Origin of the sequence: Pseudomonas sp. PI1, assembly GCF_000812405.1 — a bacterium.
In the GTDB taxonomy this organism is placed as follows: Bacteria; Pseudomonadota; Gammaproteobacteria; order Pseudomonadales; family Pseudomonadaceae; genus Pseudomonas; species Pseudomonas citronellolis.
In genome coordinates this window covers 1-48,640 of record NZ_JWMC01000062.1, presented here as the reverse complement: position 1 = coordinate 48,640, position 48,640 = coordinate 1, and the positions used below count along the sequence as shown (strand labels likewise).

Annotated in this window: 41 protein-coding genes; 16 read left to right on the top strand and 25 right to left on the bottom strand. The window is 64.3% G+C overall.

Features of this window, described 5'->3' with window-relative positions:
• Nucleotides 1–319: 319 nt before the first annotated feature.
• The 9 genes from RN02_RS20535 to RN02_RS20495 all read right to left on the bottom strand — a co-directional run bounded on the left by RN02_RS20535 (nucleotide 320) and on the right by RN02_RS20495 (nucleotide 11,458).
• A complete protein-coding gene (locus RN02_RS20535) occupies nucleotides 320–1,273 on the bottom strand; it encodes an AraC family transcriptional regulator (RefSeq protein ID WP_043316308.1) in 954 nt (317 codons plus the stop codon).
• Nucleotides 1,274–1,505: 232 nt separating this feature from the next.
• Entirely contained in the window at nucleotides 1,506–1,919 is a 414-nt protein-coding gene (locus tag RN02_RS20530) for a type IV pilin protein (RefSeq protein WP_043266788.1), read from the bottom strand.
• Between the two features lie 11 nt (nucleotides 1,920–1,930).
• Nucleotides 1,931–6,217 (bottom strand): pilus assembly protein, encoded by a 4,287-nt coding sequence (locus tag RN02_RS20525; RefSeq protein ID WP_043316306.1) that lies wholly within the window; start codon nucleotides 6,215–6,217, stop codon nucleotides 1,931–1,933.
• 23 nt (nucleotides 6,218–6,240) lie between these two features.
• Nucleotides 6,241–6,783 (bottom strand): pilus assembly PilX family protein, encoded by a 543-nt coding sequence (locus RN02_RS20520; protein ID WP_043316304.1) that lies wholly within the window; start codon nucleotides 6,781–6,783, stop codon nucleotides 6,241–6,243.
• The gene (locus RN02_RS20515) at nucleotides 6,780–7,556 is read right to left on the bottom strand and encodes a PilW family protein (protein WP_043316302.1); all 777 of its coding nucleotides are present in this window, start codon (nucleotides 7,554–7,556) and stop codon (nucleotides 6,780–6,782) included. The genes RN02_RS20520 and RN02_RS20515 overlap by 4 nt, the downstream gene beginning before the upstream one ends.
• Nucleotides 7,557–8,102, bottom strand: a complete 546-nt coding sequence (pilV, locus tag RN02_RS20510; RefSeq protein ID WP_043316300.1) for a type IV pilus modification protein PilV — start codon at nucleotides 8,100–8,102, stop codon at nucleotides 7,557–7,559.
• Nucleotides 8,099–8,602, bottom strand: coding sequence for a GspH/FimT family pseudopilin (locus RN02_RS20505; protein ID WP_082033842.1), 504 nt, complete (start codon nucleotides 8,600–8,602; stop codon nucleotides 8,099–8,101). The genes pilV and RN02_RS20505 overlap by 4 nt, the downstream gene beginning before the upstream one ends.
• A 476-nt stretch (nucleotides 8,603–9,078) precedes the next feature.
• Nucleotides 9,079–10,437, bottom strand: a complete 1,359-nt coding sequence (locus RN02_RS20500) for an MFS transporter (protein WP_043316296.1) — start codon at nucleotides 10,435–10,437, stop codon at nucleotides 9,079–9,081.
• A 178-nt stretch (nucleotides 10,438–10,615) separates the two neighbouring features.
• Nucleotides 10,616–11,458: an IclR family transcriptional regulator domain-containing protein gene (locus RN02_RS20495; RefSeq protein ID WP_043266799.1), complete on the bottom strand. Its 843-nt coding sequence runs from the start codon at nucleotides 11,456–11,458 to the stop codon at nucleotides 10,616–10,618.
• Between the two features lie 272 nt (nucleotides 11,459–11,730).
• On the opposite strand from RN02_RS20495, the gene RN02_RS20490 reads away from it, so the two are divergent.
• Nucleotides 11,731–12,816 (top strand): type I restriction endonuclease, encoded by a 1,086-nt coding sequence (locus RN02_RS20490; protein WP_043316294.1) that lies wholly within the window; start codon nucleotides 11,731–11,733, stop codon nucleotides 12,814–12,816.
• Nucleotides 12,817–12,974: 158 nt separating this feature from the next.
• On the opposite strand, the gene zapE is transcribed toward RN02_RS20490, so the two are convergent.
• On the bottom strand, nucleotides 12,975–14,045 hold the full coding sequence (zapE, locus tag RN02_RS20485; RefSeq protein ID WP_043316292.1) for a cell division protein ZapE: 1,071 nt from the start codon (nucleotides 14,043–14,045) through the stop codon (nucleotides 12,975–12,977).
• A gap of 197 nt (nucleotides 14,046–14,242) precedes the next feature.
• Here zapE and RN02_RS20480 point away from each other — a divergent pair, with 197 nt between their 5' ends.
• From RN02_RS20480 to RN02_RS33335, 9 genes are all read left to right on the top strand, one after another.
• The gene (locus tag RN02_RS20480; protein WP_043316290.1) at nucleotides 14,243–16,138 is read left to right on the top strand and encodes a c-type cytochrome; all 1,896 of its coding nucleotides are present in this window, start codon (nucleotides 14,243–14,245) and stop codon (nucleotides 16,136–16,138) included.
• Between the two features lie 144 nt (nucleotides 16,139–16,282).
• Complete coding sequence (locus RN02_RS20475) at nucleotides 16,283–17,437, top strand: catalase family protein (protein WP_043316288.1); 1,155 nt, start codon at nucleotides 16,283–16,285, stop codon at nucleotides 17,435–17,437.
• A 76-nt stretch (nucleotides 17,438–17,513) separates the two neighbouring features.
• The gene (locus RN02_RS20470) at nucleotides 17,514–18,056 is read left to right on the top strand and encodes a hypothetical protein (RefSeq protein ID WP_052267774.1); all 543 of its coding nucleotides are present in this window, start codon (nucleotides 17,514–17,516) and stop codon (nucleotides 18,054–18,056) included.
• Nucleotides 18,057–18,348: 292 nt separating this feature from the next.
• Entirely contained in the window at nucleotides 18,349–20,505 is a 2,157-nt protein-coding gene (locus RN02_RS32605; RefSeq protein ID WP_082033841.1) for a hypothetical protein, read from the top strand.
• Nucleotides 20,506–20,957: 452 nt separating this feature from the next.
• Nucleotides 20,958–21,455 (top strand): BRO-N domain-containing protein, encoded by a 498-nt coding sequence (locus RN02_RS20465; RefSeq protein ID WP_043316287.1) that lies wholly within the window; start codon nucleotides 20,958–20,960, stop codon nucleotides 21,453–21,455.
• A 193-nt stretch (nucleotides 21,456–21,648) separates the two neighbouring features.
• Nucleotides 21,649–22,905 carry a hypothetical protein gene (locus RN02_RS20460; RefSeq protein WP_043316285.1) on the top strand — a complete coding sequence of 419 codons (1,257 nt, stop codon included), beginning with the start codon at nucleotides 21,649–21,651 and terminating at the stop codon, nucleotides 22,903–22,905.
• Nucleotides 22,902–23,300 (top strand): hypothetical protein, encoded by a 399-nt coding sequence (locus RN02_RS33340; RefSeq protein WP_152623788.1) that lies wholly within the window; start codon nucleotides 22,902–22,904, stop codon nucleotides 23,298–23,300. The genes RN02_RS20460 and RN02_RS33340 overlap by 4 nt, the downstream gene beginning before the upstream one ends.
• Nucleotides 23,301–24,318: 1,018 nt before the next feature.
• Nucleotides 24,319–24,714, top strand: a complete 396-nt coding sequence (locus RN02_RS20455) for a hypothetical protein (RefSeq protein WP_043266808.1) — start codon at nucleotides 24,319–24,321, stop codon at nucleotides 24,712–24,714.
• Between the two features lie 148 nt (nucleotides 24,715–24,862).
• Entirely contained in the window at nucleotides 24,863–25,273 is a 411-nt protein-coding gene (locus tag RN02_RS33335; RefSeq protein WP_145923882.1) for a hypothetical protein, read from the top strand.
• A gap of 634 nt (nucleotides 25,274–25,907) precedes the next feature.
• Here RN02_RS33335 and RN02_RS20450 read toward each other — a convergent pair.
• From RN02_RS20450 to RN02_RS20395, 13 genes are all read right to left on the bottom strand, one after another.
• A complete protein-coding gene (locus RN02_RS20450) occupies nucleotides 25,908–26,561 on the bottom strand; it encodes an HAD family hydrolase (RefSeq protein WP_043316283.1) in 654 nt (217 codons plus the stop codon).
• A gap of 59 nt (nucleotides 26,562–26,620) precedes the next feature.
• The gene (locus RN02_RS20445) at nucleotides 26,621–27,919 is read right to left on the bottom strand and encodes an MFS transporter (RefSeq protein WP_043316313.1); all 1,299 of its coding nucleotides are present in this window, start codon (nucleotides 27,917–27,919) and stop codon (nucleotides 26,621–26,623) included.
• 305 nt (nucleotides 27,920–28,224) lie between these two features.
• A complete protein-coding gene (locus RN02_RS20440; protein WP_009619271.1) occupies nucleotides 28,225–28,494 on the bottom strand; it encodes a hypothetical protein in 270 nt (89 codons plus the stop codon).
• Nucleotides 28,495–28,661: 167 nt separating this feature from the next.
• On the bottom strand, nucleotides 28,662–29,576 hold the full coding sequence (ppk2, locus tag RN02_RS20435; RefSeq protein WP_043316280.1) for a polyphosphate kinase 2: 915 nt from the start codon (nucleotides 29,574–29,576) through the stop codon (nucleotides 28,662–28,664).
• Between the two features lie 264 nt (nucleotides 29,577–29,840).
• Nucleotides 29,841–30,293, bottom strand: a complete 453-nt coding sequence (locus RN02_RS20430) for a PaaI family thioesterase (protein ID WP_043316278.1) — start codon at nucleotides 30,291–30,293, stop codon at nucleotides 29,841–29,843.
• 81 nt (nucleotides 30,294–30,374) lie between these two features.
• Nucleotides 30,375–30,776, bottom strand: coding sequence for a hypothetical protein (locus tag RN02_RS20425; protein ID WP_225617133.1), 402 nt, complete (start codon nucleotides 30,774–30,776; stop codon nucleotides 30,375–30,377).
• Nucleotides 30,777–30,912: 136 nt separating this feature from the next.
• Nucleotides 30,913–31,383 (bottom strand): hypothetical protein, encoded by a 471-nt coding sequence (locus RN02_RS31710; protein ID WP_052267773.1) that lies wholly within the window; start codon nucleotides 31,381–31,383, stop codon nucleotides 30,913–30,915.
• Nucleotides 31,384–31,658: 275 nt separating this feature from the next.
• Nucleotides 31,659–32,444 carry a phosphate ABC transporter ATP-binding protein PstB gene (gene pstB, locus RN02_RS20415; RefSeq protein ID WP_009619262.1) on the bottom strand — a complete coding sequence of 262 codons (786 nt, stop codon included), beginning with the start codon at nucleotides 32,442–32,444 and terminating at the stop codon, nucleotides 31,659–31,661.
• Nucleotides 32,444–33,316: a phosphate ABC transporter permease PstA gene (gene pstA / locus RN02_RS20410; RefSeq protein ID WP_043316274.1), complete on the bottom strand. Its 873-nt coding sequence runs from the start codon at nucleotides 33,314–33,316 to the stop codon at nucleotides 32,444–32,446. Before pstA ends, pstB begins: the two co-directional genes overlap by 1 nt.
• A gap of 1 nt (nucleotide 33,317) precedes the next feature.
• Nucleotides 33,318–34,283 carry a phosphate ABC transporter permease subunit PstC gene (gene pstC / locus RN02_RS20405; protein WP_371263856.1) on the bottom strand — a complete coding sequence of 322 codons (966 nt, stop codon included), beginning with the start codon at nucleotides 34,281–34,283 and terminating at the stop codon, nucleotides 33,318–33,320.
• A gap of 96 nt (nucleotides 34,284–34,379) precedes the next feature.
• Nucleotides 34,380–35,396 (bottom strand): phosphate ABC transporter substrate-binding protein PstS, encoded by a 1,017-nt coding sequence (gene pstS / locus RN02_RS20400; RefSeq protein WP_009619259.1) that lies wholly within the window; start codon nucleotides 35,394–35,396, stop codon nucleotides 34,380–34,382.
• A gap of 221 nt (nucleotides 35,397–35,617) precedes the next feature.
• Nucleotides 35,618–35,773, bottom strand: coding sequence for a hypothetical protein (locus tag RN02_RS33975; RefSeq protein ID WP_009619258.1), 156 nt, complete (start codon nucleotides 35,771–35,773; stop codon nucleotides 35,618–35,620).
• A gap of 62 nt (nucleotides 35,774–35,835) precedes the next feature.
• A complete protein-coding gene (locus RN02_RS20395) occupies nucleotides 35,836–36,960 on the bottom strand; it encodes a M14 family metallopeptidase (RefSeq protein WP_043316272.1) in 1,125 nt (374 codons plus the stop codon).
• Nucleotides 36,961–37,313: 353 nt separating this feature from the next.
• Between RN02_RS20395 and RN02_RS20390 the strand changes: the two genes are divergently transcribed.
• The 4 genes from RN02_RS20390 to RN02_RS20375 all read left to right on the top strand — a co-directional run bounded on the left by RN02_RS20390 (nucleotide 37,314) and on the right by RN02_RS20375 (nucleotide 40,670).
• On the top strand, nucleotides 37,314–37,586 hold the full coding sequence (locus RN02_RS20390; protein WP_009619255.1) for a hypothetical protein: 273 nt from the start codon (nucleotides 37,314–37,316) through the stop codon (nucleotides 37,584–37,586).
• A gap of 624 nt (nucleotides 37,587–38,210) precedes the next feature.
• Entirely contained in the window at nucleotides 38,211–39,221 is a 1,011-nt protein-coding gene (locus RN02_RS20385; protein ID WP_043316270.1) for a GlxA family transcriptional regulator, read from the top strand.
• Between the two features lie 23 nt (nucleotides 39,222–39,244).
• On the top strand, nucleotides 39,245–39,487 hold the full coding sequence (locus tag RN02_RS20380) for a DUF1272 domain-containing protein (RefSeq protein ID WP_043316268.1): 243 nt from the start codon (nucleotides 39,245–39,247) through the stop codon (nucleotides 39,485–39,487).
• A gap of 13 nt (nucleotides 39,488–39,500) precedes the next feature.
• On the top strand, nucleotides 39,501–40,670 hold the full coding sequence (locus RN02_RS20375; protein WP_152623789.1) for an MFS transporter: 1,170 nt from the start codon (nucleotides 39,501–39,503) through the stop codon (nucleotides 40,668–40,670).
• A gap of 300 nt (nucleotides 40,671–40,970) precedes the next feature.
• Here the strand turns inward: RN02_RS20375 and nfuA are convergent, their stop codons facing one another.
• Together nfuA and RN02_RS20365 are read right to left on the bottom strand one after the other, a co-directional pair.
• Complete coding sequence (nfuA, locus tag RN02_RS20370; RefSeq protein WP_043316265.1) at nucleotides 40,971–41,555, bottom strand: Fe-S biogenesis protein NfuA; 585 nt, start codon at nucleotides 41,553–41,555, stop codon at nucleotides 40,971–40,973.
• Between the two features lie 118 nt (nucleotides 41,556–41,673).
• Nucleotides 41,674–43,962 (bottom strand): fatty acid cis/trans isomerase, encoded by a 2,289-nt coding sequence (locus RN02_RS20365; RefSeq protein WP_043316263.1) that lies wholly within the window; start codon nucleotides 43,960–43,962, stop codon nucleotides 41,674–41,676.
• A gap of 175 nt (nucleotides 43,963–44,137) precedes the next feature.
• Here RN02_RS20365 and metH point away from each other — a divergent pair, with 175 nt between their 5' ends.
• Complete coding sequence (metH, locus tag RN02_RS20360; protein WP_043316261.1) at nucleotides 44,138–47,830, top strand: methionine synthase; 3,693 nt, start codon at nucleotides 44,138–44,140, stop codon at nucleotides 47,828–47,830.
• A gap of 21 nt (nucleotides 47,831–47,851) precedes the next feature.
• On the top strand, nucleotides 47,852–48,202 hold the full coding sequence (locus tag RN02_RS20355) for a 50S ribosome-binding protein YggL (protein WP_043316259.1): 351 nt from the start codon (nucleotides 47,852–47,854) through the stop codon (nucleotides 48,200–48,202).
• Nucleotides 48,203–48,640 lie beyond the last annotated feature (438 nt).

The window sequence follows — 48,640 nt, the reverse complement described above, 5'->3', positions numbered from 1 at the left end:
GGGGGGGGGGGGGGGGGGGCAATATCCGCTTTGTGCAGAGCGTTATCCGGTTTTTGCAGGCGGGGTTGCGGGGTGTTTCGGGGCGCTTCTGGGGGCGCGCGGAGATTTCCCTGGAAATCCGCAGGGCATGAGCGAGCGTGGCTTTTCGTAGGATGGGTTGAGCTTGCGAAACCCATGCGGTTGCGCTGATGGGTATCGCTTCGCTCAACGCCATCCTACGAAAAGCACTCCGGTGCAGGGCGCATAACCGTTCGCGGCTATCCGCCGTAGGCGTTATGCGCCCTACGCAGAGGGACAGGAATGTGCGGGTCGCCCAGGCTCAGCCGCGGCGCTTGAGGGTTTCCGAGGGGAGTTCGCCGAACTGCTGGCGGTAGCTTTCGGAGAAGCGCCCCAGGTGCAGGAAGCCGTAGTCCAGCGCCAGTTCGGTGACGCTGCGCACGTTGCAGCTGGGGTCGGCGAGGCAGGCGCGGATGCGTTCGAGCTTGCGCCGGCGGATATACTGGCGCGGGGTGCTGCTGGCGTGGCGTTCGAACAGGGCGTAGAGCGAGCGCAGGCTCATCTTCGCCTGGCGGGCCAGTTCCTCGATGTCGATGTCCTGCCGCAGGTTGCGCCCTATGTAGTCGTCGATGCGCTCGAAGCAGGCCATGGGCGCGGCCAGGCATTCGCGGCTGACGTTGGTCTGCAGCAGGGTCAGCAGCTTGCTGGCGACGATCTGCTGGTAGTGCTCCTCGATGCGCGGCAGGCGCTGGCTGGATTCGGCTTCCATGCAGACCATGCCCAGCAGGTTGACGAAGCCTTCCAGCTCGCCCAGGCGGTAGCGGCTCTCGGTGAAGCGCGGGCCCTGGCGCGGGTGGGCCCAGCGCTGTTCGGCGCAGATGCCTTCGAGCACCGCGGTGGGGATCTTGATGATGAATTTCTCGCAGTCGTCCGAGTAGGTCAGGTCGACCGGGTCGTCCGGGTTGATCAGCAGCAGTTCGCCGGGCTCCAAGTAGTGCTCCCGGCCCTGGCCGCGCCACAGGCAGTGGCCGTGCAGCAGTACCTGCAGGTGGTAGATGGTCTCCAGCGCCGGCGAGGTGACGCGCACGGCGGCGCCGTAGCGGATGCGGCAGAGGTCGAGGCTGGCGAACTTGCGGTGGTTGAGGCTGGCCTCGGGGCGGCCGTGGGCGGGCATGCGCAGGGCGTGGTTGCCGACGTGCTGGTTGACGTAGCCGGACACCGCGTAGGGGTCGGCTCGCTCGAATACCCGGCTGCGCTCGCTCAGCAGGTTCTGCATACAGGCACTCACTCTTGTTGTTGTCGTCCGCGCTCTTCGTCGCGGCTCGTGCCCGTCCAGTCTATGCCGGGGCCGGGATGGCGGGGCCCGGCAGAGATGGACGGTCGTGCGGGCCACCCCGGATCGGGGACGGCTGGCCCGCCTGCCGTCCGGCCACCCTAAAGGCCGGAAGGCGGGCGGCGCAATTCGACCTGTGGCGCAGTGTTCGCTTATCGCACGCTTTCGCCCCGGCTCATTGCCAGCAGCTGCTGGCCGTGCCGGTGCCGGTGGCGCCGCGGGTGCCGGCCTGGTCGAGGGTGAGCGTCAGGCATTCGCTGTCCCTGGCCTGGCTGCCGGTGGCCGTGGCGGTCAGGGTGTAGGTCGAGGCGCTGACGTTGGAGATGGCCAGGCCGTAGTACTGCAGGCCGGCGACGTAGCTGGTCATGTTCAGCGCCGCGGCGCTGCTGGCGTAGCTGTTGTTCTGCGCGAAGTAGCGCTCCTGCCGCGCCGCGGCCTCGCTGAGCAGCGCCTGGCCTTCGGCGCGGTGGCTGCGCAGCACGTACTTCTGGTAGCTGGGCAGCGCGATGGCCGCGAGTATCGCCAGGATGACCACGACGATCATCATTTCTATCAGGGTGAAGCCGCGGCTTCGCTGTGCAGGTTTCATCGCTGGCCCTTTCAGTTGGAATCGCTCGGCAGCACCTGCCAGCTGCGCCGGCCGCTGACCGTGCCGGTGTTGGTGGCCACGCCATCGAGGGTATTTTCGGAGTTGCCCCAGGTGTAGCCGCCGGACAGGGTGATGTCGCCGCCGTCGGTGACGAAGCCGGATATCGACTCGTAGGTGCCGTCGCTGTTCAGGTCGAAGACGTTGTAGTCGGTCTTGCCGCCGCTCTCCGGGTCCACCGCGTAGACGGTGCCGGACAACCCCGCGGCGCAGGTGCCGGTCTGCGGCGTGGAGCTGGCGAAGATCAGGCTGGAGCCGTACAGCGTCATGTCGTAGATCAGCCGCTCGCCAGTGCGCGGGAAGTCGAAGTACCAGCCCCAGGTGGCGACGTTGGCGTCGGCGGTGTTGCCGCTGCTGTCGTACCAGGCGACGTCGCTCTCGCTCAGGGTATAGGTGGTGGTGCCGTCGGTGGTGCCGGCGGTCAGCGTCTGCTGTTGCAGGTCGCTGCGCGTCCTGGCCGCGGTCAGCGAGGCGCTGGTGGCCTCGCCGGCGGTCTTGCGGTCCCAGATGCCGTAGACGCTCTGGGTGGCGGTGGAGGTCTTGTCCGAGGTGGTCAGGTAGCGGCCAGTGCCGAAGGCGACGATGTAGCCGGTGCCGCTGGGGTGTTCGACCAGGCTCGGCGCCGCGGTGATCGGCTGGCGCACGCTGCTGGCGTTGCGCGCCACGTACAGCGGGTTGCCGCCAAAGGCCACGGCGAACTTGGCGTCGGCGGCGCTGGCGGTGAGCGGGCTGCTGGCGCTGGTGTCGATCAGGTCGAAGCGCCAGAGGTCGCCCAGCAGGTCGCCGGCGTAGGCGTAGTCGGCGATGCCGTCGCTGTTCACGTCGGCCACGTAGAGCCGCGACAGGCCGTTGGCCAGGCTGTCGAGCGCGCCAGTGTCGGTGGTGGTCAGGCTGGGGGTGGCGGTGATCTTCTTCAGCAGGGCGCCGCTCTGGATGTCGATGATCAGCAGCGAGGCGCTGTTGCTGCCGCTTTCGTAGCCGTTGGGCACCAGGGCCACCCACTTGCCGTCGTGCAGGCGGGCGATGCTGGGCTTGGCGGCGGTGTAGCCGAGGCTGGCGTCGTTGTCGCTGGTGAACTCCCAGAGCAGGCTCGGCGAGGCCGGGTCGGTGATGTCCAGGGCGAACACCTCGCGGCCGCCGGCGCCGAGGCTGCCGAGCAGCACCTTGTGCCAGGCCGAGCCGTAGTAGACGTCGGCCACCACCGGGGTGCCGTCGACGAAGTAGCGGTGCTCGGTGCCTTCGTCCTGGCCGTAGTCGCTGGCGGTGAGGATGTTCAGGTTGGCGATCACCGCGCTGGGGATGAAGGCGAACAGCTCGGCCCCGGTGCTGGCGTTGAAGGCGTGCAACATGCCGTCGTTGGCGCCGACGTAGACCGCCGCCGGCTTGGCAGCCTGCTCGCTGGCGTAGGCGGCGTAGCTGGTGCTGCCTTCCAGGGCGTCGGCCCGCGCGGTGATGTAGTCGGCGCCGCTGACCAGCACCGGCGAGGAGTTGACGATGTCGCCGAGCAGCGAGGAACGGCTGCGGAAGCTGGTGTTGCTGCCGCGCAGGAAGTCCACGCGGGTCGAGCCCTTGCTGTCGACCACGCCGGCGGCGGTGCGGTTGAGCGCGGTCTGCTGGGCGCTGCTGAGGTTGGCCCAGGTGAACGAGGTCAGGCTGCCGTTCTTGGCGAAGTAGATGTTGCGGCTGCTGGGCAACTGCGCCGAGGCCTTCCACAGGGTGGTGGTGGTCGTGCTGGTGGCGCCGCTGCTGGAGGTGGTCTTGATCTTCTGTTTCTTGATCAGGTCGCCGGTCCAGTCGCTGGAGCTGAAGTTGGTGCTGTAGACGTAGTCGCCGTCGTCCAGCGACTGCGAGTCCACCGCCACCGCGGTGACCGACGCGTTGAGCTGGAGGATGTCGTCGAAGGCCGACTTCAGCTGGCTGGCCAGCTTGCTCGGGTTGCTCACCAGGAAGTAGTTGTCCGGGGTGCCGTCGCCGTCGGTATCCCAGGTGCTGAGGTCGCTCTTGCCGTACTTGGCGGCGTACCACAGGGGGTCCTGCAGGGTGGTGACGGCGGTGGAGGTGGATGGCGTGAAGGTGCGGGTGTGCGAGTCGGAACGCCCGCTGATGCTCGCGCTGTTGTTCGCCAGGCCCGGCAGGTAGCTGCAGTTGGCGTTGGTCGCCGAGCAGTCGCCGGGGTACTTGCCGTCCGGGGTGTCGAGCTTGTAGCGCGTGGTCCCGCTGCCGCCGCCGGTGACCTCCAGGTAGACGCCGTCCTTGGTGGTGCCGGACATGGTGTAGCCCATGTGCGACTCGTAGGAGGCCACCGAATATTCGGTCTTGGAGGTGACCGACACGGTGCCGTCGCTGTTGGCCGTCACCGTGTAGAGCACGATGGCGTCCATGTCGTAGTCGCTGCCCTGGGCCGAGTCGTCGTAGACCACGCGGAAGGTGATGGTGCTGATGTTGCCGCTGCTGTCCTTGGTCAGGGTGTCGATGTAGAAGCCGGTGATCTGGCTGACCACGCCCTGGGTCACGTCCATGCTGAAGGGCACCAGCTTGAGGCTGCCCTTGCTGGTGGTGATCTTGATGTTGGGCAAGGTCGAAGACAGCGCGATGGAGAAGCTCTGCACCTTGTTCGATCCGGCAGTGGTCAGCACCGTCTGGCTGCCGAAGTAGCTCACCGCGGCGGTGCTGTAGCTGCCCTGGCGCGTCGGCTCCTCGGCCAGGCCGCGGATGCTGGCGAAGCTGCTGGCGGACTTGGCGGTGGGCGCCGAGTCGTTGGTGGTGCCGGAGGATTCGCCGATGTTGACCTTGGCGCTGGCGCCCACCTCCTTGCTCCACAGAGTGGAACCCAGGGTGGCGAAGTCGAAGCCGATGTCGTCGGTGGGCTTCACGTCGCTGCCCAGGGTGCTGCCGGGCACGTCCGAGTCGTAGCTGGGGTTGATGTCGCTCATCAGCGTCATGAACGGCCGGGTGCACGACGGATAGGTCGAGTAGGGGTTGCTCCAGGTGGCCACGCTGGACAGGCCCAGGGTGGTGTCGGTGCTGCCCGCCGCGTAGTTGCTGTTGAGCTTCTTGCCGGCGTAGTAGCGCAGCGCCTCGTAGGCCATCTCGCCCAGCGGGTTACCCCAGTCCGGGCATTTGCCATTGGTCAGCGGGTTGAGGTTGTAGGCGTTGGAGTCGGTGCAGCGCTGGTAATACACCAGGCGGTCGAGGTTAGCGACTATGCCGCTGTTGTTCACGTAGCAGCGCGAGTTCAGGCAGCCGGTGCCGGAGGTGGAGTCGGTGAGGAAGCGCCCGTTGCTGGCGGTGTATTCGTCGCCGAAGCTGGCCGGCGCCTTGCGCAGCACGCCGCCACGCAGGTTGTTGGTGTAGGTGCCGGTCATCAGGCCGAAGTACATCTTGTTCGAGGCGCCGTAGTCGTGCAGCACGCCGGTGGGCTTGTAGACGCTGCCGTACTGCACGCAGTTGCTTTCCAGCAGGCCGCTGACGCAGGCCTGCACGCGCACGGTCATGTCCGGGCTGGGGGTGACGCTGGTGCTGGAGGAAATGGTGTTGGTGGCCTGCGGGTCCTCCCGCGAAACCCAGTTCCAGATGCGGTAGCTGGTATTGCTGATCACCCGCAGCTTGGGCACGGCGCTGCTGCTGTAGCCGGTCAGCGTGGACGTGCCGCTGGCCGGCCGCGAGGTGTTGGCGAAGAGGATGTATTTGCCGCTGCCAGGCGCGGTCAGCGGCGCGTAGTCGGCGATATTGTAGCCGTCGCGAGTGACGCTCTGGTACTCCTTGCCCCAGCTGTGCGCGTCGTTGGGGATGAAGGTGCGCTCCAGCACCGTGGCGGTGGCGCTGTCGGTGGAGCGGTAGCCGCCGTAGAGCACCTTGCGCAGCACGTCCAGGCGCGACATGGTCAGGTAGTTGAGGAAGTCGCCGCTCCACTGGCTGCTGCATTTCTTGGTGCTGGTGACGCTCTTCGGGACGAAGACGTTGTTGCTGCTGTCGTAGCTGTAGCACTTGTACGAGTCGAAATAGCCGGTGTAGTCGATGCTCGGCTTGTAGTAGATGTCCAGTTGGCCGTCGCCGTCGATGTCCGAGGCGTCGTTGTAGGCCGGGAAGTAGAGCTTCTGGTCGCGGCCGACCACCAGCATGTTCATCGGCGGGGCGATGTTGCTGACGAACAGCGGCGTCTGCGCCAGCACCGAGGCCCGGGCGCCGGCGCACAGCAGGCAGGACAGCAGGAGCAGCGCCAGCATGCGCAGCGATTTCATGGCGGGGAGCCTCCTTGCGGGCCTCATGGGATCACCAGCGCGGTGCTGGAGCGCAGGCACAGGGTGTTGGCGGCGCAGCCGGTGCTGACGCTGGCGCTGTCCTTGTAGGCCTGGGCGTTGACTTCGTAGTAATAGGTGCAGCCGGACTGGCCCTTGGACAGGTAGGCGTTGGCGCTGCCGCCGGAGCCGCCCTTGCAGCTGTTGCCGATGTAGCGCAGGTACCAGCGCGCGTTGCGCGGCAGGCTGGTGGCGCCGTCCAGTCCGGTGTAGGCCGTGGCGCCGGAGAAGTCCGCGGCATAGCTGCTGGCCAGGCCGGTGTAGCAGGGGCTGGACGACGAGCAGGCCTCCAGCGCGCGGCTGCTCTGGCTCACCCTGCCCTCGCCTTCGCGCAGCGCCGATTCGGCGGCGCTGGTCAGCCGTTGCAGCTCCAGGCGGTTGCCGGTCATCCGTCCTTCCAGCTGCATCTCGCGCATGCCGCCGACCGCCAGCAGGGTCAGCACCAGCAGCATCACCAGGGCGACGAACAGCACGGCGCCGCGCTGCTGTCCGTGCACGGAAATAGTCATGGCATCAGGTTCCTCAACATGCTGCTGCCGCTGACGATGCGCCGCAGGGTGCCGTCGCCGTCGGTGCAGGCGCTGCCGCCGCTCAGAGTCGTCCAGTTGGCGCAGGTGGTGGTGCTCATGCCGCCGGTCAGGTTGCTCCCGCTGCTGGCCAGCAGCAGCGTGTAGCGCAGGCTGCGCACGGTCTGCGCGCTGCCCGGGCTGGCGACGTACTTGGCGACCTGGCGGGCGTTCTCGTCGGTGCCGATGTCCACGCCGTAGTCGAAGTGCACCGCCGCCACGTTGTCGGCCAGCACGCTGCCGTTGCAGCTGAGCTGGCCGCCGGCCAGGCCGATCTTCTCCACCACGTCGTTGCTCGGGCTGAAGGTCGCGTAGGGCGTGGTCAGCCCTGGCAGGCTGGCCAGGGAGGCGCCGGTGCAGTCGGTGTCGGCGGCGTCGCGCGGCTGGTAGCGCAGGCACAGGGTGTTGGCGTCCACCCGCACCAGCGCCTGGCCGGCGGCGAAGCTGCAGCCGTTCTTGCTCTGCGCCGGGAAGGCGATGCTCATGCGCGCCGACGGCTGGCGCCGGTAGCCGGCCCGGGACAGGCGCGCGTCCAGTACCTGCTGCAGGTAGCGGGCGTTGTCGAGGTTCTCGGACTGGCCGGCGAAGTAGCGGGTGCGGGTGCTGCCGTCGAGGTACATCTGGGTGACGCCCAGTATCAGGAACAGGCCGAGGGTCATGGCCACCATCAGCTCGACCAGCGAGAGGCCGGCCTGGCGGCGGGAATGGGCGGGCATTCAGGGCTCCTCGCGCAGCACGTAGTGGCAGATGGTCGGGTCGCTGCCGGGGCTGGCCTCCAGGCACTCGCCGGACTTCACCCGCCAGGCCAGCTGGATCTCGATGGCCGAGCCGGTGCCGCTGCAGGTGCTGGCGCCGTTGCTGCGGCAGATGTGGAAGTCGCTGCTCATCAGGCTGGCGGCATCGGGCAGCGCCTGCTGCACCCGCTGCGCCCAGCAGCCCAGGCGCTGCGAGGCGCTCAGCGAAGCGAGCGAGGCACAACTGCTCGGTGCTGCGGGGAAGGCTCTGCCGGTGGCCTTGTAGTAGTCGGAGCTGGCCGGCGGGGTCAGCGGCGTGCCGGCGTCCTGGGCGGAATAGAGGTCGGTGCGGATGGTCTCCATCAGCTCGTCGGCCAGGGCTGCCGCCGTGCCGCGCACCGCCATGTCCTGGGAATAGGCGATCGCCCTGCCCTGCATGGCGAGCATGCCCAGCACGCCGACGCAGATCACCAGCAGCGCCACCAGCACTTCGATCAGGCTGAAGCCGGCCAGGCCACGGCGCGTCATTGGCTACTCCCCGAGCCAAAGCTCATGTAACCCGAAGCGGCGACCTTGATGCTGTAGCTGCTGCCGCTCTTGCTGCCGCTGAGGCTCAGGCTGGCCACCGCGGCGCTGCCGTCGGCATGGAAGGTCAGCGCACTGACGCTGCTGCTGACGCCGATGCTGGTGGGCAGGCTGAGGCGCTGCGACACCAGGCTGGAATCGAGCGAGGCGCAACTGCCGGCGCGCACCAGCAGCCACTCGTAGGCGCTGCCGTTCTGGCACAGGCTGGTGGCGGTGCGCGTGCTCACGGCATCGGCGCGGGCGGCCTGGAGCAGACGATAGAGCGCCGAGGCGGAAGACTTCACCCGGCTGGACTCGATCAGCGAACCGAAGGCCGGCACGGCGATGCTGGCAAAGATCGCCACCAGGGCGACGACCACCATCAACTCGATCAGGGTGAAGGCACGCTGACCGCCGGCCCCCTCCCTGGGTACAGGTCTGCGCGGGTGAACGAAAAAGCTCATGGCCCGAACCGCTCGAACGACAGTTGCATGAAACCCCGGCCGAGGGCCGGGATGCGATGGGCCTATTGTCGAGCCGGCGTTAGCGGCGGCATGTGTCCTTAATTTTTCATCGGCGATACATTCGCTACCGCTCGCAGGTGGGGGGTGACCGCTCGTCTGTTGTCGTTTTTCGGGGCGGCTCTTCGTAGGAGCGAGCTTGCTCGCGAAGGGGGTTTGCTGGTGGCTGTGGGGTTGAGGGGTAAGAGCGCCCTCTCCCCAGCCCTCTCCCGCAAGCGGGAGAGGGGGCCATTCGTGCCACCGGGGCGTCCGGCGTGGCCGGTGAATCCAATCGCGGACAAAGTCCGCTCGCCCGTGCTTCCCTGTAACCGTAGGAGCGGACTCCGTCCGCGATTCGGCGGATAACGCCGTAGTTCGTAGGGCGCATAACGCCTACGGCGTTATCCGCCGTCATTCCCGGGCGCCGACGCCCCAGGGCTTCAAGTCGCATCCGCGTGGCTGACCACCCCCTTGATCACCACCGCCGCGCTGGCAATCGCCGCCGGCACCACCAGGGCAGTGAGCACCTGCTCGAAGTTCCACCCCAGCCCCAGCAGGGTAGCCCCGATCCAGGCCCCGAGAATGGCACCGAAGCGACCAATGCCGAGCATCCACGACACCCCGGTGGCACGCCCCTGGGTCGGATAGAAGCGCGCCGCCAGCGAAGGCATGGCCGACTGCGCACCGTTCACACACATGCCCGCGGCCAGCACCAGAGTCGCCAGCAGACCGAGGGTGCCCAGGCTCTGCCCCACGCAGTAGGCGAAGACACCAGCCAGGCAGTAGAAGATGCCGATCACCTTGTGCGGGTTGAAGCGGTCCATGGCCCAGCCCACCGCCACCGAGCTGAGCACCCCGCCGAGCTGGAACAGCGCGCCGATGAAGGCCGCCTGCTCCAGGCTGGCGCCGCTGTCGCGCATCAGGGTGGGCAGCCAGCTGGTGAGCAGGTAGACGATCACCAGGCCCATGAAGTAGGTCAGCCACAGCAGCAGGGTGCCGGCGCTGTAGCGGCCGGCGAACACCACCTTGAGCACGTTGCCGCTGGGCGCGCCGCCCTGCTCCGGCACGCTGAAGCCGCCGGCCATGGCCACCTCGGCCGGGGCGATGGGCGCCAGGGCGCGGCGCACGCGCGCATCGCCGCGGTTGCGCACCACCAGGAAGCGCGCCGATTCCGGCAGCCACAGCAGCAACACCAGGGCCAGCGCCAGCGGCAGCACGCCGCCGAGCAGCAGCAGGCTGTGCCAGCCGAAGGCCGGGATCAGCTTGGCGGAGATGAAGCCGCCGCCGGCCATGCCCAGGTTGAAGCCGCAGAACATGCTGGTGACCAGTAACGACTTGAGGCGCTCGGGGGTGTACTCGGCGAGCAGCGTGGTGGCGTTGGGCATGGCCGCGCCCAGGCCGACGCCGGTGAGCAGGCGCAGCACCAGCAGCTGGTCGAGGTTGGCGCTGAAGGCGCAGAGCACGCTGAACAGGCCGAACAGGAACACCGCCGCCACCAGCACGACCTTGCGCCCGAAGCGGTCGGCCAGCGGGCCGGAGCCCAGGGCGCCGAAGACCATGCCGATCAGCGCGGCGCTCATCACCGGGCCGAGGCTGGCGCGGTCGATGCCCCAGTCCTGGGTCAGCGCCGGGGCGATGAAGCCCATGGCCGCGGTATCGAGGCCGTCGAGGAAGACGAGGAAGACGATGAGGAAGCACAGCAGGACGATGCGGTACTGGTACGCCGACAGCGGCTGGGCATTGATGAAGGACTGGACGTCCAGGGTGCCGGTGGACGGCAGGGTGGCGGAACGGGTCATGCGGCGATTCCTGCAGGCGGACAGGAATGAGGGCGCCACCGGGGCGTGGACCGGCGGCCGTCACTCATTGTTGTTATTCGATGCCCTCGCGGGCGGACGGCCCACAGTACGAATTGCCTGTCAGAGCTTCAATTCGATAATCGCCATTGCGGGCGGTTATCGACCAAAACCCTGGCGCTCAGTGGAACAGCCGCGTGCTCAGCTCCCGGCTGGCCTCCAGCAGCACCGGCAGGAAGCGCGTCTCCAGCTCCTGGCGCGACACCCGGCCGACGTGGGTGCCGACGTTCAGCGCCGCCAGCACCTGGCCGGCGGAATCCTTCAGCGGCACCGCCACCGAGCGCAGGCCCATCTCCAGCTCCTGGTCGATGATTACCCAGCCCTGCCGGCGGATCTCGGCGATGCTCGCGCGCAGGCCCTCCGGGGTACACACCGTGCGGCTGGTCTTCACCTGCAGGTCGGCGTGGGCCAGGTAGTCCTCCAGGGCCTGGTCGTCGAGCCCGGCCAGGAGGATGCGGCCCATGGACGTGCAGTAGGCCGGCAGCCGGCTGCCTACGCTGAGGTCCACCGAGATCAGCCGCTGCGGCGTGGCCGAGCGGGCGATGTAGAGAATCTCGTCGCCTTCCAGGGTGGCCATGGAGCAGGCCTCGCGCAGTTGCTCGCTGACGCGGTCCAGCAGCGGCTGCGCGGTGACCGCCAGCGGCGTCGAGGACAGGTAGGCATGGCCGAGGGTCAGCACCTTGGGCAGCAGCGAATAGGTGCGCCCGTCGGTGGTCACGTAGCCCAGCTTCATCAGCGTGTGCAGGCAACGGCGCACGGCGGCGCGGGGAATCTCGGTGCGGTGGCTGACCTGGGCGATGGTCAGGTGGCGCTTGCGCTCCTGGAACGCATGGATCACCGCCAGGCCGCGGGCCAGCGAGGTCATGAAGTTGGGGTCGCCGGTGAAGGCCTCGATGCGCTTGGCCGGCGAAGCGACGATGGGCGGGGCCAGGGTGGCCTGGCTGGCGGAATGTTCGTCGGTCATGGCGAGGTCCTGTTGGCGGCAGATTCGGCCGATTATCGAAGCGTCGGGCGATAATCGCAAATACCGGTGATCGATAATCGCCCAAAGTCCCCTCTTCCAAAGGTACGAATGCTTGGCGATCCCGGCTCGTCATCGGAGAAAACTCGACTGTGCCTGCTTGCCAAAATCATGGCCTATTGCCTTTAATCAACGGCAGCCCTGTACGCAAGAAATTGCCAGAGCATTCTACCTATGTAGAAATTCCAGACTTCCAGCTCATCAAGGAGAGTGACATGGAATTCTTCGAGAAACTTAGCGCATTGGCAGCAAAGGTAAGGCAACAGGCCTCTTCCATCCAAACGGAAGAAGCAACAAAAACAGCCTTTGTGATGCCCTTTATCCATTCTGTTCTAGGTTATGACGTATTCGACCCCACGGAGGTTATCCCCGAATATGTCTGTGACATAGGAACAAAGAAAGGCGAAAAAATTGACTATGCGATTCTCAAGGATGGTGAAATCCAGATTCTGATTGAGTCCAAAAAGATTGGGGAGCCGCTAAACATCAATCACGCCGGACAGTTATTCCGATATTTCCATGTCACCAATGCCAGAATCTCAATTCTAACCAACGGCCAAGTCTATAAATTCTTTACCGACTTGGAAGCGCCTAACAAAATGGACGAAAAACCGTTCCTTGAATTAGACCTTCTGGATATCGATGAATACAGTATCCCTGAGCTTCAAAAGCTGACGAAGTCTGCCTTCGATGTTGACTCCATCATTAGCGCGGCAGGCGAACTGAAATACCTGAATCAGATAAAAAAAGAAATCGCATCTCAATTCAATCGACCTGATGACGACTTCGTACGCTTCTTCGCCAGCCGTGTCTATGACGGGATAATAACGCAGAAGGTCAGGGAGCAGTTCAGCGAGCTGACCAGAAAAGCCACTGCACAGTTCCTCAATGATCAAGTGAACGATCGTCTGAAGTCAGCGATGAGTGGCGCGATACAACCTTCCTCCATCGATACTTCCATCCAAAATCAAAATCCCTCATCGGACATATCCAAAGAGGCTGACGAAAATCGCGTAACGACAACTCTCGAGGAGCTGGAAGGATTCCATATTGTAAAAGCAATCGTTCGAACCAGTGTCGATGCCAAGCGAATAATCCATCGAGATACCCAGAGCTACTTTGGCGTTCTACTTGATGATAACAACAGAAAACCAATCTGCAGATTGCACTTCAATAGAAGCCAGAAATACATAGGCATCTTCGATAAAGAAAAGAATGAGACCAGGCATCCCATCTCATCCCTTGATGAGATATATGGTTTCGCAGATGCCCTGAAAGAGACCGTGTCCTACTACGACTGAACGAAACCTTCAGGGCAGGTCACGGTCAGGCGGCGGATAACCGCGAACGGTTATTCGCCCTACGTCATGATCGACCTGTGCGTAGGGCGTACAACCGTTCGCGGTTGTACGCCGATACACCAGGCACACCCGCCCCGCCGAAGCCGGGCCCGATTCCCCTACAACGGCTCCAGCTTCAACTGCCGCAAGCGGCTCAAGGTCCGCCCGAAATCGATGGCGGTGCCACCTTCGGCCAGGCGCTCCAGCGACACGCTGGCGAACAGCTGCAGGCGCAGCTGGCGGTCGTAGGCGATGTCGATGAAGTTGAGGAAGCGCATGCTCACGTCCGGCGGGTAGTCGCCCAGCGGGCCCAGGCCGCTGACCGCCATGCGCGGGAAGTGCTCGATGAGCCACAGGTAGTCGGCCGCCGAGCGCGGGCGTTCGAACAGCTCGCTGAAGTCGAGCCAGGCGCGGCCCTCCTCCAGGGCGTAGATGCGCAGTGGGTGGTGGTTGACGTCCAGCACCTGGTCGAACTGCGCCTGCTCGTCCAGGCCCAGGCGCTGGCCGATCAGGTCCAGGTCGTCGGCGCGCGCCGGCCACAGGTAGCTGCCCCAGTTCTCCAGGGGCGTGGCGCGCAGGCGGTAGTCCTCGCCGCCGTCCAGCGGCACCACGTCGAAGCGCTTCTCGAGCAGCTCGATGGCCGGGCGGAAGCGCTCGCGGTACAGCGGGTTGGGGCACAGGCCCTCGGGCTCGTAGTTGGAGGTGCAGACCATGCCCACGCCCTCCTCCACCAGCACCTTGAGCATGCGCCCGAGCAGCATGGCGTCGCCGATGTCGTGCACGTGGAACTCGTCGAAGCACAGCAGCCGCGTCTGCGCGGCTATGTCGCGGGCCGCCCGCGCCAGGGGGTCGGCCTGGCCGGCGAAGGCCATCATGCGTTGCTGCAGCTCCTGCAGGAAGGCGTGGAAGTGCACGCGGCGCTTGGCCTGCAGCGGCGCCGCGGCATAGAAGCAGTCCATCACGAAGCTCTTGCCGCGGCCCACGCTGCCCCACAGGTACACGCCCGCGGGCGGCTTGCGCAGCCAGGAGCGGCGGCCGCCGAGGAAGCCGTCCAGCCAGTCGGCCAGGTGCTCGATGGCGGCCAGCTGCGAGCCGTCGGCGCTGTAGCCGCGCTCGTCCAGGGCCACGCGGAAGTGCCGCAGCACCCGCGTGGCCACCGATTCGTCGTCGAGGGAATGGTTGGAACTCAAGACACACCTTTCGACATCACCGACAGTGATGTCCCTTGCAAAACGGCGGATAAACCGCGGACGGACCTGGCCTGTGCCCGCCACCGGATGGCAGGGTGGCAGGCAAAAACCCTGGCTTGTGTGCGGCATCACCTTGCCAACCGGTGCCGGTATTGGCATAACGATGGCCCCGGGCCTCAAGAAACAAGGAAGTTGCGATGCGCATAATCGGACGGATCATACTCGCTATCGTCCTATTGCTCCTGCTCGTGGGTGGCGTGCTGCTGTGGTACGTCGCCCATCCCAACGTGCCGCAGTACACCGCGCCGGACAAGCTCAACCTCCTCCCGCAATGGGACCAGCAGGCCCGCGAGCACTACTACTACACGCCCCAGGGCACCCAGGTGAAGGGCCTGCTCTACGACTGGTTCATCCACCTGCGCCAGCCCTTCTCCAGCGAGAAATTCGCCGATCCGGCCAACCTCGCCCGCTACGGCTTCCTCATCGACCCCGAGCAGCTCAAGCCGGCGAAGGAGCGCAAGCTCGACCCGAACAACCCCGGCAACCTGCCGGTGGGCTTCGCCCGCCATCGCAACGGCGAGAGCGGCCCGGAATACCTCGACATCACCTGCTCCGCCTGCCACACCGGCGAGCTGCGCTACAACGGCCAGGCCGTGCGCATCGACGGCGGCGCGGCCATGCACTCCATCGCCTCCACCGTGCCCACCGTGCGCGGCGGCGCCTTCGGCCAGGCGCTGGGCATGAGCATGCTGTTCACCTACATCAACCCCTGGAAGTTCGACCGCTTCGCCGAAGACGTGCTGGGCAAGAACCCCGATAAAGAGGCCAAGGCCGAACTGCGCGCCGGCTTCAAGGACGTGCTCGGCACCCTGCTGGGCACCGCCTGGAACGACACCCGCCGGCGCCTCTACCCCACCGAAGAAGGCCCCGGCCGCGCCGACGCCTTCGGGCGCATCGCCAACGGCGTGTTCGGCGACCACATCAGCGCCGACAACTACCGCGTGGCCAACGCCCCGGTGAACTACCCGCAGCTGTGGGACATCTGGAAGTTCGACTGGGTGCAGTGGAACGGCTCGGCCATGCAGCCCATGGCCCGCAACATCGGCGAAGCCCTGGGCGTGGGCGCCACCCTCGGCCTGCTCGACGCCGACGGCCAGCCGGTGCTGGGCGACGCGCGCTACGCCTCCAGCGTGCGGGTGCAGGACCTGCATGCCCTGGAAGAAGGCCTCAAGACCCTCAAGCCGCCGGCCTGGCCGGAGCAGGTGTTCGGCGCCATCGACCTCAAGCGCGCCTCCCAGGGCCGCGCGCTGTTTCGCGAGAACTGCCAGCGCTGCCACGGCCCCCACGTGGTGGAACCGGACCAGCGCCTGGCCCCCGCGCGCGACCCGGAATGGAAGATGAGCATGATCCCCACCACGGTGATCGGCACCGACCCGACCACCGCGGACAACATCGCCAACCACACCTACGACCTCACCCCGCTGAAATGGCAGCTCGACGAGCTGAACAAACTCAACGTGGTGCTGATGCCGCCGCCCAGCCAGCCGCTGGACCTGTCCAGGCTCTCCGCCGCCAAGGGCCTGGCCTACATCACCGCTTACGTCGAGCAGCGCGCCTACAAGGACGCCGACATCGGCCCCGAGGAGCAGAAGCGCATGAACGGCTACGGCCTGGAGATCGGCGTGCGCGAACTGGCCGCCTACAAGGCCCGCCCGCTGGACGGCGTGTGGGCCACCCCGCCGTTCCTGCACAACGGCTCGGTGCCCAACCTGTTCCAGCTGCTCTCACCGGTGGCCGAACGCGACACCCAGTTCTACGTCGGCACCTTCGACTTCGACCCGAAATTCGTCGGCTACCGCACCGAACGCTTCCCCGGCGGCTTCCTGTACAAGACCAGCGTCACCGGCAACAGCAACCGCGGCCACGAATTCCGCGACGGCTGCCGCAAGGACGGCGCCATCGGCCGCGCCCTGAGCCCGGACGAACGCTGGGCGCTGGTGGAATACCTGAAGGTCCTGGGCAACCCAACCTACGAAAGCCGCCTGACCGACGAACCCACCCCACCCTGGACCCCAGGCCCGAAATGCGAGTGATGCACTAGGGAGGCACGTCCTACCCGAACGCGCCGGACAGCCCCCTCTCCCTTCAGGGAGAGGGTTGGGGAGAGGGCAAAACTCCCCGCACACACGAAGCCCACAGAAGAAAACCAAGAAAGCCCCCCGCAAAGGACCGCCCCCATGCGCGCACTGCTCACCCGGATCTGGAACCTCCTCGGTAAATGGGTGGCGCTGCCCATCCTCTGCCTGGCCCTGCTCGGCCTCGTCGGCCTGGGCATCGGCTGGGTGTACTACGGCATCAAGTTCAGCGGCCCGGTCTCGACCCAGGAACAGATTCCCGCGGACGAAGCCCAGCAGACCCAGGCCATCATCGAAGACGCCATCCGCATCGTCGAACAGCACCGCGACAACACCCGCGTGCTACGCGACGCCCACGCCAAGGCCCACGGCTGCGTGAAGGCCGAAGTCACCGTCAACCCCAACCTGCCCGCCGACCTGCGCCAGGGCGTGTTCGCCCAGCCGGGCAAGGTATGGAACGCCTGGGTGCGCTTCTCCAACGGCAACGCCTACCCGCAGCAGGACAGCGCCAACGACGCCCGCGGCATGGCCATCAAGCTGCTCGACGTGCCCGGCGCCAAACTGATGCCCGGCAAGGGCCACGACGGCGAGCAGGACTTCGTCATGTTCAACCACCCGGTGTTCTTCGTCCGCGACGTGGCCGAGTACCGGCAGAACTTCAACGCCCAGGCCAACGGCCAGAAGATCCTCGCCTTCTTCCCCAGTTGGAAGCCCAATACCTGGGAAATCCGCCACCTACTGATCGCCCTGCAAACCCTCGCCCCGGCCCCGGCCAGCCCGCTGCAGGCCAGCTACTTCGGCATAGCCCCGTACAAGCTCGGCGAGCAGAACAACATCAAATTCCGCACCGTCCTCGCCCCGGGCGCCTGCCCCAACTACCAGTTGCCCAAGCTCAACGAAAAACTGCCGAACTTCCTGCGCACCGCGCTCTACCAGCAGCTCTCGATAGACCGCGTCCCGGCCTGCTTCGCGCTACAAGTGCAAAAACAGGACGCCAACAAATACATGCCCATCGAAGACACCAGCGTGGAATGGAAAGAAAAGGACTCCCCCTTCCAGACCGTCGCCCTGGTCAGCATCCCCCCGCAGGACTTCGACAGCCGCGACCAAAACCTGATGTGCGACAACCTCTCCTTCAACCCCTGGCACGCCCTGCCGGAGCATCGGCCAATTGGTGGGATCAACCGGTTAAGGAAGGCGGTTTATGAGGCGGTGAGTGTTTATCGGCATGAGAGGAATGGGGTGGGTGGGGAATAAGACGCCCACGCCAAGACACCGAATTCGACAGTTGCAGTTCCCGTTAACCGCATTACCAATAAAGGGCCTCTGCCCCATGAGTACCGACTTCGATTACCTGCAGACACTGGCGGATGACTTCATTTCCATCCCCCGCATCCGCCAGGCTTTCGCCCTGATCGAACGCCAGGAAATTTCCGGCTGGGAAGTCTGGTTCCAGATCGAGTTCTCGCAGTTCCTGAGCAACCATGAAAGCGAACCGGAATGGTGGCGCGAATCCACCGTCGACTATGACCGGCGCATGGAGAAGGAAAAGGTGCAATGCCGCCCCGACTTCCTGATCCGCAAGAAGCACTGGGCACTAGACCGCTACGCCGCACTGGAAGTGAAGCAACACCCGCAGGCGGGCCACTGCATCAAGAACATGGTGGCCGACCTGCGCAAGATGTCGAAGGTACGCGCCAGTTCGGTGGACCTGCGCAGTTACTGGGTGCTGGGCATTCACCGGGATGAGTCGGAAGACGAGATTGCGCGGTTGATTGACCAGCACGTTACCAACCAAGGGGCGGTGGTGGTGCATGGGTTGGTGGCTAGTCGGAGGATCAAGGGGGCGGGATTGGCTTATACGCTGTTTGGCTGAGCATTAGATATGGGAACTCAGGAGCGGCATCTAACAGCCAGAAGCGGCCAGTCAACAGTAAATAAACCTGCCCGTTTTTTGCAAGCTTGGTAAGTATTGGGAGGCTCAAGCCAACCAGATTTCTCATAAAGCAGGCTATCGACATCACTACATGATGGTATTTGAGAGCAACCCGATTGATGGAGTACACATCACAGATGATGTGCTGAAGCTGATTGAGGTTTTGCAATTTTACTGGATAGAAACTAGAAATACCTACGGGTGATTTCTTAAAACTTCAAAGGGGATAACAGTGAAGCTGTCCGTAGACCTTAAGAACTGCTATGGCATCAGTGAATTAGTGCATGAATTTGATTTCAACACCACTAAAGGCTATGCCATATATGCACCAAACGGCTTCATGAAAACATCGTTTTCTAAATCCTTTGATGATCTTGCCAAAGGTAGGGAAACGAAAGATCTAATATTCCCAGACAGAGCATCAAGCAGAGTAATTAAGGACGATGCAGGTAACGATATTTCTGCTGATTCCGTGTTTGTTGTTGAGCCATACAATGCAGATTTCTCATCTGAAAAAACATCGCTACTTCTTGTGAATAGCAATGTCAAACAGAAATATGATGACGCCATCAAGAATATTGCAGATAAACAGTCAGCTTTGTTTGTGAAGTTGAAGCAGCTATCCGGCTTGACAGGTAGAACGATTACTCCTGAGACTGAAATGTTGAAATGCTTCGGGAGTAAGTCGCTTGCTGAACTGGTAGAGTCATTGGAAGAGCAGATAAAGGCTAGCAACCCCTCACAGCTTTCTACCGTGGTCTACGCAGAAATTTTCAACGATAAGTCTGTCGTTTTTTTGGAGTCAGGCTCTATCAAAGATCAACTAGAAGAGTATATCCAGAAATACAATGAATTAGTTTCAAAGTCCGATGTTCTCAGCAAGCAGTTCAACCACTACAGCGCATCTACGGTAAACAAGCAACTCAAAGACAATGGATTTTTTGAAGCCAAGCACACAGTAAATCTCAGAACAAAAGATGGAATGAAGGAAATTTCTACTGCTGATGAGCTTGCCGAAAAGATTGAAGATGAAAGAAAAAAGATTCTGACAGACAAGGATCTTGCTTCAAAGTTTGACGCAATAGATAAGAAAATCCAAAATGCTGAACTGAGGAAGTTCAGGGATTACCTTTTTGACAATCAGTACATCCTTCCATATCTGAAGGACTTTAAACAGCTTCAAAAGGACCTGTGGATTTCCTATCTGGTAGATCAGAAGGAACTCTACAGTCAGTTCTTGGAAGCCTACAGAACAAGCAAGATCACTATTGAAGAGGCTATTGAGCAAGCCAAGAGTGAAAGAACAGAATGGGAGACAGTTGTTGAAGTATTCAACAAGCGATTTACTGTTCCATTCAAGATGAGTGTATCAAACCAAGACGATGTGATTCTGAAAGGCTCACAACCATCTATTTCATTTAAGTTCTCTGATGGAGATGGCGAAGGCGATGTTGCTAAAGACTCCTTATTGAAGGTTCTTAGCCAAGGTGAAAGAAGAGCACTTTATATACTGAACATCTTATTTGAGATTGAGACAAGAAGAAAGCAAGGAGCAACCACTATCTTGGTGGTTGATGACATTGCAGACTCATTTGATTATAAAAACAAATATGCGATCATCGAATATCTGAAGGATATTTCGGCTTCAGGTCAATTCCTGTGTCTATTCCTATCTCACAATTTTGACTTCTACAGAAGTATAAGTGGAAGGCTTGGATTACGACGTGAATGTAAGTTTCATGCAACAAAGACAGGAAGAAAGCTGAAGCTCACTCAAGAAAAGTACCAAAAGAATCCGTTTAACCATTGGAAAGAAAACTTAACCAAATCTGCTTTTTGTATCTCGGCAATTCCATTTGTTAGGAACCTGACTGAATACTGTGGATTGAATGCCGAATTCCTCAAACTAACGTCGCTACTCCATGTCAAGGCGGATACAGACACCATGACACTTCATGAGCTTTGTACGATATATAAGAAAATCCTAACTGATAAACAACAACTAATTTTGAACCCGCCAACAAAGACTGTCATCGACTTAATAAACGAAGAAGCAGATTTGATTTTCAATACACAAGAGGAAGCTGTAGAACTTGAGGGAAAGATTGTTCTTTCAATTGCCATAAGATTGATTGCAGAACGTCACATGATCAGAGTCATCAACAATACTAAATTTGTAGACTCCATCACAGAAAACCAGACAATCAAGCTTCTTCAAGAATACAAGCGACTGGGATCCGGTAGAGCAGAAGATGTTTTGGTTCTTGAACAGGTAAATCTAATGACACCGGAGAACATCCATCTTAATTCCTTTATGTATGAGCCCATTCTGGATTTGGGAATAGCCCACTTAAAGACTCTATATTCAGATGTGAAGCAGCTTCCATAAAAAGCAACTTCCGCACGCAAAAAGCTCAGCTATCCGGGCGATACGAAACCTAAAGAGGGGTTGAAAATTTTTCGCTTATGGCCTCCACAGCCGCTTAGCATCATATTGCTTTACCAAGCGCTCGAGCCTCGCGCACTACGCACAAACAGCAGCCACTAAAGTTGGTGACATCACGACCTCTTGACCATTCCCCTCTTTCGTCTCTACCCTCCACTCGCCCCGTGAAAACGACGGGGCCGGGTTTAGCAGCCTGAATAATCAGTGTGCGGAAACGCCTAGCGATTTCCGGCGATGAAATTCGCCCGGAACTTGCCTCGACGGCGGGCCGCATGGGGAGACCTTCGGGTCTGCCGGTACACTGATTCCGGTCTGCTAACCCTGTGCGGTTCCGCCTCCATTTCCGTTTAGCAGCGGAAGAGGCGGTCCTATCCAATCAGTGAAGGACCATTCCCATGGACGAATCTACCCTCCCCGCCCCGCTCTACTTCTTCCACAAGCACCGCACTCTCCGCGCCCTGTTGCTCGACGACCAGGTCTGGTTCGTGCTGGACGATCTGCGCCGGTTGATCGGCCATCCCAGCTGTGAACGGCTGGCCAGACGCCTGGAGGATGATCAGTTGTGCACACAGTGGTTGCGCCTGGACGATGGCGGCAGCCTGGAGCGGCTGCTGGTCAGCGAGTCCGGCGCTTATGCGTTGTTGTTCCATTTCGCCCATGCCGATCTGGGTGGGTTGCGGCGGTGGATCAGTACGCAGGTGGTGCCGGAGGTGCGTTGTCGGGGCGGCGATGGCGGGCCGCGGCAGTTGTGCCTGAGCTGGGGGCGACAGGGTGTGCGGGTGCTGGATTGGCAGGGGCAGTTGTGGGTGAACATGGCGGAGTTGCCGCGAGTGGTGCGGGGGTCTGCCGAGGTGCGGGCGGGTTGGCGGGAGTGGGCTCGGCGGTTGAGGTAGGGCTTATACAGAGCGCGATGCCCATTACGGGCTAGTGCTCACACCAGCCTGAATGCTACCGACGCCATATATGCTGATCGAACGGAAAATTCCCACAATCACCTAGCCCTGTCCTAGGAATCCGCCCGACATTCAAGGCTCGATCGCTTGTCTAGCTTGGCCCGCTTCACCCCGGCCAAGCAGGGCAACAAGCATGAGTGCGGATGATTTCCGAGCAGCCGCCTACCCCTTCGACCGCAGTTGGGCCCCTGAGCCCGACTGGAAGCCTTCCAGCGACTGGCACACCGACCGCAGCTGGGCACCGGACAAGGGCTGGAGCCGCTTCACCGAACCCCCCAGGCGCCGCCAGGACAACGGCGGCGCCTCCTTCGTGGCCTGGGAGCCCAAGCCCGAACGCGTACCCGAGGCCGACCGGCCAGCACCCGGCCTGTTCAAGCGCCCTGCCAAGCTGGAGCCCGGCCTCCATATCGTGCAGCGCAGCATGAGCTTCGAGCAGTTGCTGGCGCACCTCTTCCCCGAAAAGGCCCATTCCTACCTCATCAGCCGCCTCAAGGCGCTCAACCCCACTCATGCCCAGGGTTTCAAGGCCGGGGAAATCTTCGTGATCGGCGACCTGCTCAACCCCACCGCCTGCCTGCGCGAAGAAGCCGAGCTGATGGCCGCCGCCGCTCAAGTACGCACGGCCCTGGAACCGCTGAGCGAGGAGGAAGCGGATTTCATGGTCAGGCACCAGGCCGAGATCGCCAACATCCTCGGCGGCGCCGGCACCTCGCTGGGGCTGACCAAGGACGTACTGGACAAGGGCCTGCGGCAGATCGGCGAAACCCTGCGCGACATCGAATACCTGCACCAGACCGAATTCGCCACCCACGGCCACCTGCGCAGCCATAACTTCTTCGTCAGCCGCCACCAGCTGCTCACCCACCTGGACTCCCAGCTCAAGGCCACCTTCATGAACAAGCAACTCAACCTCGGCCACCACCCCCTGCTGCACCGTGACCTGGGCATTTCCACCCGCAGCCTGGTCCACCACTGGAGCCGCTCCGGCGCGCCGGGGCAGATTCCTGGCTATGCCACGCATATCGAGGAGGTGGCCAAGGCGGCACGGTATCTGAAGTACGGCGGCTATATCGGCATCGGGTTGGGGGGTACGGCGTCTGCGCTGAAAGTACAGGAAGTCTGTCGGGGTGGAGAAACCGAGGCCTGCAAGAAGGCACGCTTCACTGAAACAGCCAGCTTTTTCGGCGGGATTGGGCTTGGGGGACTCGGTACAGCGGCAACGACCGCAAGTGCTCCTTACCTTTGTGGTGCCATCGGATTCGCCTCTGCCGGGGCCGGAGGGTTTGTCTGCAGCTTGGTATTGATAGGCATAGGCAGTTACATCAGTGGCAAAGGTGGAGAATGGGGTGGCGAAATGGCAGGTGAAGAAATCTACAGGGTGCTCCAATGATTGACTTTTACAGCTGGCACCCTTACGCCCGGATTGCCTTTCTTATTGCGCCAGTGGCAATAGGAATTCCCGGCATGGCTATTCAGGTTTACATAGCGCTTTACCACCACCAGAAAATCACCGCAGGCTTTCAGAGAAGCCCGATCGTTCGGGGTTTCGTCGGGAACTGGTCCGGCTCGAGCCTGGGGGCGCGTCTTATTCAGGTATCCATGATGGGAGGCATCATCCTCTGGCCAGGCTCCCATCTTCGTCGGGGCACCCTGGATCCTGAAGAACTACGCAGTTTCCCTCCCGCCATCAAACGTCTTCTGGTCGTTTCCCTTGTTTTTGTATTTACGGGAGTAGCTTGGGCAGCCATTGGATTCAGCCTGCTCAAACTCAGCGGCGTGAAATGACCCCCCTCATCATTCCACAGAGAAAGAAAAGCCCCCAGGCCGTCTCGGCCCCCCCCCCTGCTGCGCCGCGACCTGGGCATTTCCACCCGCAGCCTGGTCCACCACTGGAGCCGCTCTGGCGCGCCGGGGCAGATTCCTGGCTATGCCACGCATATCGAGGAGGTGGCCAAGGCGGCACGGTATCTGAAGTACGGCGGCTATATCGGCATTGGCTTTGGGGCTACTGCGTCTGCGTTGAAGGTGCAGGAGGTGTGTCGGGCTGGAGAGTCCGAGGCTTGCGAAAGAGCGCGATTTACTGAAACAGGGAGTTTCGTAGGAGGACTTGGAGGAGGCGCAATTGCCGTTCCTCTGGTTGGCCGTTTTGCTGCCATACCGATCTGCGCAGCGGTTGGACTCGGCTCTGCGGGAATTGGCGGTGCTGTTTGCGTAGTTCTTGTAGTTGGAGGTGCCTCATTTGCAGCAGGCTCGATCGGTGAGAAATTTGGTGAAACGGCTGGAGAGAAAATCTATGAAGGAGTCCACAAGAAGTGAGCTTTGAAAGCTGGTTTGACGATTGGCCATTCTTATTACAGATAACATTTTTCTTAACGCCCTTCGCTATAGGGGTAGCAGGAAAATTAATCACTCTCTTCATGGTCAGACACGATCTTGAAACATTGCTCTCAGTATTTCCAAAAAGCATCTACGTGAAAAGACAGACTATAATCTGGAAAGGCTCTGGCTTTCTCTCTCGCTACATGCAGCTAAATACAATATGCGGGGCAATACTCATGTCCCGGTACTACCTGAGCCGCGGAGAGCTTGAGCACGAAGAACTACTAAACGTCCCCCAAAATATTAAGTTCAGAGCACTTCTATCGTCTTGGCTACTTGGCATAAGTCTGACATGGATAATCACGGGATCACTATTATTTAGCTAACCATCCCTCCATCCATCCTGAATCACTGAAATCCTTTCAGGCCGAAGGATGAGCTTTGCAGAAATCACAAATCAAATTTACATATTACAAACAACAACATGAACGAATTCTGGAATTCATGGTGGGCATTTTCATTCATGCTCAGCCCATTCCTAGTTAGCCTGTCCGGTATGGCTCTTGGCATCTACATTGCTTGCAGCCGCGACTTCAAGGGCATACTGGTAGCGCTTTCAAATAGCGAGCTACCCAAACGAACAAGTCTCATCTTGGGTAGCCAAGACCTTATCTCTCGCTGCCATCTGGTCAGCTCCATCGGCGGCGCCCTTCTGCTTCCCGACAGGAGTATTCGCCGAGGCCTTCTTGATAGGGAGGACATGCGCAACTTCCCGCCCGCACTCAGGCGCCGCCTACTGATTTCAACCTGGATGGTTATCGTGGGAATGGCTTGGCTGGGCCTGATGCTCGCCCTACTGAAGCTAAGTGGTGTGAACTAACAGCCCCCATACAGTTCGGGTCTCATCGGTACGTAAAGCTTCACCACTTAGAAATTTCTGATGGCGGAAACTACAAGTTACGCTGGGAGGCAAAGGCGGCGAATGGTCGTGGGAGATTGCAGGGGAAAATATATGAAAGGAGCCAGCCATGAATTTCGGCATGTGGTTTGAATCCTGGCCCTTGGATGTGCAAATTGCTTGTCTTCTTTTACCCTTCGTGATCTTGCTGTCCGGTGCAGCGGTCCTGGCCTATACAACGCACCGCCACTATGAGCGGATTCTCGCTGCGTTTCCCAATAGTCCTGGCGTCAATAATTACAACCGAATATGGGCGGGCTCCAGTTTCCGCTCGCGCTGCATGCAGGTCGCCAGCACAGCGGGTTTCATGTTCCTACTGACAAGAATCAATATTCGTCGTGGCCATCTGAGCCCCGAAGACCTACGTAATTTTCCACCTGATATCAGGCGGCTCATGCTCATTTCAGGCAGCCTTCTGCTCGCGGGTTCAGCATGGTTGTTTCTACTTGTCGGCCTGCTCAAGCTCAGTGGTGTGAAGTAGCGGGAGCCACTCCTCATGCAGTTCGGACCTCATCGGTATATAGAGCTTCATTTCTTAGCAATTGCTGATGGCGGAAGCTGAAAATTACGTAGGCGGCGAATGAGCCGGGGAGATTGCAGGGAAAAATAGCGGCGGTGGATCAGTACGCAGGAGGTGCCGGAGGTGTGTTGTCAGGGTGGCGATGGCGGGCCGCGGCAGTTGTGTCTGAGTTGGGGCGGCAGGGCGCGCTCCTACAAGGGGCGCGGTGTGACGTGCTGGGTTGTAGGGGCTTGCTTGTGGATGGTGTTTGCCGGTGATTGCGGTGTTTGGGGTTGCTCCGCGCCCTCACCCCGGCCCTCTCCCAGAGGGAGAGGGAGTCGTTCGGCGTGGCGGGGAGAGTCGGTGTCGACCTGGGGGGCCACACGGCTGTTTCCGGCTGCGCTGTGGTGCTTTTCGTAGGATGGGTTGAGCTTGCGAAACCCATCGGGCCATGGTGATGGGTATCGCTTCGCTCAACCCATCCTACGGGTGTTTGCCGGTGAATTGCGGTGTTTGGGGTTATGCCGCTTCCTCTCCCTGAAGGGAGAGGGGGCCGTTTGGTGTGGGCGGGAGGGGCGGCATCGGCCTGCAACGCTAGAGCCGCCTTTAAGTGATTTCAGCGCCAGTCGAGGATCGGCCAGCCGGCGGTTTCGGCGTGGTAACGCAGGGCTGGGTCCGGGTTTACCGCTCGGGGGTTCTGGACCAGGGATAGCAGGGGCAGGTCGTTGCGGGAGTCGGAGTAGAAGTGGGCGCCGGCCAGGCTTTCGCCCTGCTCCTGCAGCCAGGCTTGCAGGCGGGTGACCTTGCCTTCGCGGTAGGTCAGGGTGCCCTGAGTGCGGCCGCTGTAGGTGCCCTGGTGCTGTTCCAGGTCGATGGCCAGGACTTCGGCCACGCCCAGGCGGGCGGCGATGCTGGCGACCAGGAAGTGCGCCGAGGCGGAGATGACCAGCAGGCGGTCGCCGGCTTCGCGGTGTTGGTTCAGGCAGCCCATGGCGTCGAAGCGGATGCAGGGGCCTATGACTTCCGTGACGAAGGGTTCGACCGCCGCGGCAACGGCTTCGGCGGTGCGCCCGGCCAGGGGCGCCAGGGTGAAGGCCATGTAGTCTTCCATCGCCAGCCGGCCTTCGGCATACAGGGCCATGAGTGCCCGTTCGTGGCGGACGAAGGCGTCGCCTTCCACCCAGCCCAGGTCGGCCATGTGCCGGCTCCACAGGCTGGCGCAGTCGCCGTCGATGAGGGTGTCGTCCAGGTCGAAGAGTGCGAGGGCCATAGGCGTTCTCCTTGTTTAGTCGGGAATGCTGGCCGGGCCGCGAGCGGCCCGGTGGTGGCTCAGCGGGCTTGCAGGGCGGTGGCGGGTGCGGCGCCTGCCCTCCCCTGCGGGAGGCTGTGCCAGAACGGCACCAGCAACAGGCAGGCGGTCAGCGCGGCGCAGGTGAAGAGGATGAACACCGAGAAGGTGTCGAAGTAACCGGGCAGCAGGCCGCCGAGGATCGCCCCCACCGAACCGCAGCCGTTGACGAAGCCAGTGGCGGTGCCGGCGGCCTGGCGGGTGCCGAAGTCGATGGCGGCGGCGCCGCTGATCATCGAGTCGGGACCGTAGAGGGTGACGCCCATCAGGAACAGCAGCCCCACCACTAGGTACAGGTTGCCGCTGAGCAGCACCGGGGTGAACAGTGCCAGGCACGCCGCCAGCGCCAGCAGGCTGAGCACGCAGGCGGGCATGCGCCGGGCGCCGAACAGCCGGTCCGAGGCCAGGCCGATGAGGATGGGCCCGAGCAGGCCGGCGACCTCGAAGGCGGTGGGGACGACGGCGGCGGCGACCTTGCCGATCTCCGGCATGCGCTCGTAGATGATCACCGGGCCCCAGAACAGGATGGCGTAGCGCGCCGGCTTGAGCAGAAAGTAGGCCAGCCCCAGGATCAGCACGGTGCGGTTGCGCAGCACCTGGCGCAACGCGTCCCACAGGCCGGTGGTGGCTTGCGCCTGCGCTTCCTGTTCGTCGTCCGCTGGCGGCAGGCCGACGTCTTCCGGGCGGTTGCGTTGCAGCAGCAGGAACAGGCAGCCCACGGCCAGCACCACGCCGGCGGAGGCGCTGAAGGCCACCTGCCAGTCGTCGCTGAGCTGGTAGGCGCACCAGCCGACGAAGGGCGTGGCCACCAGGCCGCCGAAGGCGTAGCAGGTGCTCCAGTAGCCCATGGCGCGGCCGCGCTCTGCGGTGGAGAAGAAGCCGCCCATGTTCTTGCACAGCCCCGACCAGCCGGTGGACTGCGCCAGGCCCTGGACGACCATGCAGGTGGCGAAGATCGGCACGGTGGCGAAGGTGCCCATGGCCAGCGCCGCCAGGGCCGAGACGAACAGCCCGCCGCCCACCACCACGCGTGGGCCGAAGCGGTCGGCGAAGCTGCCCCAGACGAACTGGCCCACGGCGTAGGCGGCGAGGTAGAGGGCGTCCAGGTCGGCCATGGCCGCCTTGTCGAGGGCGAAGCCGGGGTCTTCGCCGATGCCGAGCTTGGCTACGGAGAAGGCCTTGCGAGTGAAGTAGAAGGCGGCGTAGGCCAGCCAGGTGATGGCGAAGATCTGGATGCGCCAGCGCTGCCGGGCCGTCCAGCCGCCGCTTCGAATCTGCATGGTGGTGGTCCCCCATTGGTTGTTCTTGTCGTGGGTGCGACCGGTGCCCGGCAAGGCCTGGTCCGGCGCGTGGGGGCGATCTTAGGGGTGACGCGCCGCGCAGAACTTGACCGCCGGCTCACGCGGTGAACCCCTGGGGTCAAGTCCCACAACGCTCGGCGCAATTGCGGAAATCAGCTACGGCAAGGGCGAGGCAGAACTGTCGGAAATCCGCCCGTCTCCGGCAAGAGTGTGGCCTGGGCAGGTGACGGGCGGGGCTTTGGCGGCAGGCCGGGATTCAGAGGGCGTTTGCCTGGCGTTGGCGCTCAGGTGCCCAGGTAGCGCTCCGGCCAGCGCAGCTCCCAGGCCTCCAGTTCGGTGCCGCTGGGTGGGCGGCAGCCGGCGCGCAACGGCGCCACGGCCGCCGGCGGGCTGGGCAGGTCGCAGTGGATGGCGGGGTTGGCGCTGGCGTAGCGACGCGCGGCCTCGGCGCAGGCTGAGGCTTCGTCTTCACTGGCGCATACGATGAAGAACGTCCCCAGGAAGACCTTCCATGCGGGCGGATCACCATCGGTCTGTTCGATCCGGATGTCCATGGGCCCAAGCATAGCCACACATTTATTACGGGAAGGCGCAGGTCGTCGCCTGGGTGGGGGGCCGCTGGTCGGGGTGGTAATGCCAGGTTCGATGCCGAGTGGACGGTGGCCGAGGTCAAACGGCGGATAACGCCAGAGGCGTTATGCGCCCTACGCCAGGCCTGGGCTCAATACCGCTCCGGCACCAGCATTTCCGCCGGTGTGGGGATGCGCACGTAGTCGGCGTGGCGCTGGCGCGCCGGCAGTTCGATGGGCTTGTGCGCCACTTCTTCGTAGGGCACCTGGCCGAGCAGGTGGTGGATGCAGTTCAGCCGCGCGCGCCTCTTGTCATCCGCCTGCACCACCCACCAGGGCGCCTCGGCGATGTGGGTGCGTTCGAGCATGGTTTCCTTGGCCTTGGTGTAGGCCTCCCAGCGGCGCCGCGATTCCAGGTCCATGGGGCTGAGCTTCCACTGCTTGAGCGGGTCGTGGATGCGGCTGAGGAAGCGCAGGTGCTGCTCCTCGTCGGTGATCGAGAACCAGTACTTGACCAGTTGGATGCCCGAACGCGCCAGCATGCGTTCGAACTCCGGCACGCTGCGGAAGAATTCCTCGTACTGCTCGTCGTTGCAGAAGCCCATCACCCGTTCGACGCCGGCGCGGTTGTACCAGCTGCGGTCGAACAGCACGATCTCCCCCGCCGCCGGCAGGTGCGAGACGTAGCGCTGGAAGTACCACTGGGTGCGCTCGCGGTCGTTCGGCGCCGGCAGCGCGGCGACACGGCATACGCGCGGGTTGAGGCGCTGGGTGATGCGCTTGATCACCCCGCCCTTGCCCGCCGCGTCGCGGCCTTCGAAGAGCACCACCAGCTTGTGCCCGGTCTTGACCACCCAGTTCTGCAACTTCACCAGTTCGCCCTGCAGGCGGAACAGTTCGCCGAAGTAGCGCTGGCGCAGCAGGTGCTGTTCGAAGTTTTCCAGGGTGTCGGCGCGCAGGCCGTCGAGGTCGTAGAGCTCCTGCCAGTCGAGCTCGAGTTCCTCGTCGCGGTCGTCGAGCGCCTCCTGGCGGATGCGCTGGGGCAGGGTCTTGTCGTTGAGCAGCATGGGTCAGCACTCGCAAGGTCGGTATGGGCCGTCACTGGCTCCGTCACTCAGGCGTGACATTTTCATGACAGAAAAATGTAGTTACGACTGATGACAGAATCATGACAGAAGCGCCTTTCGCCTCACGAAAACCTGCGGGCCAGAGGGGTTGGGGATGGCAGGAGGCCATGGGGAGGGATCGTGGACGGAGTCCGCTCCTACGGGGGAACACTGCGATTTCCCAGCTGCGGGCAGAGCCCGCTCAGTCATTCCGGGGGTGCGGGCTCAGGCGTCGATCACCGGGCGCTGTTTGTTCTGGTACTTGAAGGTGCCGCTGGCGGTGGCCACGGTTTCGCCCGCGGCGTTGCGGACTTCGGCTTCACAGAAGGCGATGGAGCGGGTGCGGTGGCGGACCTGGCCGAAGGCTTCGAGCACTTCGCCGACATCGCCGCCGGGGCGCAGGAAGCTGGTCTTCATTTCGACGGTCACGCAGCCGCGGCCTTCCTCGTCGACATGGCTGCAGGCCAGGGCCATGGCCACGTCGAGCAGGCTCATGAGCACGCCGCCGTGGGCGTTGCGCCAGCCGTTGAGGTGTTCGCGCTCCACGCGCAGCACCAGGTGGCCGTCGTGCTCGCCGGCGCCGGCCGGCTGGTAGCGGAACTTCAGGTGGTCGAGAAAGGGAATCTCGATGCCACGGTATTCGGTGTAGGACTGCAGGTGCGAAGGGTCGAAGCTCATGGGCCATCCGGTGGAAGTTGACGGGCAGGATCATTTCAACGCATCGGCCAGCCCCGGCGTATCACTCCTTGGGATGAATCTTCAACGGCGCCCCTTGCGGCTGCGCTCGCCGTCGCGCTGCAATTCCACCGCCTGGACGAACAACTCGTCCACCATCAGCGTCTGGATGGGTTCCTCGCACAGCAGCGACAGGCTCATGGATTCGATGGCCTGGTTGTATTCCAGGCGCGCGATGCCGCACAGCAGGATGCGCTGGTTGAAGCCGACGCGGCCGCGGTCGATCAGTTGCTCGCGGACGGTCTCGCCGTCCTGGTAGCTGACTTTCAGCGTCACCTGGGCGTCGCCGGCGGTGGCCAGGTGCAGCCACACCGCGACGTTGAAGTCGGCGCGCCAGCCGCGCCCGACCTTCTTCGCTACGGCCTGCTGGATCAGGTGCCGGGGAACGTGGCTGATGAGTCTGCTGTGGGATTGCATGGAAGACATGTGCACAAACGTGGGTTCACTGCGGAAGACCGCAGTCTAGGCAAGGGAGTTCAGCGATGCAGCCAGCATCGGGTAGCGTCCCGTATCGGTTCCGATACAAGGCTTGAGGCCGGCGCGAGGGCCGGCCGGGGCGGGGTCAGCCGAGGAGGTCGAGGCTGGGCTGGGTTCGTTCGACGCCATACATCTGCTTCAGGGCCACCGGAGTGGCAGTGGGTGCGACCGGCTGGCTGCCGGAGTCGGCCTGCTGCGTGATCTTTTCCCTGATGCGCTGGGCTATTTCGTTCTCGATGCGCTCGCGGTCCTCGGCGGGCATGGCGTCGAGCTGTTCCTGGGTGATGTCCATGTCCTGCATGACGCTGTGCCGCAGCTTTTCGCCGGGGCTGAGCTTCATGTAGGCGAGGAATTCGTCCAGGGGGCCGCCGCCACTCTGCGCGGCGCCGCCGGAGGATGCTACCGCGCCGGAGGGCGCCTCGCTCGTACCGCTCGTCGTCGCGCTCGCGCTGCTGGCGTTGGCCAGGTAGCTGGCGAACTCGCTGGCGCCGGCGACCACGCCGCGCACCAGCTTGCTCGCCAGGCCGATGCCGCTCAGGCCGTCGATGATGTTCATGGGCAGGTCTCCCGTGCCGAAGAAGGGAAGCTTGTATCGGGCAAGAAACACGCCAGGATGCCGGCCGGCGGTCATGACGGCGCCGCCCTCCCCTGTAGGAGCGCGCTTGCTAGCGAACGGGCGTTCCCGGTTGCAGCGTTGCCGTGCGGTTCGCGAGCAAGCTCGCTGCTACGAAAGACAAACGCCTGCCAGGCTGCGGCAAGGCTTTGCCGGCGCCGCAATGAAAACGCCCGCCGCGGCTTGCACCGTGGCGGGCGTCGGGGGAGCGCTGGGGCTCAGCCGAAGCGACCGGTGATGTAGTCCTCGGTCTGCTCCTTGGCCGGCTTGGTGAACAGGGTGTCGGTGTCGCCAAACTCGATCAGGTCGCCCAGGAACATGAAGGCGGTGTAGTCCGAGCAACGCGCCGCCTGCTGCATGTTGTGGGTGACGATGACCACGGTGAACTCCTGCTTGAGCTCGGTGATCAGCTGCTCGATGCGCCCGGTGGAGATCGGGTCCAGCGCCGAGGTCGGCTCGTCGAGCAGCAGCACCTGGGGCTTGAGTGCGATGGTGCGGGCGATGCACAGGCGCTGCTGCTGGCCGCCGGAAAGGCCCTGGGCGCTGGCGTTCAGCTTGTCTTTCACCTCGTCCCACAGGGCCGCGCCGCGCAGGGCCTGCTCGACGCGGTCGTCCATCTCGCGGCGGCTGACCTTTTCGTGGTGGCGCACCGCGTAGGCGATGTTCTCGTAGATGGTCATCGGGAACGGCACCGGCTTCTGGAACACCATGCCCACCTGGCTGCGCAGGCGGTTCATGGAGTAGCCGGGGGCCAGGATGTTCTCGCCGTTGAGCAGCACCTCGCCGCGGGCTTCCTGCTTCGGGTACAGGGAGTAGATGCGGTTGAAGATGCGCAGCAGGGTCGACTTGCCGCAGCCGGACGGGCCGATGATGGCGGTGATGCACTTCTCCGGGATGTCCATGTTGATGGACTTGAGCGAACGGTGCTCGCCGTAGAAGAACTCCAGGTCGCGAACGCGGATCTTGGTGCGTTCGGCGGCGATGGCGGTGGTCATGGCAGTCATCAGGATGCCCTATTGCGCAGAAGGATGAGACGGGAGGTGAGGCTGAGCAGCAGTACGAACAGGGTCAGCACCAGGGCGCCGGCCCAGGCCAGGGCGTTCCAGTCGCTGAAGGGGCTCATGGCGTACTGGAAGACCACGACGGGCACGCTGGCCATGGGCTTGAGCAGGTCGCTGCTCCAGAACTGGTTGCCGAAGGCGGTGAACAGCAGCGGCGCGGTTTCGCCGGTGATGCGCGCCAGGGCCAGGAGGATGCCGGTGATCACCCCGGCGCGGGCGGCGCGCAGGACGATCTGCAGGGTCAGCTTCCATTGCGGCACGCCCAGGGCCAGCGCGGCTTCGCGCATGGTGGTCGGCTGCAGCTGGAGCATTTCGTCGGTGGTCCGCACCACCACCGGGATCACCAGCAGGGCCAGGGCCAGGGCGCCGGCGATGGCGGAGAAGCCCACGCGGTGGTCGGTGAGGTAGTTCAGCGGCAGGATCACGCTGGTGTAGACGAACAGGCCCAGGACGATGGACGGCGCCGACAGCAGGATGTCGTTGATGAAGCGCACCACGGTGCCCATGCGGGTGTGGCGGGCGTATTCGGCCAGCCAGATGCCCGCCATCAGGCCGATGGGGGTGCCGATCAGCAGCGCCAGCGCGCTCATCAGCACGCTGCCGTAGAAGGCGTTGGCCAGGCCGCCCTCGGCCCCCGGCGGCGGCGTCATCTTGGTGAACAGGTTGAGGTTCAGCGCCTCGATGCCGTGGCTGATGGTGGTCAGCAGAATCCACGCCAGCCACATCAGGCCGAACAGGGTGGCGCCGCAGCTGAGCAGCATGGCGGCGCGGTTCTTGAACGCGCGGGTGCGGTACAGGCTTTCGTTGCCGGCCATGTCACTTGCCCTCCTTCTGGGCCAGGCGCAGCAGCATCAGGCGAGCGGCGGCGAGAACGATGAAGGTGACCACGAAGAGCAGGAAGCCCAGGGCAATCAGCGAGGAGCGGTGCAGGTCGGTGTAGGCCTCGTTGAACTCGTTGGCGATCACCGAGGCGATGGAGCTGCTGGGCATCAGCAGCGAGGCGGAGAAGTGCTGCGAGTTGCCCAGCACGAAGGTCACCGCCATGGTCTCGCCCAGGGCGCGGCCCAGGCCGAGGAAGATGCCGCCGACCACCGCCGAGCGGGTGTAGGGCAGGACGATATCCCAGACCACTTCCCAAGTGGTGTTGCCCAAGGCATAGGCCGACTCCTTCAGGGTGGTCGGCACGCTGTTGAACACTTCGTTCATCACCGAGGTGATGAAGGGGATGATCATGATCGCCAGGACGATGCCGGCGCTGAGCATGCCGATGCCCAGCGGCGGGCCCTGGAACAGGCCGCCGATCAGCGGCAGCGCGCCCAGGTAGTCGTTCAGCCAGGGGGCGATGTGCTGGGCCATGAACGGGCCGAAGACGAACAGGCCCCACATGCCGTAGATGATCGAGGGGATCCCGGCCAGCAGCTCGACGGCCGCGGCCACCGGCATGCGCAGCCACGGCGGCGCCAGCTCGGTGAGGAAGATGGCGATGCCGAAGCTGACCGGTACGGCGATCAGCAGCGCCAGGAAGGAGGTGACCAGGGTCCCGTAGATCGGTACCAGGGCGCCGAATTTGTTGTTCACCGCATCCCATTCGGTGCTGGTGAGGAAGTCCAGGCCGAAGTGCGAGAAGGCCAGGCTGCCGCCCCACAGGGTGGAGCCGGCGACGCCGGCGAGCAGCAACAGCACCAGCAGCGCGGAGCCGAACATGGCGTTGCGGAACCAGCGGTCGTGGCGCTGGTCGCGCTGGGCGCGGTCTTCGGCTTCGGCGGCCTTCAGGTTGGGCATGGCAAGGGACGGTGAGGATTCGGTAGACATCGGTTCATCCAAGCAAGCGAACCGCCGCACGGGGCTTCCGGGCGGCGGTCCTGGTCATTCACCCGATCAGCGGGCGAAGTCCGACTTCCAGTAGCCTTCGATGCGCTTGACCAGGGACTCCGGCAGCGCCACGTAGTCCAGGGCGGCGGCCTGCTGCTGGCCGTTCTCCAGGGACCACTTGAAGAAGTGGAAGGCGGCCTGGGCCTGTTCCGCGTTCTTCGGTTGCTTGTACATGATGATCCAGGTGGTGGCGGTGATCGGCCACGCGGTGTCGCCCGGGGCGTTGGTCATCAGCAGGTTGAAGTCCTTGGCGTTGGCCCAGTCGGCGGTGTCGGCGGCAGCCTGGAAGCTCTTGGTGTTGGGCTGCACGAACTTGCCGGCGGCGTTCTTCAGCGAGGCGTAAGCCATCTTGTTCTGCAGGGCGTAGGCGTACTCGACGTAGCCGATGGAGTTCTTGATCTGCTTGACGTAGGCGGAGACGCCTTCGTTGCCCTTGCCGCCCATGCCGACCGGCCAGGGTACGGTGGTGCCGAAGCCGATCTTGTCCTTCCACTCCGGGCTGACCTTGGACAGGTAGTTGGTGAAGTTGTAGGAAGTGCCCGAACCGTCGGAACGGCGGACCACGGTGATCTTGGTGGCCGGCAGCTTCAGTTCGGGGTTCAGCGCGGCGATGGCCGGGTCGTTCCAGTCGGTGATGCTGCCGAGGAAGATCTTGGCCAGGGTTTCACCGTCCAGGTGCAGCTTGCCCGGCTCGACGCCGTCCAGGTTGACCACCGGCACGATGCCGCCGATCACGCTGGGGAACTGGCCCAGGCCGGCCGCTTTCAGGTCGTCGGCCGACAGCGGGGCGTCGGAGGCGCCGAAGTCGACGGTGGCGGCCTTGATCTGGGCGATGCCGCCGCCGGAGCCGATGGACTGGTAGTTGATGCGATTGCTGGAAGACTTGCTGTATTCCTGGGACCACTTCGACAGCACCGGGTAAACGAAGCTGGAGCCGGCGCCGGTGACATCAGTGGCATGGGCCAGGCCGGTCAGGGCCATGGAAGCCAGCAGGACGGACAAGCGGGTTTTGCTGAGCAGCATCACGTCAATACCTCAATATGGGAGGAAGTCCGGGAAGTCCCCGGTTGGTTAGAAGACGTGATGATTTAATGCCGTGAATATGTACGCTTTATGACAGCGAGATTAATAATCCGCGTACTGGCAACTTAATGGCAGCGCGGGTGTCCGCCCTCCCCGGCCACGGCTGCCAGGGCAGGCGCCCTATACGCACCCGGCCGGCGGCCGGGTGCGCGGCGCGCCGGTCAGGCCGGCGCTGCGGCCAGGCGCGGGCGATGGTCGCCCGTGCGGTTCTTGCGGACTTCGCGGCGTTCGCGGAAGTCCAGTTCCTCCATGGCCTCCATGCGTTCCTGCAGGTCCTCGATCTCCTGGGGGGTCAACAGCTTGCGCGTCCTGTACATGGACACCTCCGCATGCAAGTTCCTCACTGCTTTAGACTGGCACGCGGCGGCGAAGATTCCAGTCAGCGCAGTTCTTCCACCAGGCTCGACAGCGTCGAGAGCACCGCGCCGGCCAAGCGCTTGGCGCGCGCGCCGCTCCAGCCGGCGCGGGCGTCGGGGGCCAGGTCGTGGTCCTTGAACGGCATCTCCAGGGTCAGCGCCAGGCACTGGTAGGTTTCGCCGACGTGGTTGCAGGCCAGCGTCATGTTGGCCTTGCCCGGCGCGCTGCGCGGGTAGCCATGCAGGCTCTGGAACTCGCCGCGCTCCTCCAGGCGCTTGCGGAACTCCGTTTCGAGGTAGGCCTGGCGCTCGCTGTAGCCGGGGTTGCCTTCGCAGCCGGCGGCGAACACGTAGGGGATTTCCTCGTCGCCGTGGATGTCGAGGAACAGGTCGACGCCCTGCTGGCGCATGTGCGCCTGGACGAACAGCACTTCCGGGCTGCTCTCGGCGCTGGGCGAGGCCCAGGCGCGGTTGAGGTCGGTGCCGGCGGCGTTGGTGCGCAGGTGGCCGCGGAAGGCGCCGTCGGGGTTCATGTTCGGCACCAGGTACAGCTCGGCGTGCTGCAGCAGGTAGTCGAGTTCCGCATCCTTCTGCTGCAGGCGCTCGATCAGACCCTCCATGAACCATTCGGCCATGTGCTCGCCGGGGTGCTGCTGGGCGATCAGCCACAGCTTGCGCGTGGCCTGCGGGTTGCGGCGGATGCGCAGCAGCGGGATGTCGCGGCCCTCGATGCTGCGCCCGGTGGCCACCAGTTCGGCGCCGGCCTGCTCGATGGCCTGGCGCACCAGCGCGGCGTGGCGCTCGCGGCTGTAGGGCTCGAAGTAGGCGAACCAGGCCCGGGGCTGCTCGGCGTCGAGGCTGAAGCGCAGGGACTGGCCGTCGTAGCTGCTGTCCACGCGGAACCAGTCGCGCTGGTCGTAGGAGGCCACCGCGCGGTAGCCCGGCCAGCCGCCGGTGTAGCTGGAGTGCCCGGCGTTGGTCAGGTCGAAGGTGTAGCGCCGGCCCGGGGTCAGGCCGTCGGCGCAGAAGTGGAACCACTGGAAGTGCGGGCTGTTCAGGTCCGGGCGCAGGGCCAGGCGCACGTCCTGCGGGTCGCTGGCATCCAGCACCTGGATGTTGCCGCTGTCGAAGTCGCAGCGAATCTCCATGAAACCTCCTCAGGCAAAAGCGGATGCAAAGCCCCTATCTTGCGGCGCCCTGCCCCGGCTGTCACGAATTGGCCGTGGAAAAGCCGGCCCAAGGGCACGCAGCCCCTGCGACGCAACGGCGCACCCCGCAAGTTCCATGAAAGCCGCGTGGCAGAGCCATTTACCGGCGGTTTCCCGGAAGATTGCCGGCAATTTTCCGGTTTCCAATGCGACAACCTTGTGCACAAAAGCGACAGGCGTTGTGACTTTTTGCGCGGCTCGCGGTGTCAATGGGCTGTACAGATCGGACGGATCAGTGAAGCGCCGTCCCCTTAACAGAGCAATGGATGACCTGCGCAGAGAGTGTAACCACCATGAACGCGACCCTTCGTTTCAACGAGGCTCTGCTGATCACCGGACGAGCCTTCCAACCCTTCCACTGCGTCACCTGGATCGACCAGTCCGGCGGCGACGGCAGCCTCGACCTGTCCGTCCTCGACCGCACCGGCACCCGCCTGCTGGGCCTGACGCGCATCCCCTGCACCGAATACTCCGACCCGGCGCGCCTGGCCGACCTGCTGACCCAGGCCCGCGAAGAGCTGAACCGCGAAGGCTATGACCTGCAGGAATGGCATATGCCGGAGTGAGGCCCAGGGCCTTGCGGCCCGGAGCTGAAAAGCGCCGTTTTCCTCGGGGAGGGAAACGGCGTTTTTTATTTCCGGCAGGGCGTTTTCGGGAGCGGAGGCTGTTGTAGGAGCGAGCTTGCTCGCGAACAGAGTTTCCCGGTTATTTCGGAGCCCGGCTGAACTCCGTCCCCTCTCCCCAACCCTCTCCCTGAAGGGAGAGGGGGCTGTCCTCTGCAGGTTGTGGGTTCGGCGTAGTCCTGTGGCTGCAGTTGGCTGATGGGACTGTCAGGAGAATGCTGAATTTCCAGCTAGCTCCAAACGGCTCCCTCTCCCTGAAGGGATAGAGGGCTGTCTTCTGCAGGTAGTGGGTTCGGCGTGATCCTGTGGCTTCAGCTGGCTGATAGGACTGCCAGGAGAATGCCGAACTTCCGGCTCGCTCCAAACGGCCCCCTCTCCCTCTGGGAGAGGGCTGGGGTGAGGGAGCGGAGTCAATCCAAGACACCTGCATCCCAGGAAAGGCTGTTCGCGAGCAAGCTCGCTCCTACGAAAAGCCACCGAGCGATTGGCAAGATCCGTGGGATCCATGTCATTGCCGCCACTCCCCACCCGGCGCACACTCCCGGCAAACCCCGGGAGCCGCCCGCCATGCCCGCAATCCGCCGCATCGCCAGCCTGATCTACCCCGACGTGATGAGCCTGGACGTCACCGGCCCGCTGCAGGTGTTCGCCTCGGCCAACGTCGAGCGCCAGCGCCAGGGCCTACCGGCGCCCTACGAACTGCTGGTGCTGGGCGAAAACGAAGGCCCCGTGGCCACCTCCGCCGGCCTACGCATCTGCGCCGACGCCGCCTGGGCCGATACCGACGCCGCCAGCCTCGACACCCTGCTGGTCCCCGGCGGCCTGGGCGTGGAGGCGCAGTGCGCCAACCCCGCGCTGCTGGCATGGCTAAGCGCCGCCGAAAGCCAGGTCCGGCGCCTCGGCTCGGTGTGCTCCGGCGCCCTGCTGCTGGCCGCCGCCGGGGTACTCGACGGGCGCAGCGCCACCACCCACTGGGCCGACGTCGACACCCTGCGCGAATGCCACCCCGCAGTCCACGTGCAGGGCGACCGCCTGCACACCTACGACCCCAGCCGCCGCGACGGCGACGACCACGTGTTCACCTCCGCCGGGGTCACCGCCGGCATCGACCTGGCCCTGGCGCTGGTGGAGGCCGACCTCGGCCGCCCGCTAGCCCTGGCCGTGGCCCGGCGCCTGGTGATGTTCCTCAGGCGCCCCGGCGGCCAGGCGCAGTTCAGCACCTGGCTGACCCCGGAACCGGTGCGCGCGCCGCGCCTGGCCGCGTTGCTGGAGTGGATTCCGGCCAACCTCGGCGCCGACCTGTCGCTGGAAGCCCTGGCCGAGCAGGCCTGCATGAGCCCGCGCACCCTGTCGCGGGTGTTCATCAATGAGCTGGGCGTGGCGCCCGGCCGCTACGTGGAGAAGGTGCGCCTGGAGGCCGCCCGCGCCCTGCTGCAGGACGCCCGGGCGTCGATCGCCACCGTGGCGCGGCTGTGCGGCTTCGGCCATCCGGAGAACCTGCGGCGCACCTTCCACAAGCACCTGGCGGTGAGCCCCCAGGAATACGCCGAACGCTTCGGCCAGCTCACCGACGCCTGATCCCCAGCCAGAAGGACCTCGCCATGCTCGAACTGCGCCCCAACTGCGAATGTTGCGACCGCGACCTGCCGGCCGATAGCACGGACGCGCGCATCTGCACCTTCGAATGCACCTTCTGCCACGACTGCGCCGAAAGCGTGCTCGGCGGCCAGTGCCCGAACTGCGGCGGCGAACTGCTGCAACGGCCACGGCGCCCGAGCGAGGCGCTGCTGCGCCACCCGGCCTCGACGCAGCGGGTGCTCAAGCCCGGCGGCTGCCGGAACTGAGGGCGCGGACATGCTGCTACTGCGCAACGGCGCGCCGCGCCTGCTGTTCCTCGGCCAGGCGCTGTACTGGTCGTGCTCGCTGATCGGCATCACCCTGACCTCGCTGATCGGCGCGCAACTGGCGCCGCTCAACGGCCTGGCCACCCTGCCCCTGGCCCTGCTGGTGCTGGGCAACCTGCTGGCGGTGCAGCCGCTGTCGCTGTTCATGCAGCGCCATGGCCGCCGCCCCGGGCTGATGCTCGGCGCCGCCGGCGGCGTGCTCGGCGGGCTGACCTGCGCCCTGGGCGTGCAACTGGGCTCGTTCTGGCTGCTGTGCCTGGGCGCACTGCCCATCGGTGGCTACCAGGCCTCGGCGATGTACTACCGCTTCGCCGCCCTGGAGGCGGTGGGCGAGGCCGAGAAGGGCCGCGCCAGCGCCTACGTGATCGGCGGCGGCGTGCTGGCCGCCCTGCTCGCCCCGAGCCTGGCGCTGTGGGCCCGCGAGGCGCTGCCCACGCCCTTTGTCGGCGCCTACCTGGCCATCGCCGCGTTGGCGCTCGTCGGCCTGCTGCTGATGGCGCGCCTGCGCGAAGGCGCCGCGCCACGCCCGCCGCACGGCGGCATCGCAGCCATGCGCGCCCTGCTCGGCCGACCGCTGGTGCGCGCGGCCATGGCCTGCACCGCCGCCGGCCACGGGCTGATGATCCTGATCATGAACGCCACGCCGCTGGCCATGCAGTTCTGCGGGCTGTCCCTGGAAAGCTCGGCGAGCGTGATCCAGTGGCACATCCTCGGCATGTTCCTCCCGGCCTTCGTCGCCGGCCCGCTGGTGGACCGCCTGGGCAGCCGCCGCGTGGCCCTGCTCGGCATCGCCCTGCTGGCGGCCAGCGCAGCCGTGGCCCTGGCCGGCCTGGACCATGGCCACTTCCTGGCCAGCTCGCTGCTGCTGGGCATGGGCTGGAACCTGCTGCTGGTGGCCGGCACCACCCTGCTCGGCGAAGGCCACGGCGCGGACGAGCGCGGCCAGGCGCAGGGGTTGATGGAGCAAGGCAACAGCCTGATGGCGGCGCTGATGTCGTTCAGCTCCGGCGCGCTGATCACCAGCCTGGGCTGGAGCGCGGTGAACCTGCTGGTGTGGCCGGTATTGCTGCTGGCCCTGGCGTTGCTCTGGCCAGCGCGCCGGCGGCAGCCGGCCAGCGCCTGAGCCACGGTATTCCTCCCCCGTAGGAGCGGACCTTGTCCGCGATAGCCGGCCATCCCGGCGCGATTCGCGGACAAGGTCCGCTCCTACGCTGCCCCACCCGCGCCATTCCATGTAGGAGCGCGCCCTGCGCGCGAATCGCGGGCAGGGCCCGCTCCTACAGGTCGCCGGGGGGCACGGTATTCCTTCCCCCGTAGGAGCGGATCTTGTCCGCGATGGCCGGCCATCCCGGCGCGATTCGCGGAACCACGCGCACAAAAAAGCCGCCCCGAAGGGCGGCTGTTTTGCCGAAACACCCACCACTCAGTAGTAGGCGTTTTCCTTGTTGCTGTGGTCGGTGACGTCGCGCACGCCCTTCAGTTCCGGGATGCGTTCGATCAGGGTCTTCTCGACGCCGTCCTTGAGGGTCATGTCGACCATGCCGCAGCCTTGGCAGCCGCCGCCGAAGCGCAGCACGGCGATGTTGTCCTCGACCACCTCGACCAGGCTGACCTGGCCGCCGTGGCTGGCCAGGCCGGGGTTGATCTCGGTCTGCAGGTAGTAGTTGATGCGTTCGGTGATCGGGCTGTCTTCGTTGACCATCGGCACCTTGGCGTTCGGCGCCTTGATGGTCAGCTGGCCGCCCATGCGGTCGGTGGCGTAGTCGACGACGGCGTCTTCCAGGAAGGGCTCGCTGATGCCATCGACCCAGGCGGTGAAGTCCTTCAGGCCGATCGGGGTGTCTTCCGGCTTCTGCTCGCCCGGCTTGCAGTAGGCGATGCAGGTTTCCGCGTACTGGGTGCCCGGCTGGGTGATGAAGATGCGAATGCCGATCCCGGGGGTGTCCTGCTTGACCAGCAGTTCGGCCAGGTAATCCTGGGCAGCTTCGGTAATGGTGATGGCGCTCATGGCAACTCCTCGCAAACGTGGGGGCAGTTTACGCCATTCGTAGCTGCCGGATAAAGCCCTACCAATTTAGTAGGAATAATTCGCAGTTGGCCGGATGCCCCTCCCTCAGGGTCAGTCGTCAGAGGTTCTCGTAGCGATTCATGTCGAGGATGCCCGCCTCCACCGGCTCGGTCTCGCGCAGGTAGGCGTCGAGGTCGTGGAAGTAGCGCCAGAACTGCGGGTTGCTGCGGCGGATGCCCCAGCGCTCCACCACCTTGTCGAAACTCTCCTGGCTCTGCACCTGCTCCAGCGCCGAGACGAAGTCGCCGGCCTCCTCCGCCTTGAGGTCGAACATGAAGTTCGGGTAGCTGGAGAGCACGCCCGGGTAGATGGTCAGGGTGTCCAGCCCCGGCTGGTAGCGCAGCGACTCGCCGAGCATGAAGGCGACGTTGCTGTGCGCGCGGTTGCGCAGCGCCGTGTAGATCTCGCGTTTTCCGCCGGGCAGTTCGACGCGCAGGATGGTCGCCTCGGGGAACTGCTCGATCACCTTCAGCCCCGCCGCCGGGCGGCTGACCAGGCGGCTGAAGGCCTGCTCGGCGTCCTGCAGCGGGCGCGGGACGTTGCGCCGGTAGCAGCCGCCGTCCTGGCACAGGTTGATCGGGTCGGGCCGCGCATCGAGGCTGGCGTAGCGGCTCAGCAACTGCACGGCGAAGGCGTTCTTGGCGCCCTTCTCCGGCAGGTCCAGGCCGCTGGGCGCGTCGTTGTCGAGGTTCTGGTAGTCCAGCCACATCTTCAGTCGGCCGCTGTTCTGGTACCAGTCGTCGAGCAGGTGCTTGCGCGCGGCCACCGGCATCAGGCGCAGGAAGTTCTGCTCGGCGCCATTGCGGATCAGGTCGAAGTACAGCCGCGTCTGCGCCTGGTGCGAGACGTTGCCGTAGACGTCGAAGTTGACCACCAGCTGGTAGTAGGTGCGCTCCAGCAGCGGGTAGTCCATCCACCACAGCGTCTGCGGGACGCCGCCGATCAGGCCCTTGCGCACCGAGGCGCTGTCGTACTGGCGGAAGATCGACAGCAGCGCGTTGTCGTTGCCGTGCCAGATATCCGCCCAGGTCGGCGCCGCGGCCTCTTCGTAGGCGTCCAGGCGCAGCGCCTCGTATTCGTTGCGCTTGTCGCGGTAGCTGGTCCATTGCTGGAGCATCTGGCCCATGTCGTCGATCTGCCCGGGCAGGCCCAGCAGCGGCGTGGCCTTGGCCCGGTACGCCGGGTCGGTGACGTAGAGGTCGTGGGCCGGGTCCTGGAAGATCGCCCAGAAGTTGTCGCGGATCACGTCGGTGGCGATCTGCCCGCGGCACACCGGGCCGCGGATGAAGGTGCGGACGAAGTACTCGGCGTTGTCCAGCATGAACTGGTAGCGCGCCCGCGCCGGGATGGCGGCGAAGGTCTCGAAGGGGTTGGCGCGGTGCTGCAGGCCGTAGCCGGGCACCTCGTCGGCCGCCCAGGCACCGGCGAAGAACAGCTCGCGGGTATGCGCCAGCTTGGCCGGGCTCAGCGGGTAGGTGATGTGCGTCTTGTGCACGATCACGCCCTGGATCGGCCACAGGCGGTAGTAGAAGGCCGCGCCGGGGTCGTCGTTGGGCCGCCGCGTGGCGATGGGGTCGATGGGCTGGCCGCTGGGCGTGCGCGAGCGCACCAACTGGAAGAAGTGCCCCGGCGCGCCCTGCTCTTCGAAGTACAGGTGGGCGAGGAACAGGTGCTCGTAGAGCCAGCGCGAAACCAGGCTCTCGCGGGCGCCGGGCTGGTTCAGGAAGCGCTCCCACTCGGCGATCTGCCGCGCCTCGCCGGCGCCGGGCTGCCAGGCCTGCTCGTCCACCGGCGCGCCCTCGGCCAGCCATTGCTTCAGGGTGGCGTACTGCTGGGCGCTGAGGCCGGTGACGGCGAAGGGCATGCCGCTGCGCGGGTTCTTCTGCACGAACTCGTCGATGCTGTCCGGCGTCGGGCACTGGTTGCTGCGGTTGATCGACAGGTCCAGGCCTTCGGGGATCTTCGCGTTGGGCACCAGCGGGTGGGCCTGGCCCAAGTCGAGCATGCGCTGCATCAGCGCCGCCTGGCCGCCGCGGGCGTCCAGCACCGACCAGAAGTCCTTGCGCCGCCAGGCGTCGGCGCCGTGTGCATCGAGGAACAAGCGCGTGGTTTCCTGGGCCTTGGTGCGGGTGCCGTCGTACACCGGCAGCTTGTTGGCGCCGCGCTGGGCACCCTCGGCGGCGCTCAGGTTGAGCTGGCACGGCGAGTCGTAGCAGGCGTGGCAGGCCACGCACTTGTCGGTGAAGATCGGCTGTATGTCCTTGCTGTAGGAAATGCCGGCTGCCTGAGCAACGGCTGAAAGCAGCATGAACGCAATGGTCAACGCAAAGGATGCGCGCAAGGACATCGGGGACTCCATACCTCGTGAATAGGCGGATTCTAGCGGCTCCGCGGGCTTTTGCGGCCAACCGATGGCCGGTACAACATGAACTGCGCTCATGTAAAAGCACGGTCGACTCAAATCCCCTGCAGGTTTGCTATCATCAGCGACCCTTTGCCACAGCCGTTTCCAGGTAGTTCCCATGTCCGATCGTGCCGCCCGCCAGCAAGCCCTGCAGAAAGCCCTGAAGGAGCGCATCCTGATCCTCGACGGCGGTATGGGCACCATGATCCAGAGCTACAAGCTGCAGGAAGAGGACTACCGCGGCGAGCGCTTCGCAGACTGGCCGAGCGACGTGAAGGGCAACAACGACCTGCTGCTGCTCAGCCGCCCGGACGTCATCCAGGCCATCGAGAAGGCCTACCTGGACGCCGGCGCCGACATCCTCGAGACCAACACCTTCAACGCCACCCAGGTGTCCCAGTCCGACTACGGTATGGAAGAACTGGTCTACGAGCTGAACGTCGAGGGCGCGCGCCTGGCCCGCGAAGTGGCCGACGCCAAGACCGCCGAGACCCCCGACCGGCCGCGCTTCGTCGCCGGCGTGCTGGGCCCGACCAGCCGCACCTGCTCGATCTCCCCGGACGTCAACGACCCGGGCTTTCGCAACGTCACCTTCGACGAGCTGGTGGCGAACTACAGCGAGGCCACCCGCGGCCTGATCGAGGGCGGCGCCGACCTGATCCTGATCGAGACCATCTTCGACACCCTCAACGCCAAGGCGGCGATCTTCGCCGTGCAGGGCGTCTACGACGAGCTCGGCTTCGAGCTGCCGATCATGATCTCCGGCACCATCACCGACGCCTCCGGGCGCACCCTGTCGGGGCAGACCACCGAGGCCTTCTGGAACTCGGTGCGCCACGCCAGGCCGATTTCCGTCGGCCTGAACTGCGCCCTCGGCGCCAAGGACCTGCGCCCCTACCTGGAGGAGCTGGCGACCAAGGCCGACACCCACGTTTCCGCGCACCCCAACGCCGGCCTGCCGAACGCCTTCGGCGAGTACGACGAGACCCCGGCGCAGATGGCCGAGGTGGTCGAGGAGTTCGCCGCGTCCGGCTTCCTCAACATCATCGGCGGCTGCTGCGGCACTACCCCGGCGCACATCCAGGCCATCGCCGAGGCGGTGGCCAAGTACCCGCCGCGGGCGATCCCGGAAATCCCCAGGGCCTGCCGCCTGTCGGGCCTTGAGCCGTTCACCATCGACCGCAGCTCGCTGTTCGTGAACGTCGGCGAGCGCACCAACATCACCGGTTCGGCGAAGTTCGCCCGGCTGATCCGCGAGGAGAACTACGCCGAGGCCCTGGAAGTGGCCCAGCAGCAGGTGGAAGCCGGCGCCCAGGTGATCGACATCAACATGGACGAGGGCATGCTCGACTCCAAGGCGGCGATGGTGAAGTTCCTCAACCTCATCGCCGGCGAGCCGGACATCTCCCGCGTGCCGATCATGATCGACTCCTCCAAGTGGGAGGTGATCGAAGCGGGCCTCAAGTGCATCCAGGGCAAGGGCATCGTCAACTCCATCTCCATGAAGGAAGGCGTCGAGCAGTTCAAGCACCACGCCCGCCTGTGCAGGCGCTACGGCGCCGCGGTGGTGGTGATGGCCTTCGACGAGGCCGGCCAGGCCGACACCCAGGCGCGCAAGGAAGAAATCTGCCAGCGCTCCTACGACATCCTGGTCAACGAAGTGGGCTTCCCGCCGGAAGACATCATCTTCGACCCGAACATCTTCGCGGTGGCCACCGGCATCGAGGAGCACAACAACTACGCGGTCGACTTCATCAACGCCTGCGCCTACATCCGCGACAACCTGCCCTACGCGCTCTCCTCGGGCGGGGTGTCCAACGTGTCCTTCTCGTTCCGCGGCAACAACCCGGTGCGCGAGGCCATCCACTCGGTGTTCCTCTACTACGCCATCAAGAACGGCCTGACCATGGGCATCGTCAACGCCGGCCAGCTGGAGATCTACGACGAGATCCCGAAGGAGCTGCGCGACAAGGTCGAGGACGTGGTGCTCAACCGCAACCCGGACGCCACCGAGGCGCTGCTGGCCATCGCCGACGACTACAAGGGCGGCGGCGCGGCCAAGGAAGTGGAAGACGAGGAATGGCGCAGCCATAGCGTCGAGAAGCGCCTGGAGCACGCCCTGGTCAAGGGCATCACCACCTACATCGTCGAAGACACCGAGGAATGCCGGCAGAAGTGCGCGCGGCCCATCGAGGTCATCGAAGGCCCGCTGATGAGCGGCATGAACGTGGTCGGCGACCTGTTCGGCGCCGGCAAGATGTTCCTCCCGCAGGTGGTCAAGTCGGCCCGGGTGATGAAGCAGGCGGTGGCCCACCTGATCCCCTTCATCGAGGCGGAGAAAGGCGACAAGCCCGAGGCCAAGGGCAAGATCCTCATGGCCACGGTGAAGGGCGACGTGCACGACATCGGCAAGAACATCGTCGGCGTGGTGCTGGGCTGCAACGGCTACGACATCGTCGACCTCGGCGTGATGGTGCCGGCGGAGAAGATCCTGCAGACCGCCATCGCCGAGAAGTGCGACATCATCGGCCTGTCCGGGCTGATCACGCCGTCGCTGGACGAGATGGTCCACGTCGCCAAGGAAATGCAGCGGCAGAACTTCAGCCTGCCGCTGATGATCGGCGGCGCCACCACCTCCAAGGCGCACACGGCGGTGAAGATCGACCCGCAGTACAGCAACGACGCGGTGGTTTATGTCACCGACGCCTCGCGCGCGGTGGGCGTGGCCACCACCCTGCTGTCGAAGGAAATGAAGCCCGACTACGCGCGCAAGCTGCGCGAGGAGTACGCCGAGGTCCGCGAGCGCACCGCCAACCGCAGCGCCCGCACCGAGCGCCTGAGCTACGCGGCGGCCATCGCCGCCAAGCCGCAGTTCGACTGGGCCGGATACCAGCCGCCGGTGCCCACCTTCACCGGCGTGAAGGTGCTGGAGGACATCGACCTGAACGTGCTGGCCGAGTACATCGACTGGACGCCCTTCTTCGTCTCCTGGAACCTGGCCGGCAAGTACCCGCGCATCCTCAGCGACGAAGTGGTCGGCGAAGCCGCCACCAGCCTGTTCAACGACGCCCAGGACATCCTGCGCAAGCTGATCGACGGCAAGCTGATCAAGGCCCGCGCCGTGTTCGGCTTCTGGCCGGCCAACCAGGTCAACCACGACGACCTGGAGGTGTACGCCGAGGACGGCCACAAGCTGGCCACCCTGCACCACCTGCGCCAGCAGACCATCAAGCCCGACGGCAAGCCGAACTTCAGCCTGGCCGACTTCGTCGCACCCAAAGACAGCGGTATCAAGGACTACGTCGGCGGCTTCATCACCACCGCCGGCATCGGCGCCGAGGAAGTGGCCAAGGCCTACGAGGCCCAGGGCGACGACTACAACGCGATCATGGTCAAGGCCCTGGCCGACCGCCTCGCCGAAGCCTGCGCCGAATGGCTGCACGAGCGCGTGCGCAAGGAATACTGGGGCTACCAGCCCGAAGAACACCTGGACAACGACGCGCTGATCCGCGAGCAGTACGTCGGCATCCGCCCGGCCCCCGGCTACCCGGCCTGCCCGGACCACACCGAGAAGGGCACCCTGTTCCAGTTGCTGGACCCCAAGGGCCTCTCCGGCGTCACCCTCACCGAACACTACGCCATGTTCCCGGCGGCCGCGGTCAGCGGCTGGTACTTCGCGCATCCGCAGGCGCAGTACTTCGCCGTGGGCAAGGTCGACAAGGACCAGATCGACGCCTACAGCGCCCGCAAGGGCCAGGACGTGGCGGTCAGCGAACGCTGGCTGTCGCCGAACCTGGGCTACGACGCCTGATCCACCTTCCAGGAGCGAAAGATGAAATACCTCACCCCCGAACAGATGGAAAAACCGCGCAAGCGCCGCCTGCGCAAGAAACTGCGCCTGGCCGAGTTCAAGGAACTGGGCTTCAGCCTGGAAGTGAACTACAGCGGTGACCTGGACGAAGTGCTGGACCAGTGGATCGCCTTCGTCGAATCCCAGGGCTGGCTGTTCGTCGGCGGCGCCACCGAGGACGGCGAGTTCACCGGCTACCTGTGCCTGAACGCCGTCGGCAGCCTCGACGAAGCCGACCGCGAAACCGTCCGCCAGTGGCTGCAGAGCCAGGCCTGGTGCACCTCCTCCGAGCTCGGCGAGCTGAGCGACTGCTGGCACGGGCTGCTCGACTGACGGAGCCCTACACATCCGGGCAATCGTGGACGGATGGAGGCCCTCGTAGGATGGGTTGAGCGAAGCGATACCCATCACCGTGACCGCATGGGTTTCGCAGGCTCAACCCATCCTACGAAAAGCACCTCGGCGCCCCTGCCCCGCGGACCTTGTCCGCGATAACCGGAACCTCCGGCGCGATTCGCGGATGAGATCCGCTCCTACGCTGCCCCACCCATACCATTCCCTGTAGGAGCGCGCCCTGCGCGCGAATCGCGGGCAGGGCCCGCCCAATCCACCGGGAGGCATGGCGTTTCCCCGGAGCGGACCTTGTCCGCGATGGCCGGAACCTCCGGCGCGATTCGCGGATGAGATCCGCTTGTATGGCGTTAGGGTAGGAACCTGTCGGGGGTGGAGGGACAAGACCCGCTTCTGCAAGCCAGACGGTAGGAGACTTCC

Coding starts and splice junctions, on each gene's coding strand:
- RN02_RS20470 (WP_052267774.1), top strand. CDS start 17,514: ATGAGTACCGACTTCGATTACCTGCAGACACTGGCGGATGACTTCATT.
- pstB (WP_009619262.1), bottom strand. CDS start 32,444: ATGACTGCCATGACCACCGCCATCGCCGCCGAACGCACCAAGATCCGC.
- RN02_RS20425 (WP_225617133.1), bottom strand. CDS start 30,776: ATGTCTTCCATGCAATCCCACAGCAGACTCATCAGCCACGTTCCCCGG.
- nfuA (WP_043316265.1), bottom strand. CDS start 41,555: ATGAGCGCCATCACCATTACCGAAGCTGCCCAGGATTACCTGGCCGAA.
- RN02_RS20390 (WP_009619255.1), top strand. CDS start 37,314: ATGAACGCGACCCTTCGTTTCAACGAGGCTCTGCTGATCACCGGACGA.
- RN02_RS20385 (WP_043316270.1), top strand. CDS start 38,211: ATGCCCGCAATCCGCCGCATCGCCAGCCTGATCTACCCCGACGTGATG.
- pstC (WP_371263856.1), bottom strand. CDS start 34,283: ATGCCCAACCTGAAGGCCGCCGAAGCCGAAGACCGCGCCCAGCGCGAC.
- RN02_RS20465 (WP_043316287.1), top strand. CDS start 20,958: ATGGACGAATCTACCCTCCCCGCCCCGCTCTACTTCTTCCACAAGCAC.
- metH (WP_043316261.1), top strand. CDS start 44,138: ATGTCCGATCGTGCCGCCCGCCAGCAAGCCCTGCAGAAAGCCCTGAAG.
- RN02_RS20450 (WP_043316283.1), bottom strand. CDS start 26,561: ATGGCCCTCGCACTCTTCGACCTGGACGACACCCTCATCGACGGCGAC.
- pilV (WP_043316300.1), bottom strand. CDS start 8,102: ATGACGCGCCGTGGCCTGGCCGGCTTCAGCCTGATCGAAGTGCTGGTG.
- RN02_RS20365 (WP_043316263.1), bottom strand. CDS start 43,962: ATGTCCTTGCGCGCATCCTTTGCGTTGACCATTGCGTTCATGCTGCTT.
- pstA (WP_043316274.1), bottom strand. CDS start 33,316: ATGGCCGGCAACGAAAGCCTGTACCGCACCCGCGCGTTCAAGAACCGC.
- RN02_RS20500 (WP_043316296.1), bottom strand. CDS start 10,437: ATGACCCGTTCCGCCACCCTGCCGTCCACCGGCACCCTGGACGTCCAG.
- RN02_RS31710 (WP_052267773.1), bottom strand. CDS start 31,383: ATGAACATCATCGACGGCCTGAGCGGCATCGGCCTGGCGAGCAAGCTG.
- RN02_RS20395 (WP_043316272.1), bottom strand. CDS start 36,960: ATGGAGATTCGCTGCGACTTCGACAGCGGCAACATCCAGGTGCTGGAT.
- RN02_RS20525 (WP_043316306.1), bottom strand. CDS start 6,217: ATGAAATCGCTGCGCATGCTGGCGCTGCTCCTGCTGTCCTGCCTGCTG.
- ppk2 (WP_043316280.1), bottom strand. CDS start 29,576: ATGCTGCTCAACGACAAGACCCTGCCCCAGCGCATCCGCCAGGAGGCG.
- RN02_RS20430 (WP_043316278.1), bottom strand. CDS start 30,293: ATGAGCTTCGACCCTTCGCACCTGCAGTCCTACACCGAATACCGTGGC.
- RN02_RS20355 (WP_043316259.1), top strand. CDS start 47,852: ATGAAATACCTCACCCCCGAACAGATGGAAAAACCGCGCAAGCGCCGC.
- RN02_RS20440 (WP_009619271.1), bottom strand. CDS start 28,494: ATGGACATCCGGATCGAACAGACCGATGGTGATCCGCCCGCATGGAAG.
- RN02_RS20380 (WP_043316268.1), top strand. CDS start 39,245: ATGCTCGAACTGCGCCCCAACTGCGAATGTTGCGACCGCGACCTGCCG.
- RN02_RS20475 (WP_043316288.1), top strand. CDS start 16,283: ATGCGCGCACTGCTCACCCGGATCTGGAACCTCCTCGGTAAATGGGTG.
- RN02_RS20505 (WP_082033842.1), bottom strand. CDS start 8,602: ATGAGCTTTTTCGTTCACCCGCGCAGACCTGTACCCAGGGAGGGGGCC.
- RN02_RS20480 (WP_043316290.1), top strand. CDS start 14,243: ATGCGCATAATCGGACGGATCATACTCGCTATCGTCCTATTGCTCCTG.
- RN02_RS20515 (WP_043316302.1), bottom strand. CDS start 7,556: ATGCCCGCCCATTCCCGCCGCCAGGCCGGCCTCTCGCTGGTCGAGCTG.
- RN02_RS20455 (WP_043266808.1), top strand. CDS start 24,319: ATGAACGAATTCTGGAATTCATGGTGGGCATTTTCATTCATGCTCAGC.
- RN02_RS33340 (WP_152623788.1), top strand. CDS start 22,902: ATGATTGACTTTTACAGCTGGCACCCTTACGCCCGGATTGCCTTTCTT.
- RN02_RS33975 (WP_009619258.1), bottom strand. CDS start 35,773: ATGTACAGGACGCGCAAGCTGTTGACCCCCCAGGAGATCGAGGACCTG.
- RN02_RS20495 (WP_043266799.1), bottom strand. CDS start 11,458: ATGACCGACGAACATTCCGCCAGCCAGGCCACCCTGGCCCCGCCCATC.
- RN02_RS20520 (WP_043316304.1), bottom strand. CDS start 6,783: ATGACTATTTCCGTGCACGGACAGCAGCGCGGCGCCGTGCTGTTCGTC.
- pstS (WP_009619259.1), bottom strand. CDS start 35,396: ATGCTGCTCAGCAAAACCCGCTTGTCCGTCCTGCTGGCTTCCATGGCC.
- RN02_RS33335 (WP_145923882.1), top strand. CDS start 24,863: ATGAATTTCGGCATGTGGTTTGAATCCTGGCCCTTGGATGTGCAAATT.
- RN02_RS20535 (WP_043316308.1), bottom strand. CDS start 1,273: ATGCAGAACCTGCTGAGCGAGCGCAGCCGGGTATTCGAGCGAGCCGAC.
- RN02_RS20490 (WP_043316294.1), top strand. CDS start 11,731: ATGGAATTCTTCGAGAAACTTAGCGCATTGGCAGCAAAGGTAAGGCAA.
- RN02_RS20530 (WP_043266788.1), bottom strand. CDS start 1,919: ATGAAACCTGCACAGCGAAGCCGCGGCTTCACCCTGATAGAAATGATG.
- RN02_RS20460 (WP_043316285.1), top strand. CDS start 21,649: ATGAGTGCGGATGATTTCCGAGCAGCCGCCTACCCCTTCGACCGCAGT.
- RN02_RS20445 (WP_043316313.1), bottom strand. CDS start 27,919: ATGCAGATTCGAAGCGGCGGCTGGACGGCCCGGCAGCGCTGGCGCATC.